Origin of the sequence: Xenorhabdus indica (assembly GCF_014467235.1) — a bacterium.
In the GTDB taxonomy this organism is placed as follows: domain Bacteria; phylum Pseudomonadota; class Gammaproteobacteria; order Enterobacterales; family Enterobacteriaceae; genus Xenorhabdus; species Xenorhabdus indica.
The window spans coordinates 177,198-234,868 of sequence record NZ_NKHP01000002.1; the positions used below are offsets into that span (position 1 = coordinate 177,198).

The window sequence follows — 57,671 nt, forward strand, 5'->3', positions numbered from 1 at the left end:
GTTGTGCAACTTTAGCCGGTTTCTCAACCATATCGCACACTAACCAATAAATATTTTTTATCGGTGGTTCAAACTTAAAGCCATCCACACGATGATGCTTCACCTGACCAGTATCCATCAGGCTATCAGCCATTGGCCCATTATCTACCGCATGAACGATCATACTGCGCTTCACTAGCTGGTAAGTCCATCCACCCGGACAAGCACCCAAGTCTACGGCATACAAGCCACTATCGAGACGCTCCTCCCATTCGTCATAAGGAATAAAGATATGAAAAGCCTCTTCCAACTTCAGTGTTGAACGGCTCGGAGCATCTGACGGGAATTTCAGACGCGGGATCCCCATGTAAAAACGGGAATTATTATTACTGTAGGAATACCCTACATAGCAGCATCCGGGGGCAATAAAAAACACATGAACCACGGGGCGGGTATAGTTTTCCTTAATCAGCAGGATCTTTTCCTGCCGCATCGCATTACGCAAAGGAACTGTAAACTTACGACAGAATTTCATCAGTTCCTTGCTTTCATTGGTATCCGGCACTTCCACACGCAGTTCACCAGCGCGCTCAATAACGCTGCTCAGCATCCCAATGATCGGTGTAATACGATCTTCCTGCGGTAAATCTTTCAGCAGCTCACCGACAACCAACATTTGGCGGGCAAAAATCAATTCACGGAATGGAATTTCACGAATAAGACGGTCAGCATCATCATGCTGATAACACTCAAACAGCACATAACCACTGTTTTCTTTCACACGAGCGAAACCGTAAATGTCTTTCTTACTCGCTTTATCTGTAATTTCTGCCGCACACTCTTTTTCAAACCCAGGGCGGCAATACAAAGCAACTTTATTCATGGCCAGGCGCCGATTTCCTTAGACGCAAAGCGCCAATTAATACACACAACCAACCGATGAGGAAACTCAACCCACCGATAGGTGTTAGATAAACCAAAAATTTTAGCGGTAAAAAGGCCAGACAATAAAGGCTGCCACTAAACAGTACGATCCCTATTGCAAAAAATATTCCTGCCCGGCTGAATTGTACCGATGGCTGCCATATCAATACAGCCGCCAGAGCCATCATAGCCAGTGTATGTAATCCTTGATATTGCAAGCCAGTCTGTAGCCATTCCATTTGCTGTGGCCGCAATACCGATGCCAGAAGATGGGCACCTATTGCACCAAAAGCTACATAGAAGAAACCGCTGATCCCGGAAAAAATAAGCATCGCACGGCTGTTCATCGCTCTGCTCCTACTCTCATTCGTCAGTATCATTCATTAGTAATAAAACCTAATCTTTCCTGCTCACTTGCAGCCTGTGCAAGGATCCATTTACGGAAAGCCGCTATCTTGCCCAATTCTGCCTGATTATCATGGCAAACTAAATAAAATGCATTCTTACTAACCAGGACATCATTGAACGGACAAACAAGACGGCCTGCATCAATTTCATTCTGTGCCATCACATTATTCGCAAGTGCTATGCCCTGCCCATGTACCGCAGCCTGAATGACCATTGCGCTGTGGCTGAATATCGGACCTTGTTGCACATTGATCAATTGCTGTATATCAAGTTGACGAACATAGGCTTGCCAGTCGCGTCTGGAAGAATCATGCAATAAAGTGTGGTTGGCGAGATCCGCCGGTGTTTTCAGTGGGCGCTCCCCCATTAACAAAGAAGGAGAACATACAGGCAGCAAATATTCAGGATAAAGACGGTCTGTCCGCAACCCCGGCCAGTGACCCCGACCATAAAAAATCGCCACATCAACATCATCTGCCAGCTTATCTTCTTCCCGATCCACAGCCTGAATTCTGACATCAATACCCGGAAAACTCTGGTTAAAACCAGAAAGCCGCGGCACTAACCATTGAATCGCAAAGCTAGGGGATAAACTTACCGTCAACGCACCTTTGGCACTACGTGCCTGAAGTTTTCGGGTAGCTTCATTGATAGCTGTGAAGATTTCTTTAATATCCAGATAGTAACTTTGCCCATCTTCCGTCAGCAACAAAGAACGGTTACGACGACGAAACAGCTTCAGTCCCAAAAAATCCTCCAGACTTTTCATCTGATGGCTGACCGCAGCTTGAGTGACAAATAATTCTTCTGCCGCTTTAGTAAAACTTAAATGACGAGCGGCAGCATCAAAAACTCGTAACGCATTGAGTGGTGGTAAACGTTTGGACATGTTGATTTCTTGTATGGTGGTTACGATACCGGTAACTCTTTTCGATCAGGTATTAGTTTTTATAATCCGAATCATTATAATTTGTCCATTGATGATATACCAGCAAATCCCTATAGTGTGCGCACTTCCTAAGCCGGAACGAAAAGTAGCTCTGTCGCAAGGCAAATTTGGAATGATACAAATTTGTAAAAGCACATAGATACTTTTGGCTTTGTGGTTGTGATGTTGTGTTTGCAAGTTGTCTGGGAAACCAGACTTTGTAGCATATGCTACTGTTTTTTTTCACTTCCTGTACATTTACCCTGTCTGTCCATAGTGATTTTTTAATGCACCGCAATTGCGGTGCTTTTTTTCTCTGCTTTGCTGTAAAATCCCTCAAACTTAATTAAAGAAAAATTTATTTTTTTATACCTTCTGGACTGTAGAACGAAAGGTATACGACATAGCATTCAAATTAACATCATTTATGAAAGCCTTTGATTCAGAAAAATTTCGCCAACAATTTCCTGCATTACTACCATCCTCTGAGTATCCAAAACCGACTGTGTTTCTGGATAGCGCAGCGACTTCTCTCAAACCCACATGTATGATTGAGGCGACTCAACGCTATTACCAGAATCACAGTGCAACTGTTCATCGCAGTCAACACGCAGCTGCACAAGCAATGACCGCACGTTATGAACAGGCGCGTTCTTTAGTCGCTGAATTGCTCAATGCATCGCAACCTGAAAATATTATCTGGACAAAAGGCACCAGCGAAGCCATTAATCTGGTTGCGCAAGGGTATTTCCGTTCCCGCTTATCTGCTGATGATGAAATTATCGTCAGTGAACAAGAACATCACTCCAATCTACTACCGTGGCTGATTCTGGCAGAACAAACTGGTGCTAAACTCGTTAAGTGGCCGATTGAAAAACGATATCAACAAAAACAATATCAACAAAAACAGTATCAACCAGAAATTAAAACACTGGCAGAACTACTCAATGAAAAAAGCCGATTGATTGCTATCAGCCAAATGTCAAATGTGACCGGAGCTACTGTTGATTTAACACAAATCACAGCTCTCGCCCATCAATATAACTGTCTGGTATTGGTCGATGGTGCTCAAGGCATTGTTCACACTCCCGCCGATGTACAACAGTTAGATATCGATTTTTATGCTTTCTCTGCACATAAGCTCTATGGGCCTAATGGGTTGGGAGTATTATATGGAAAAGGATCACTGCTGAATGCCATGTCTCCGTGGCAAGGGGGCGGGAAAATGCTTACACAGGTCTCCTTCGACAGTTTTACACCAGAAGCAGTACCTTATCGTTTTGAGGCCGGAACACCGAACGTTGCCGGAGTCATCGGGTTTGCTGCTACATTGGAATGGTTAAAAACACTCGATACTTCACTTGCCGAATCCTATGCTGTTACCCTGACAGATTATGCTGAGCAGCAACTCAGCGCGATACCGGGCTTTATCAGTTATCGTGCAACAGGAGCCAGCCTATTGGCCTTCAACTTTGCAGGCATACATCATCATGATCTGGCAACGCTGCTTGCTGAACAGAATATTTCCCTACGTTCAGGGCAGCACTGCGCCCAACCTCTGCTTGATGCCTTGGGGATCAACGGTTGCCTGCGGGCTTCTTTTATGCCTTATAACACCCAACAAGATGCAGATAAATTAGTCAGTACAATAAAATTTGCCCTGTCACTGCTTGAGGAATAAATCACTAATGACATCACTGCCAACTCCTATCCTTGCCCCACATCCGTTTGGTACAGAAATTACGGAGCAACAACTGATTGAAAAATTTGAGCAATGCCGGCTGTGGGAAGATCGCTATCGGCAACTCATCGGGCTTGCTAAAAAGCTACCGAACTTGCCCGATGAGTTAAAACAACAGCAGATTGAGATTTCCGGCTGTGAAAACCGGGTTTGGCTGGGGCATCAATTGCTTGCTGAAAACCGCCTGCATTTTTATGGTGACAGCGAAGGGCGCATCGTGAAAGGCTTATTAGCATTTATCCTGACCACAGTGGAAGGAAAAACAGCGGAACAGGTCTTACAAACGCCATTAACCGAGTTGTTTCAGCAAGCAGGCCTCGAACAACAATTAAGTGGATCGCGGCTCAACGGTGTAAAATCGTTGATTAAGGCCGTGCAGGAAATTGCCCGCTCGTACTAAATTTGTTCATACCAAAACTAAAGACAGTTTTCCCGTTCCGCTTTAGCCACCATTTTTTTCAATGCGTGAGATACAGCAACGAAGCCAAAAGTCGCCGTAACCATTGTTGCGGCACCAAAACCAGAGGCACAATCCATCCGTTTTGAGCCATCAGCCGTACTTTTGGCCGCACAAACCGTGCCATCAGATTGTGGATACACCAGTTGTTCCGTTGAGAAAACACAGTCGATGCCCAATTTTCCTTTACCGTTCTTCACAACCCGATAATCAGATTTCAGACGTTCTTTCAATTTGGCAGCTAAAGGGTCCTGCACTGTTTTGGCTAAATCCACGACCTGAATCTGGGTCGGATCAAGCTGCCCACCCGCGCCACCCGTTGTTACCACAGGGATCTTATAACGACGACAATAAGCCAGCAGGGCAGCTTTCGAACGCACGCTGTCAATCGCATCAATGACATAGTTAAAATCCATTGATATCAATTCAGCAACATTGTCGGACGTAACAAAATCATCAATACAAGTGACCTGACATTCAGGATTAATCGCCCGTATCCGCTCTGCTATCACTTCCGTTTTTGGTAATCCCACATTCTGCACTAATGTATGTAATTGACGATTGGTATTGGTAATGCAGACATCATCCATATCAATCAGCGTAATCGCCCCAATACCCGTGCGGGCTAACGCTTCCGCTGCCCATGAACCGACACCACCGATGCCAACCACACAAACATGTGAACGGGCGAATAATGAAAGTGCTTTCTGGCCATATAATCGTGCAGTACCAGCAAAACGGTGAAGATAAGCATTAGAGAGAGAAACTTGCATCAATAATAAATCCTGAATAAAACCTATACCATCAGATACACTTTATTTTCCGCGTCGCCTCTTTGATTTATTAGTGGCAGTTTCGCGCGAAAATATCAGGCAAAGATAAGTCATCAATTGTTTGAATTGAGCAGGATCTTACTGGTTTACCGCCAAAAAGCCAGATAATGCTTTCTTCAATATCCAAACACGTCCATAGTGGTTATAAAAACCCGCCATTTCTCCGGCACGGCTGCCAACACCATGATAAATATCGAAATGATGCCCTTTGATTGCGCCTCCAACATCCAGAGCCACCATCAGACGCATTCGGTACTGTCCGGTAAACTTGCCGAGGTTATCCAATACCGGTACTTCCGCCAACAATACTGTTCCTGGCGGAACTAATGCCTTATCCGATGCTACCGAAGCTTTTGCAACTAAAGGCACTGCACTGGCTCCCCGCACTGCGGTATAAGGTTCAGGCTTAAAAAATACGAAAGAAGGATTCTGTTCCAGAATTTGCCGAATTTCAGATTCATTATGCTTTTCAGCCCACTGCCGAATGGCTTTCATCGATATTTCTTCCCGTGGAATTTCTCCACTATCGATTAACACTTTACCTATACTGCGATAAGCATGACCATTCTTTCCACCATAACCAAAAAAGGTTAACGGTTTGTCGTCACCAAAATCCACATAACCACTCCCTTGTACTTCCATCAAAAAATTATCTATCAGAGAGTTGCTGTAGCCAATGATCCACTTTTTATCGAGAACCCCATTATATATAGCCGCACGATCCGGCAAGCGGGAATACGATTTATCTGGCATTTGGTACAGAGGATATCTAAATTCACCTTGTTTAATATGGCGAGCCTGTAATATAGGGGTATAGTAGCCGGTAAATTTGACATTGCCGTAATTATCTTCGCCTTCCATCTGGTAAGCGAGCAAACCAAACTGAGCTAAATTGCGAATATTTCCACCATACTGCACCCAGTTTTCGATAGCATTAAAAGTAGCGCGTTGATTGGCATACAATTGGGGTGAAGACTCGTTGATTAATTTGACCTGAGTGACAAAATCTCCGGCATTGACGGGAGAACCTTGTGCGTTTGGCGTATTAACAAGCTGGAAGTCTTGGGTAAAATGACCATCTTTATACTGCTGACCTTGCTCCGTCGGACGCAATTGACAAGCAGATAACAGAAAAACGACAACGCTACATAAAAGATATTTGCCCCAAAGTTTCATATAATGCTCTATCTCCCGCCATTTCGTTCCGAAAGCGAACAATATCAAACCCCAATAAATAATAAAATGTAGTTAGAAAAAAATAGATGACTCTGCTTAAATCACATGAGAACAAAAATAAAACAATAAGCTTTATTTTTAAGCAAAAAACAAACAAAATTGGTAAATATCAACAAAAAAGCTTGCAACGGAATCGATCCAGAGTATAGTGTGCCGACATCGGACGCGGGGTGGAGCAGCCTGGTAGCTCGTCGGGCTCATAACCCGAAGGTCGTCGGTTCAAATCCGGCCCCCGCAACCAATTCAGTATTGTTTTATCGATACTGTTTTTTTATAGATATGATGTGCATTTGCAAGCAGACGGACGCGGGGTGGAGCAGCCTGGTAGCTCGTCGGGCTCATAACCCGAAGGTCGTCGGTTCAAATCCGGCCCCCGCAACCAATTCAGTATTGTTTTTATCGATACTGTTTTTTTATAGATATGATGTAGCATTTGCAGACGGACGCGGGGTGGAGCAGCCTGGTAGCTCGTCGGGCTCATAACCCGAAGGTCGTCGGTTCAAATCCGGCCCCCGCAACCAATTTCCTGATTAAAGTCTCACTTCTTATCAAATTTTCAAGCTATCTATTACTCTTTTTATATTCACTATCTGTGTATATTCAATACGTAATATTCAACCGCAGAGTGGTCAATCCCCCTATTTGTAAATAAAAAGCCTCTCCTCCATTAAAGTAATTTATAAAATCATACAAAAACAATACATTTAATTAACAATTTATTATTATAGTTAGGCTATTTAAAAACCAACCTAAAATAAAGGTAGCAACATGCCATTTTCCCGTCCTTTTAGAGAATATTTTCATAAAGGTGATTTAATATATGGTTTAACTGATAGCAGGAAAAAATATGTTAATGAAAGTAAAAACTTTCTGATTGCCAAAAATCATAATGATAAAACTCTTTACCCACCAATATTTATTGATAATTATTTAACACCTGCCGAATTAAACCATATCGCAAATTTTATGAAAGAGTATCAAGAAAGAAACAAAACCAATAATTGGATAAATAATGAGGAAAAATCCAGTTTTCAAAATAGAATAGAAGAATACTATATAAAATATTCTTATGAAATACCCGAAAAACAAGAAGATAAAGACAAATATAATCTCTATAAAAATGATTTCTTTAATCATCTGAAAAGTCATCATAAATACCGAACTGTTACTGAAAACATCAATGAATATAATAAGAGATCCATGGGAAGAAAATGTAAAGGTGGATTATCATGGGCAAGCATGATCAATGGAAATTTACCTCATGCTATGCATATCCACTTTATACTTGATGGTATAAATATGGATACGGTAGTTTATAAACGCGATAAAAATATCACTGGAAAAGAATTAAGATGGCTTTTCAGACACAGAGCATATCCTCAAGTCGCTAATAAAATACAATTTTGGCTGAATGATACCCCAACGACTCCACCCTGGGAGGAAGCAAGATCAACTCTATGGAAGAATTATGCATGCCAAGATGACTACTCTGAAACACTTTCCCAATTATTTAACATACCATAATGTTCTCCCTATTTTATTTGGAGTGGATATTTCACCGTCGTGCTAATTCTGCTCCATTTTTAAAATAGGCTTTAATACCGGCAAAAATAGATTCAGCCACTTGCTGCTGGAATTTCGCAGTACGTAGTTTGCGTTCTTCTTCCAGGTTACTGATGAATGCAGTTTCAACCAGAATAGAAGGAATATCTGGTGCTTTTAATACGGCAAACCCCGCCTGATCGACGCTGTTTTTATGCAGTTTATTCACTTTACCCATGCGTTTAAGCACTTCATCCCCAAATTTCAGGCTGTCATTAATTGTCGCAGTTTGAACCAGATCCAGCATAGTGTGATCCAGATATTTATCACCGCTTTTACTCACTCCACCAATCAAATCAGCCTCATTCTGTGTTTGGGCTAGAAAACGGGCAGCATGACTGGTGGCTCCTTTCGTTGACAAAGCAAATACGGAAGATCCTCTAGCGGCTCGATTAGTAAAGGCATCAGCATGGATGGAAATAAACAGATCCGCCTGCATTTTACGTGCTTTTGCTACCCTGACTGTCAGCGGAATAAAAATATCTTCATTACGGGTCATATACACTTTCATCCCCGGCTGACGTTTAATAAGGGCTTGCAGACGGCGGGCAATCTGTAAAACAACATCTTTCTCACGGGTTTTGTATTTCCCGATAGCGCCAGGATCTTCACCACCATGACCGGGATCAAGCATAATCACAATTGGCCTGTTCTTCCCAGCCTTGCCTGTTTTTTTCCTGTCTGTCGGTGGCATATGCTTTTCCAGATTTCCGCTGTTGTACTCTTCAAGCAGTGCCAGCAAAGGATCATCATTGACTTTCGCTACTTTTGGATAGAAATCTAACACCAAACGATGTTTGAATTTCGCAATAGGTGGCAAAGTAAAAATATGTGGCGCAACCGGCTGCTTAATTTCAAACACTAAACGTACAGTTTTGGGATCAAATTGCCCCGCTCGTACCAGTTTCAAATAAGGATCACGCTGCTGAACTTGCGATCCCATACTACTCAGGACACTATTGAGCTGGATACCCTGCAAATCAATCACAATCCGGTTAGGATTTGAAAGTGAAAACTGGCGGTATTTAAGCGAAATATTAGACTCCAGCGTCACTCTGGTATAGCTTGATGCAGGCCAAATGCGCACAGCAATCACTTGTGACGTTGCTGCATAACCTATCGGGCTAATACTTAACAACCAAAGGGCTGCTGCTCCTTTCAGCAAACGGCGACGTGAAGAATTATGGTCTGAATGACTCATTATTTATTCCATTTAAAAACAACCAGACAGTAATTTTTATCTAAGCGACAGTTAGGTGGAAGACTCTAATTAATTATAAAGAGACTGTCATCAAAAAAAGCTTTTTCTGCTATCTGAACAGCTATACTCTATGAACTTCAGGATGCAGCGTAGGCAAAAAAGCCGCGACCTGAAAGATAACAAATATAAATATCAATATAAATAATAGCCTTGTTTTTATCCATATTCCCTCTTGCCATTTCCCTCCCAAAGAATAAAAATATAAAAAATACGAATAAAAATGCAATTGAGGGGAATATCATGAAAGAACGCCGTACCGAATTAGTTGAAATTTTCCGGCATTCGGTTCCTTATATTAATGCACATCGTAACAAAACTTTTGTCATTATGTTGGGCGGTGAAGCTATCGCCCATGAAAACTTTACTAATATTATTAACGACATCGGCTTATTATACAGTCTCGGCATTCGTTTGGTTGTTGTGTACGGTGCCCGGCCACAAATCGATCAGAACCTCACCCAACATCATCATCAACCGATTTATCATAAATACACCAGGGTAACTGATGTTAAAACACTGGATTTGATCAAACAGTCCGCGGGTGTGTTACAACTTGATATTACAGCTCGACTTTCCATGAGCCTCAGTAATACACCATTGCAAGGTGCCCATATTAATGTGGTCAGCGGTAACTTTATCACTGCTCAACCTTTAGGGATCGATGATGGTATTGATTATTGCCATAGTGGCAAAATTCGCCGGATTAACGATGAAGCCATAAATCAACAGTTAGATAACCATTCTATTGTATTAATCGGGCCTGTTGCTGTTTCCGTTACTGGCGAAAGTTTCAACCTGACAACCGAAGAAATTGCTTCACAACTGGCGATTAAATTAAAAGCCGAAAAGCTGATAGGGTTCTGTTCATCACAAGGCGTCACCGATACGGAAGGGAATACTTTATCAGAAATTTTCCCCAATGAGGGGGAAATACTATTGAGTAAACTAGAGAGTACCGGAGATTACTCCTCCGGGACAGTACGTTTTTTACGTGGCGCGATTAAAGCCTGCCGCCGTGGCGTTCGGCGCAGTCATTTGATCAGTTATCAGGAGGATGGTTCTCTAATTCAGGAATTATTCTCCCGTGAAGGCATCGGAACCCAAATTGTTATGGAGCGTTCTGAACAGATCCGTCGCGCCAATATCAACGACATAGGAGGCATTCTCGAACTAATCCATCCTCTGGAACAGAATGGGGTCCTGGTTCGCCGCTCACGGGAACAACTGGAAATGGAGATCGATAAGTTTACCCTGATAGAGCTCGATAATGTCACTATCGCCTGTGCTGCCCTGTACTCTTATCCTGCGGAAAAAATCGGTGAAATGGCCTGTGTTGCCGTACACCCGGATTACCAAAATTCTTCACGTGGCGAGGTGTTATTAGGCGCTATTATTAATCAGGCCAAACAAATCGGACTGGAAAAATTATTTGTCCTTACGACTCAAAGTATTCACTGGTTTCAGGAGAAAGGTTTTGAACCCGCAGAAATTACTATGTTACCAGTGGAAAAACAGGCGCTGTATAATTACCAACGCCGTTCCAAGATCTTGATGTTGGATCTACATAACCTCCCCCATATATAGGTAACGGTATAGGTGAAGGTTTATAATCTTGAGGATTTATGCCTTAAGCCATTCTATTAACCCACTCCGCCTTTGAGTGGGTGTCGCAACAGCCTTAGACAAAACTCCCTTATGTGCGTATAGCGTCAATTTCTCACGAGCGCGGGTCAAAGCCGTATAAACCAGCTCCCGGCTCACAACAGGAGAAAACTGGGTTGGTAACACTAATGCTGTATGCTCAAACTCAGAGCCTTGTGATTTGTGCACTGTCATTACATACGCCGTTTCATGCAGGGGCAAACGGCTTGGCTGAAAAGGTTTGATCTGCCCGTCCGATAACTGGAAATAGGCTTTCAACTCATTATTCTGATCCTTAAGCATAATACCAATATCACCATTAAACAGCCCCAATGTGCTGTCATTGCGCAAAATCATGATCGGCCGTCCGGCATAGCCCCGATTCTCCATAAACTGATTTCCCGTATATTTGGGTAAAGCAATCATTCCCTTACGATGCAGCAATTGTTCCACTCGCTGGTTCAATCCACTGACACCAAACGGCCCTTCTCTTAAAGCACATAACAACCTGAAACGGTTAAATTCGACCAGGATAGTCTTTTCAGGTGCCTTTTCGTTCACCAGCGCCAAATAGCGGTAATAACTTTCTGTAGTTTCAATCAACAAACGCTGATAGTCTTCATCTTCTGCAAGGGGATTAAAGTCCACATCAGACAGAGATTGCCTTAATACAGTTGTAACACGCTTACTGTCCCCCTGATTGACTGCTGAAGCCAGTTGCCCAATACCAGAGGCAGCATTAAAACGATAACTCTTACGCAGCAAACATAAACAATCCCGCACTGTCAGAGTTATATCTTCTGGCTCAGATATTGAATATGACACTAACTGGCAACCCGTTAACTTCGTCAATTGATTTGCACGATCGATACTGTATCCTTGTTCAGCAAAACGACAGATATCTCCCAATACCGCTCCCGCTTCTACAGAAGCCAACTGATCTTTATCCCCCAGAAAAATCACTTTTGCTTTTGCTGGCAGGGCATCAATCAAACGCGCCATCATGGGTAAATCTACCATGGAGGCTTCATCAACAATCAGGATATCAAGGGTAAGCGGATTATCACGATGATAACGGAGTTTTTGGCTTTCAGGCTGTGCTCCCAGCAAGCGATGGATGGTTTGTGCCTGCTCAGGGATATTCCGCCGCTGTTCATCTGTCAAAGCCAGTTTGTTGACTGCCTCCCCAAGCGATTCAGTCAATCTGGCAGCCGCTTTCCCTGTAGGAGCCGCCAGTTGAATACTCAATGGATTTCCTTCATTCAATTTAATCAATGTGGCCAGCAACTTCGCTACTGTTGTTGTTTTTCCGGTTCCCGGCCCGCCAGAGATAACAGAAATACGGCTGGTGACAGCCACTGCTGCTGCCACTTTCTGCCAATCGATTTCACTTTCAACAGCGACACCAAAAAGTTCATCTAAAATGTTCCGTAGCTGTATTTCATCAATATCATCAGCCAGTGCCACATCAGCAAAAAACGCGGCTATCCGACGTTCACTTTGCCACATCCGCTGCAAGTAAAGGCGATAACCAGAAAGTATTATCGGTGTGGGAAACTGCCCATCGCCTATTGCCGGGCATGCCTGCAAGACAGCAATCATTTGTTGTTGACTGGGTTTTCCTACTAAAGTCCACAGTGATGCCACTAACTCAGGATGTCGCCCTTCAAATAAATGTTCAGGTGAAATCCTGTTCAGAGGCAGGCAAACATGACCCGCCCCCGCTTCTGCACTCAAATAGGCAGTAATCAGCAATAATAATGGATTTTCATCTTCAATCATCGCATAGGCAAACTGCACATCTAACGGACGCAGCAATTTTTGAGCAACAGCTTGCTGCAATAATGGCATTACGTTCATGACTGCACTCATGCACTTTGTTCCTCATCAGTTGCACAATCGTCGTTTATACAGTCAACAGTACAATCGACGGTACTAAAGAGCATATCCAGTGCATCAACAAATTCAACCGGTGGCAGATAGCGATAAATACCCTGTCCCGGATTATTGTTATCAATGCCACGCAGAAACAAATATATCACCCCACCAAAATGCTGCCGATAATCATAGTCCGTCAATCGATGGCGTAAATAACGATGCAGTGCCAGCGTATAGAGTTGGTATTGCAAATCATACCGATGCTCTATCATGGCTGAGGCCATAGCTTCCTGAGTGTATGATTCGCTGCTTTCTCCCAACCAGTTCGATTTATAATCCACCACGTAAAACTTATCCTGCCAGCAAAATACCAAGTCAATAAACCCTTTCAACATACCTTTGACCTGATGGAAGGACAAAGGAGCGCACTGTGCTGACAAGGGATCATAACGATGGGTTAAGGCATCCAATGCGTTGGAACGCAGTAAATTATCAACCGGCAGATAAAACTGCATTTCGTTTTGTTGATGATAATGTGGAACATCCGCAAGCCGCATTCCTTGTTCATTTAACTCTGCGGTCTGGATATCCATCATCCATTGCTGCAATACTGATGCCCAGCTCTCATCAAAACCTGCGGTTGTCAGCTTTTCCGCCAACCAGATCTGATCCGGCCGAGAGCTGAAATCCAGCTCTTCCAGAACTGAATGTAAAAACGTTCCAGCTGATGCCCCGCGCGGAAAAGTATGCGGTGTCATCAGCATTGATGGTTCAACTTGTTTTTCACCACGAACGTCAATATCAAGTTTCGGTGCAATGGATTGGACAATCACTTCTACTGATTCGCCAAACGCACTGACATGAGCCTGAGAGCTGATATAATTATGAGAAACTGAACTCTGTAAGCCGGAATAACTGGTTACCCGCCAGTCATCCCGAATGGCGCGCCGGAATTTTCTGGCAGCCAGCAATAACACATCTTCACTTCTGGGTTCCCATCTTTCATCTCCAATATCCTTTATCGGTATCACCTGAATATTGTCATCTTTGAGTTCATTTAAGCTACATTCCAGTAACGCTGCATCACCTTTCTGCCCTTTTTGCACCAAATAACCAAGGGCGGAAAGATGTAAATCCGTATCCCCGGTTTTTTTCTTATTCCCCTGAATCAATGGCGCAACACCGACACTACAGTGATACACCGCTCGCGTTAAAGCCACATAGAGCAGACGCAAATCTTCCGCCAACCGCTCTTCATCGGCTAATGCCAGTTTTTCACTATCCTCAAAGATACTGAAATGGGTTTCAAAATTCTGACGATCGTGATAAATAGCCCGTTCCTGTTTTTTGAAGCTACAAATAAAAGGCAGCCAGACCAAAGGGTACTCGAGCCCCTTTGATTTGTGGATGGTACAAATCTGAACCAGATGTTTATCACTTTCCAGACGCATTTGCTGACTTTCTAACTGTGGATCAGGACGGGAAATCTGCTGTGCCAGCCAGCGAACCACTGAATGTTCACTATCCAATTGCAACGATTCTTCCTGCAACAGTTCACTAATATGCATAATATCAGTCAAACGACGCTCACCGTCATATCCTGCCAAGAGATTCTCTGCAATTCGGTATTTTCCCATGACTGCCCGTAACATCGGCAAAACACCACGTAAGCGCCACAACCGGGCATAACTGTCAAACTCATCCACCAACGTATTCCATGCTGTTTCATCATGGTTTAGCTGATCAATCTGCCGGGCACTTAAGCCAAATAAACTACTGGCTAATGCACTTCTGAGTACACGTTCCTTTTCTGGTGATAACACCGCTTGCAGAAGCCAGAGCAAGTCTTTAGCTTCTGGCGTATCAAATACATTCTCACGATTGGAAAGGAAGACAGATGGGATCTGTAATTTATTCAACTCATCACGAACCAATGCGGCTTCACTGCGACTACGCACCAGTACCGTAATATCCGCCGCTGTAACAGGCCTGCTTTTTTCACCCCGTTGCAACAGCGCATTCCCTTCCTGCCCTGCCAGTAACCAATCTCTGATTTGAGCAGCACACAATCGTGCCATGCCCTGTTCGTAATCCCTTTTTGAAACTCCCTCTCCAGACTGGAACCAGAACTGCAAGGCTGTTTGTTCCTGCTCATGGAGCAATAATTTCAGGTCGTGATTTTTCTCTGCTGAGTTGACGTGAATAAACGGAATTTGGTCAAACAGAAACGGACGCTCTGTATGGGAAAACAACTTATTGACCGCTTGTACCATCGGAGCAGAAGAACGCCAGTTAGTTTCCAACGTGTAATGCGCACTCACTTGGGCACGCGCCTGAATGTAGGTGAAAATATCCGCCCCGCGAAATGCATAAATTGCTTGTTTGGGGTCACCAATGAACAACAAACCATTTTCCGCTTGATGACGATATATGGCCTGAAAAATTCGGTATTGCTGCGGGTCAGTGTCCTGAAACTCATCGATCATCGCAACGGGGTAACGTTGCCGGATGGTTTCCGCCAGTTTTTCTCCACCTTCACGCTTCAAAGCGGTATCCAATCGCGTCAGTAAGTCGTCAAAGCCCATATGCCCACGCATCAGTTTTTCCTGATTGATGGACTGGCGTACTTCAACAATCGCTTTGGAGATGATGATGTCGCGTATGGTTAGTGGTTGTTGATATAAGTCATCAATGGCCGTAAACACGGGATGCCGGGGAACGTCACCCTTTTTGGTTTTTTCTTCCAATCTTGACTGGCAAAATTTATCCAAGTCTTTAGGAAGTTGATAATCTCTGGTTTGTGATTTAGCCCACTCAGAAACGCTATTCAGCCAATTTGGTAAATTATTCTTACTGTAACTGCGCTTATCTACCCCAGAATTACCAATCAGCGCTTGTAAATCCTGTACAGCCTCATTCCACTGCTGTTTGACCCCATCAATCAAAGCAATAATCTTTTCGTGGCGGCTAACTAAGGTTTCATCACCGTCCGGCGCGTTGATGATATATGGAATATCCCCTCGAAGATGATCAGATATATCTTCCAACAGAGCATCTGGCCCACTCCATTCCTGACTGATCACCGTCGCCATTGATAGCGACAACGGATAACAGCGGCGCCGCCAGAAATCAGCACAACTTTGCTTTCGAAGTGGATATTCATCCTGAATCAACGTTTGCTCAAACAGAATGCCGGATTCAAACGCATTGTGCACCAACATGCGCTGGCAGAAGCCATGAATGGTGTAAATTGCCGCTTCGTCCATTTGACGTTCAGCAGCCAGTAACCAATCCGCCGCACTTTGCCTGTCGGGGATCTCTGCCAGCAATTGCTGATAAACCGGATCATTTACCGCGTTATTCTGCCGAATGCATGCCAGTCGCAACTGGTGGATATTTTTACGAATACGTCCACGCAATTCATCTGTTGCTGCCTTGGTAAATGTTACAACCAAGATCTCTTCAACATTAAGCGGACGGGAAAAGGCGGCATTGCCGCCCAATCCGAGTAACAAACGCAGGTAGAGTAAACCTATCGTGTAGGTTTTTCCCGTACCTGCTGAAGCCTCAATCAGCCGCTGACCATGCAGCGGCAATGTTAACGGGTTAAGTTTATGAGACGTTATGTTACGGGGTATTTCTGTGCTCACTGAGCATTCACCTTAATCGGTAATTGTTTCTGAAAAGCGGATACATTCGGGTAAGTCTTCCAGCCTTTCAACTCTGCATATTGATGAAGTGAGCCTTTCTTCCCTGTAATTTGTGAAATCAGTGCTAAACCCTGACGTTTCATGACTGCTTTATCATAAAATTCAATCAATTGTGCTTTCGTCACTTTTTCAAGAGAGGCAATCATTTTCTCTCTTGAATCAAATTTGAAGTTATTAAGACCAAAATCACTGCCGTAACGGGATGCTTCCGCAGAAAACGTTTGTGGTGGTTGGCGCATCTCTGTCAGCAATACTGTTTTATACTGCTCAAAATTTGCATCAGACATTGCCTGCAATTTTTTCTTAGTTTGCTGATAGAAACTCTGGTAACGCTGGTGCAGGTAATCAGGCTGTTCGCTGTTACTCTGCAACAGGAAGCCGAGCCCCCATTGTTCTCCTACCCTTGTATTGAAGGCAAAAACCGCATAACCCAATTGCTCTGTTGTTCTTAATTGATCATAGAACCAAGTCGATAAAATACTACTCAGAAGATTAGAATAGGCATATCCATTAATGCGATCATATCCCGTCGGGATGTAGACTTCCGCCAGTGCATTATCAGTGCTACTGGAAGTGCCTTCAAAGTTAACAGCATAATTACGTTTCAATTCGACATTTTCGCCACTCCACCACACAGTACCCTGGTTGGCGAGCTGCTTATGCGCAGATATAACAATATCAATACTCTGTTTTTCGGTTAAATTACCGAAGACGACCGCCTGTAAAGCAGAATTGTGGATCATCTTATGACGGTATTTAACAATATCATCAACATTGATGCTATCCATCGCTTTTAAGCGTTCAGACTGTTCAATATAAGGAACATTGGATAAACGAGAAACCGGCTGCATTGCCATTTCATAGGCTTTGCCTTCATTGGCGATTTCCAACTGGTTACGATACCAAGACTTCGCTTGTTTCAGTTCAGCCGGAGTTGGTATAAATGCCATATACTGGCTGATAGCAGAAGTTAACAATTCAGGTAAATGTTGGGTATAACCATATGCCCCGATTTGCAACCCATCACTATACTCGGTTGTCATCGCCAGACCTCCGACGGACGCCTGATAACCAAGCTGATCCAGTGCAAGAGAAGACAAATAAGACAACAGAGCGTAAGTCACCTGTTCTTTGGCGCTCTTCACACCATCAGCATTGCGCAGAGCCAATGCGATGCTTGCTTTCGGTTCATCGGCAAAATATTGGCTTGGCATATACAGCAGACGAACACTCGGCTGTTCCAGAATCATTTTGGGATGTTTCTGGCTGCCAGATGTCTTAATCAGGGACAAATTATCAGGAATATAAGGGTTCAGTTCTGGTAAAGAGAATGAAATACCTTTCTCCAGTTTTTGCCACTCATTACGCTGTTGTTGAGTGATTTTATTAACCTGATAAGGTGCCTGAACAAAATAAGCCTCTTTGTTATGTGGCTCTTTCGGGCTGATAAACCAAATGCGAGCATTTTCAGGTGTCAATTGAGCCAAACGGCTGGCAATAGCCTGAGGGTTATATTCATCCGCAAGATAGCAAGCATCCACCACATGAGAAACAGGCACCTGTAACATGGCATCAACTAACGACTGAATATAGTTCATATCCCGTACGATTGAGGCATACTGGAATGATAAATTGAATACTTTAGCCATTTCATCAAAATAGCTTTTTTGAATGCCTTTTTGCTTCAGCAGGTTAATGTAAGAAAAGATAGCCGCAATAACCTGATCACGCCGCTCAAGCCCTTTGTCTGTCAATGTGACATAAATACTGAATGAACCGGAATTACCATCTGTTTTCGGGCTAGCACTGGCACTGATCCCTTCGGCCAGCCCCTGTTTCAGTAACCAGTCAGACAGGGTATTCTCACTGCGGTTACCAATCAGATAGCCAATATAGGCATCAGTTTTACTGCGAAAATCAGCGCTATTATCGGCAATGCTGAATTCCAGTTGCAACGATTTATAAGGTTTAAATGGCACGTAATGGATAATGACATTTCTTTCTTTATCTGTTATCGCCGGAACCGTAATGGCAGAGACGGAAGCATGTCGATTCGGAATACGGCCAAAAGTATCCACCGCAATCTGAGCTAATTTTTCTATCGGCTGATTTCCATACAGGACACCTTTCATCAAATTGCCAGAGTAATAACGCTGATAAAAATCAACCAGTGCAGTCTGTAACTTACTGTCTGGTTTATCTTTCAGGGTTTCCAGATTTCCCCCCGCAAAACGGGAATTCGGATGAGCCGGATTCAAGGTTTCCGAACGGATCTGCCAGATGCGGTGCCCTTCTCCGGCACGAGCAATGGTCATTTCGTTATCAACGGCATGGCGCTCCCAATCAGTACTCTCAGGATCTAACAAAGGCTCTGCAAGTGCATCGGCCAGACGATCTGTCGCCTCTGCCAAAGAACCATTCTCAACTTCCAAATAAAAGGCTGTGCGGTTGGGTGAAGTGCTGGCATTGCCGCTCCCTCCATGTTTCTGTAAGAAACCATCAAAGCTGCCGGGCTGAGGATAGCGTTTAGACCCCATAAATACCATGTGTTCCAAATAGTGTGCCAGTCCAAGCTGATTATCTGGATTCTGCATATGACCAACGGGGATTGCCACAGCCGCCAATGATTTAACTGCTTTTTCATCTGAAACCAGCAGAACTGTCATGTCATTTTTCAGTTGGATAGCTTTATATTCACGGAAATCACGCTCACTTTTATGAATGGTTTCCGGTAACGGTTGCCAAGGCGATTCGGCATATGTTGTTTCTCCCCAGAAAAGTAGAAAAAGCATCATCGTGATGCGAATAACATATTTAGGCATAACCTAATATTCTCCCTATTTCTTCTTTAAGCTATTTCTTCTTTAAATAGTACGCCATAGGCAACAAGTAGTTCTGCACTTCGCGTTTCATGCGTACCCAAAATGATTGATCCACCTGCCTGAAAGCTCTTTGAGTATAAGCATCACTAAATTCACCCTTTTTTCCTTGTGTTCCTAGCCATTGCTGCATTAATTTGCTTTCCGCTTTTTGCTGAGCTTCCTCACTAAAATTAATCTGCTGGCTTTCCTTGTCGTAACAAGCCTCCAGCCATGCCCAACCACTTCGGCAGAACAGAGGAAGAGGCTCGGACATCCCTTGAAAATAGCCTGCAACCAACTGATTCAGATAGTTCTTGGCTTCATCGGTTGTCAATGGTGAAAAATGCCATACACTGCTTTCCCTTCCATACATGCGACTTTCACCTTCTCCTCCTGAGAAGCAGTAAGCAAGATGTTCAATCCATAGTTGGATACCATCATTGGCAGTTAAGTTCGCCGGACGCCAACATAAAATTCCGTCAGATTGAACTTGGTTAATTTTTCCGGTCAGAGTAACAGCATCTAATTCATGGCGTAATGCTATGACAGAAGAGTCCATTCTCTCCTCTCGTACCTTATCTGCCAATGGCTGCATCGCCTCAAGCTGATTCCGCCAATATACTTCACCAAATGCACCGTGTGGCAACCCACCTGATGCACGGAGGTGATAAAACAATGAGTCAGGTTGCCCCTGCTCAAGCAAAATGTTCAATAACAATTGATTGAATTGATAACGCTGCAAATGATCCAATACAAAAGGCTCTTCCTCAGGTAATTCCGTTTCTTCAATAACAAAATGGACTTTCAATTTTTGCTGAAAAAATGCCCTGACCGGATGGCGATAAAAACGAACCAGATCATCCAACGCCACTTCTGTTATCTCACGAGTATCGCAGTCTAACGGCTGACCAAAATGAACGGGGGAAATGCCTTGCAAACTGGCTGCCGGTAGCCATTCAACCGCATAACTTTGTAGCTCATGATCGGGTTGAAAGTTTTCCGTGGCAAAAGGGACACGCGTATGTTGCCGCAACAGATGATTTCTGACTTTTTTTGCACTGTCATCCACATTGAGCATCTCATCTCCCGGCAAGCAGCAACTCTGGCAAACATAATCCAGCAGTTCGTTAACCAATACGGAAGGGTTACATTCTGTATCATCGCGAATTGATTTACCAATGTAACTGATATACAAACACTCTTCTGCTGATATCAATGCTTCCAGAAACAGATAACGGTCATCGTCACGCCGTTTCCTGTCCCCTCTCTGGCTTTTTTCTGTCATCAGATCAAAGCCAAGTGGTGGGATTGTTCGTGGATAAATACCATCATTCATTCCCAACAAACAAACAACTTTAAAGGGAATAGAGCGCATTGGCATCAGAGTACAAAAGTTCAGGGAACCCGCAAGAAAACGTTGGCTGATCTTCTCATCATCAAAACGCAGAGCTAACTCATCACGCAGTAAGATCAGGGGTATTTTTTTGTCATAATGTGCATGCAAACCATTCTCAATCACCTTCTGCCATTGCTGGATGATCAATGCCAATACCAGCTCGGTTTCATTATCCGCAATAAAAAAGGTTTCCAGCAATTGTGGACAAATACCAAGCCAGTCCGTCAATGATTGCTCTTCACTCAGAATCCTGCGCCAGCGATTTAATTCCATCAAAAACTCAGCCAGTTGCCCGGCCAGTTCTGCGGCAAGGCCACTGGATTCATCATAAGGTAAAACCTCATTCCACGGGCCTGCGTGGCTATCCATTGCATAACCTAGCAACATGCGTGTCAGACCAAAATGCCAGGTATTCTGCCCGGTGGCAGGCAATGACAGCGCTTCAATATTGTCATCATCCAGCCCCCAACGGATACCGGATTCCTTTACCCAACGCCGCAATAAACGTAACCCATCTTCCTGAATTGCGAACTTATCAGCCAGAGAAGGTACTTCCAATAATGCTAATACCTGCTCGGCTGTAAAACGGCTCTGAGGTAAATCCAATAAAGTAATAAAAGCCTGCAATACCGGGTGTGCCTGACGGGCTTTACGATCAGAAATGGCAAAAGGAATATAACGTTCATCCGGTACGTTACCGAATACGGCCTGAATATAGGGCGTATAATTGTCGATATCAGCCATCATGACAATAATGTCCCTCGGTGTCAGAGAAGGATTATCATCTAACAGACGCAGTATTTGATCCTGCAAAACCTCGACTTCTCTCTGTGGACTGTGGCACGAATGAAAAGACAGAGAATGATCTTCCCAGACAATCTGTCGTTTCTTCAGACTATTTTTGAATGTGCTTTCTGTAGAGCCAATTTGAGCATGATCTTCAAGATGCAAGATATCCCGCTGGAGTTGATGCAGAATACAATCTGGCTCCAGTTCAACAAAAGCATGGATGTCAGCATCCGGCTCCAATTGGGACAACAGGTAAAGATTATCTCTTCCTAATTTTCCCCATGAAGCCAGTAAAGGGTTACTCAGATTCTGTTCCCCTTCTTCATTAAAAAGGGATTGCGCACTATCTGGATCTCTGAATCGTTCTAATGATTGCTGACTGCGGTAATGTCTAGGTTTACGGCTGTTCAATTTAGCAAGAAATGCGTAATTCTGAATATCACCCCAATAATATTGGCACGGGTTAGTGAACATTAGGTGGATATCAATCTGCTTACCCAGTGCCTTGAATACTTGCAGGTAAGTGGGAGGTAAAGAAGATATGCCACAAATAAAGATCCGTGAAGGCAGTTTTTCCTGTGGAAAATTTCCATCTTCCAATGCTGAAATAAAGCGATGATATAAGTTGGCACGATGCCACAGAGGTTGCTGTAGTTGATACGTGTACGCTATCAACTCGATCCATAACCGTTTCTGCCATTCCTGGTTCACACTTAGTCCATCAATGAGTTGCCCACTTTCCCAGCTCTCCAGCCATTGAGGACGATAAACCAGGTATTGGTCAAACAGGTCAGCAACTCTGCCAGCCAACTGATGGATCCTACGTTTATCATGATCCTGATCGAGATAATGTCTGAGTGCCACAAACTCAGGCTCAGTTAACAGGTTGGGTAGAAGTGTCATCAGTTTCCATTTCATGGCATCTTTGCTGAATGCACCTTCTCTGGGAACATCAGGCAATACCTGTGTAAACATCTGCCAGATAAACGTTGCCGGCAAAGGAAATTCCATATTTGCAGCAATCCCTAATTTCTCTGCCAGTTGAATTTGCAGCCACTGTGACATACCGGGGCTTTGAACCAGGATCACTTCTTTGTCAAATGGGTTAGCGAGGGGGTTCTCCCTGATAAATATCGCCATCAACTCTTTCAGAATATCGAGTTGATTTGAATGATAAACTTTAAACATCAATGCTCCCGCTTGCACAAAACCAGCGTTCTAATTTACCTGAAGGATTATAGCTTTTTGTCACAGTTACCGTTATCTGATAGCACCCCAATGGATGAAATTCCTGTCGAAACTCCGTTTCCCACCCTTGTTGTGATCCCTTTTCACCTTCAATCATCTTTCCTTTTAATGACTCATATTGTTCCAACTGCTCATGTGCCAGTTTTACTGCCTTAAGTTGTAACCAATACTGCTGGAAATTTGATAACAGTGCCTGATGGTAACGCATTAAACCTAACAGCGAGACAGCAAACACGACAGATGCCACCATGACTTCCGGCAAACTTATGCCATTCTGCTGCTTATGCCTGCGAAATATTTTCATAAACAAAATTCAACCGGTATGACAGGACAAAAATCTAACCAACCACTTTTAACAGGAGTAAGTGTATCCTGATTTGAACCTTTCATCTGTTTCATCCATTGATAAAGTTCAAGATGTTCTCCGGCAGAAAACGATGCTATTCCCTTTAACAGAAAAAGATCATCCTGATAACGCCTGAGGCAACTTTGCAAATAAGATCCTGATTTCTGTAAACAGATCCAGCTCCCCAACTCCCGTGAATGAAGCGGCCATGACTGTACTGAACCCCATGCCAATGATGACTCTGCCTGTTGAAAAGCATTCAGATATTTCTGTTCATCAAACATCATCAACATGGCATTTTCTTGCTGGTAATGCAGTGCTTTCAGCGTCATTAAACTTAATGTCAGCATCATAAGAATCGATACCAACAGAGCATTACCTTTTTGGTCTTTATGCTGTTGGCTTAAGTCATGCACCAGGTGATTTCCTTATGTTGCGCAACCGAATTATGGTTTGGTAGTGATAAACAACAGAAGGAGATTTCACCCAACTGGCTTTGATGGACAATGTTATAAATATCAGCCTATTTTTTGACTGTGATTTTTCAAGGTGAAAAGTGTCAATAGTGACTTCTTTGGGATCAAAAAGCCGTTCCCAGTTATTTTCCTGACAATTTCCTGCTCCTCTTTTCCATTCAAGAGCACGATTATTTAATCGGTAACCAAAAAATTCAGAGGCTGTGTGCTCAGGCTCTTCCCATTGATTATTTAAATTAAGGTCAAAAGCGACAATAAAACAGGAATGGGTAGCTTCGGTATTTTTATTTTGAATCACCAACGCTTCTCCTTTACATTGTTTACTGTCCTGACAATAGCCTGCCCGCCTGAGATCTTTTTCCATCATATGAGCTACCCGATTCACCAGGTAGTGGAGACGGTATTGACGGTAGAGATCGAGTATCTGGCCGGATAAAACAGGATAACTCTTTGCCATCGCAATAAAAATTACGCTGCCAATCAACATAGCAACCAGAACTTCCAGCAGAGAAAAACCTGACTGATTTTCTCTGGAACAGTTTCGCCTGAAACAGCTTATAGCCCATATCATGAGTTTTTGATGTCTCCACAATCAGGAAGCTGATTTATATGATTACTGCATGTCCTGATTCGCCCTCTCCCTGAAATGACGATACTTATTTCTCCGGCAGAATTTGCCAGTACAAAGCTGGCTGGCATCGCGGTATTTCTGACACCATAAAAATCGATTCGCTTACTGGTTGTTGATACCAGAAGCACATCATCATGTGGTGAACTGACACGCTCTCCTTCCCCTTCATTGCAATCTGTACTCACGGTAATTGAGGAAACAAGACACCAGGATTGCCCAGTCACCAGCCACAATGTTCGTTCCTGATTCATATAATTCGCCAGAGCCTGCTGCCTTTCCATAAAAGACAACACATTCTGCACGGCTGATTGCAACTGCAAGCCACTCTGGTAATTTACCCAACTATGCAATCCGTAGAGCAAACTCATTGAAATTAATATCATTGCTATCATTAACTCTAACAATGTAAATCCGCTTTGCCGGTTAGTGTACTTATCGCTCATCAGCATCCAGCCTATTTCTCTGTTTACTGGTTTAAATTCTCGCTGGCGAAAATATCTTCAATTTGGAAGAAAATAAAAAGCGTAATTTTTTATTTATGCGAGGAGATTTGAAGAGAAATCTCAGTATATTGCTCTGTTACATTCTATTTGCGAGCCAGTCCAACAACATGACCAATGAGATTAAAATTTGCACAAATTAACGACTTCGACTTGGTGATCAGGAAATAGGAAATAGGAAATAGATGAGTTTCAGGCAGAAATATAAGGGTATGAATTAAAATTCTAAATTATTTTTTCGGATAAATATTTTTTCCATCCCTAAAGAGGGATGGAAAAAATAATGCAGAATTAAATCGCCACCGGGGCTTTAATACCCGGATGCGGATCATAATCGACAATTTCAAAGTCTTCGAATCGATAATCGAACAGAGATGCGGGCTTACGCTTAATAACCAACTTTGGCAACGCTTTGGGTTCACGGCTCAATTGCAGTTTCGTCTGCTCCATATGATTGCTGTAAAGGTGGGTATCACCGCCAGTCCAGACGAAATCCCCCACTTCCAGATCACACTGCTGAGCCATCATATGAACTAACAAAGCATAGCTGGCAATGTTAAATGGTAATCCTAAAAATACATCACAGGAACGCTGGTAAAGCTGGCAAGACAGTTTGCCATCTGCCACGTAAAACTGGAAAAATGCGTGACAGGGTGCCAAAGCCATTTTGTCCAATTCGCCAACATTCCATGCAGAAACAATGATCCGGCGGGAGTCGGGATCACTCTTTAATTGTTCAATAACATTGGTTAGCTGATCAATCTGACGACCATCCGCTGCTCCCCAGGAGCGCCATTGTTTACCATAAACTGGCCCTAAGTCACCATTTTCGTCAGCCCATTCGTCCCAGATAGTAACGCTATTATCATGCAGGTATTTAATATTGGTATCACCGTTCAGGAACCACAACAGTTCATGAATAATAGAGCGGAGATGGCAGCGTTTGGTTGTTACCAGCGGAAAACCTTCTTGCAAATTGAAACGCATCTGATGACCAAAGATTGAAAGTGTCCCTGTGCCTGTACGGTCATCTTTTGCTGCACCCTCTTCCAGCACTTTTTTCATTAAATCCAGATACTGTTTCATTTTGCCTCTTGTACCTTATCATTTCGCGTATTATTACGAGTATTGTTGTTGCGGGAACACTTATATGCCCATACCATCATCAGAATCCCCGCTAAAATCATTGGCATGGAAAGGATTTGCCCCATACTGATCCCTTCAAATAATCCAAGTTGAGCATCAGGTTGACGGAAAAACTCAACGATGATACGGAATACACCGTAACCAATCAGGAATAACCCTGAGACACTTCCCATCGGGCGTGGCTTACGAATAAATAAATTCAGGATGATAAACAGCACAATGCCTTCCAGCACCATTTCATACAGTTGTGAAGGATGACGCGGCAGGACACCATACTTTTCCAAAACAGGCCATAACGAGGAATTGGTGGTTGCCAATGCAATATCTTCACTACGGGAACCCGGAAACAGCATTGCCCACGGTGTATCAAGCGTGACACGCCCCCACAACTCGCCATTAATAAAGTTACCGATACGCCCCATACCTAAGCCAAAAGGAACCAGTGGCGCAACAAAATCAGCAGTTTGCAGGAAGTGGCGTTTCGTTCTGCGCGAGAACCACCACATTGCACAAATGACACCAACCAATCCTCCGTGAAAAGACATTCCGCCGTCCCAGACCTTAAACAGATACAAAGGATTATTCAGGAACATCGGCAGGTTATAGAACAGAACATAACCGAGGCGCCCACCAATGAATACCCCGGCAAAACCTGCATACAGCAAGTTTTCTACTTCGTTCTTATTCCAGCCACTGTTTGGTTTTGCCGCACGACGATTTGCTAACCACATAGCAAAAACAAAACCAACCAGATACATAAAACCGTACCAGTGGAGAGATACGGGGCCGATTGAAAATATGACAGGGTCAATATTAGGAAATGCCAGGTAGCTAGTGCTCATCGTTCCCCACTAATAATATGTTGTGTGAATGAATTTGTGTGTTAATGCCCTAAGACAAATAATCGTAAATAATAGCATGGGCGCTTAAATGCCACCACGCACCAACCCACCAAGACCGTGGGTTTCCAGAAATGCAGAGGAAATCTCTCTCACTTGTTGGCTGGTTTCCGCCTCTAATACTTCTTTGACAAAATAGTTGAGTTCGTCCGAATCTAAATGATGCAGCAAGTACTTGATACGCGGCACACTTCGACCACTCATGCTCAGGCTACGATAACCAAGACCTATCAAAATCAGCGCCCCCATCGGCAAACCTGCCATTTCACCACAAACACTAACGGGTAAGCCAATACGCCGGCTTTCATCAATAATCTGTTTTAACGCTCTGATTACTGCCGGATGCAGGTTGTCATACAGAGAAGCGACATGTGTATTATTACGATCTACCGCAAGTAAATACTGGGTTAAATCGTTTGTACCGATAGAGATAAAATCAACGCGTTTCTTCAATTGTGGCAGCAGCAGGATCAAGGAAGGAACTTCTACCATGATCCCGACTTGTGGCATCGTAATAGTTGTCGCAACTGATCGTTCAACTTCTGCTTTTGCCCTGTTGATCAACTTCCTGGCTTCGTCAATCTCTTCAATACTGCTCACCATCGGCAGCAATATTTTCAGGTTCTCCGTCTGTACATTGGCTTTCAGCATAGCTCTGAGCTGAATCAAAAATATTTCCGGCTGATCCAGGGTAATGCGAATTCCCCGCCAGCCAAGACAAGGGTTTTCTTCGTTAATTGGCATATAAGGAAGGTTTTTGTCAGCGCCAACATCCAACGTCCGCAATACGACTGACTTATCAGGAAAAAGTGTGAGCATTTCTTGGTAGCGGTTTTTCTGTTCATCTTCGGATGGAAAACCACTATGCAACATAAAAGGGATCTCAGTACGATACAACCCGACACCATCGATACTATCACCCATGTGTTGCTCATATTTCAAGCTCAAACCCGCATTGAGCTGAACAAATACTCTTTCCCCATTCTTAAGACGTGCTTTTTGTTGCAATTCGCCTTCAGCCAATTCGCTGAGCATCTGCTCTTCTTCAATAAGTTGGCGATATTCCTGAACAACCAGTGGCTCTGGTTCAATAAAAAATTCTCCGCGATAGCCATCCAGAATCAACATCCGGTTATGCAGTAGTTCTGGTTGAATGTCTGCGCCCATAATCGCAGGTATACCCATTGCCCTGACCAATATTGCGGAATGAGAGTGCGTTGCCCCATCCCGTACAATGACACCAGCCAGCTTATCCTGTGGTATTTCGGCCAGTAAATTGGCACTGAGCTCATCAGCAACCAGAATGAAATGTTCAGGCCACTGGCTGTTGCCAGTAAAAGAATCATCCAGATGGAACAATACCCGTTGCCCAAGTGCGCGTAAATCAGAGGCTCTTTCCCGCATATAAGCATCTTGCAGGCTGGCGAATTGTTCTGCATATTTCTCAATCACGGCCTTAACCGCCCATTCTGCGATAAAGCCGCTATCAACGGAATGAAACAGATCCTGTTTAAGTTTGGGATCGTTCAATAAATGGGAATAGAGATCAAAAATGGCAGCACTTTCTTTTTGTGAACTGGCTGTAAATCGTTTACTTATTCGACGACATTCTGCGGTTGCCAGTTCAAGGGCTTGGGTCAAACGAGAACGTTCAGCCTGATAATTCAGTGTTGATGCTTCAAATACTTGTTCGAGCGATGGCTGAGAACAATCCTGCCATCCCTGTGCCATGACAATGCCATCGGAAACCGCCAGTGCCTTGATACGTGTCTGGCGATACTGACCAAACAGTCCCCGGATCTGCGCTTGAGAAAGGATCGCAGCCAATTGCATAGCAAGTGTCACCATAAAGGACTCTTCACTTTCATCAAATAATCGGCGTTCATTTTGTTGAACAACCAAAATTCCTTGCAATTGGCGACGATAAATAATTGGAACCCCTAAAAAGGCCCGCAGATTTTCTTCTTTTACTTGAGGAATATATTTGAAACTAGGATGGTCACGCACATCAGCAAGGTTGATTAATTCCGACAAACGCCCGACTTCACCCACAACACCTTCATTAAAGGCGAGGCTGATTACACGTTTTTCTGGCTTTTTTAACCCCTTAGTCGCCATCAGGTAATAGCAACAACGCTGATGGTCTGCCAGATAAATAGAACAAACTTCCGTGTTCATTGCTAAACAGGTTTCATTGACTAATAGCCCAAGCGCATCCGATAAATTTGTTGCCATCGCAACCTTTTCAACAATTTCCCGTAAGCGCATGAGCATAACGATTACCTAAATTAATTATCTAACTTCTTCTACGACGATATATATAGGTTGAATAGGGTTGTGAAGTAGATTCCTGCATTGGCATCACAATGGAAGAAAATTCTTTCATCACACGGCGGTATACATCTCGTTTAAACGAAACAACTTGCCTGACAGGATACCAATAGCTCACCCAACGCCATCCATCAAATTCTGGTGTACTACTGCGCTGCACATTAATATCTGTTTCATTACAAAGCAACTGCAATAAAAACCAGCGTTGCTTTTGCCCGATACAAACGGGCTTTGTATCCCAACGCACCAAACGCTTGGGTAATTTGTAACGCAACCAGCTACGGGTGGAGGCGAGAACCCGTACATCTTTGCGATTTAAACCAACTTCTTCGAACAACTCACGATACATCGCTTGTTCTGGTGATTCCCCCGGATTGATGCCCCCTTGAGGAAACTGCCAGGAATGTTGCCCATAACGACGAGCCCACAGAACCTGTCCTTGACGATTACAAATTACAATTCCTACATTCGGGCGGTAGCCATCATCATCGATCACCAGACTACCTCTCGATAAAACGAATTTGAAAAGATAGCTAATTGTTTCACACTCATCTCAAGCGGTAAACCTCTATGATGGGACTTTGCAGTCACAACCGAAGTCTCTACAATACAGTCACCTCAACGGGGTGCGATTGTTGCCGGGCAGCATCGCTGAGAACAAACCCGTAGAACCTGATCCGGCTGATACTGGCGTAGGGATTTGAGTTGCTATTCTATAAATAGTCATTTTATCTGGCACTTTCTCAAATCCTTTACCAGTCTGCTAATAACGCATTTAATTATGAGCGCTAATAGCTACTGTTAATAACTATTTTTAATAACGATTATTAATAACTACAGGAGAGCAAAGTGTTTAATCATTTATTTTTCCGATTTATTGTGAGATTTATTGCGATAAGTGCATTATCGATTTCTGCATGTGCCTTTGCTCAGGCAGCACAAGCAAAGCCCATATTAACCGTTTACACTTATGATTCATTCGCTTCTGAGTGGGGCCCCGGCCCTGTTATTAAAAAAGCTTTTGAAGCAGAATGTGATTGTGAATTGAAACTCGTCGCCCTGGAAGATGGTGTATCTTTGCTGAACCGTATAAGAATGGAAGGCAAAAAAGCATCGGCAGATGTTGTTCTGGGGTTAGATAATAACCTGATCCAAGCGGCCCAACAGACTGGATTATTCACTGCGAGCCGTGTTGATACAACAAAGTTAAAATTGCCTGTCACATGGAATAACAATACCTTTATTCCTTATGATTACGGTTATTTTGCTTTTATTTACAACAAAAATACCTTACCTAATCCCCCCAAAAGCATGGAAGAGCTTATTAACAGCCACCAGAATTGGAAGATTATTTATCAGGACCCACGCACCAGTACTCCTGGATTAGGTTTTTTACTCTGGATACAAGATATCTATGGTGATAATGCTGCACCAAAGTGGCAGAAAATCGCCCAAAAAACACTGACTGTCACCAAAGGCTGGAGTGAAGCTTATGGGTTATTCCTGAAAGGTGAAGGGGATATGGTGCTTAGCTATACTACATCACCGGGCTATCACATCGTAGCCGAGAAAAAAGATAATTACGCTGCTGCTATATTCAACGAGGGACACTATTTACAAATTGAAGTCGCCGCCCAGTTGGCTTCCAGCAAACAGCCTGAACTGGCACAGAGATTCATGCAATTCATGGTTTCACCTGCATTCCAGCAAGCTATTCCGACCACCCAGTGGATGTATCCCGTGATTGATCTACCGCTGCCAGACGTTTTCAAACAACTGCCCGTGCCTGAGAAATCACTGCAATTCAATGCAGAAGAAGTGGCAAAACACCGTACACAATGGATCCGTACATGGCAAAGTGCTGTAAGCCGTTAATTGCAGGTTGGTTACTGCCGGGGGTAATTGCCTCCGGCTTGCTGCTTCTCATTGCCCTGTCAGCTTTCGGGGCACTTTGGGTTAACGCACCTGAAAGCCACTGGCAGATATTTTTGAGTGACAACTATCTGTGGCATGTCATTCGCTTTACTTTCTGGCAGGCGTTTTTGTCTGCTTCATTCTCAGTCATACCTGCAATATTTCTGGCAAGAGCACTCTATCGCCGTCACTTTCCGGGCAGAACGCTTTTTTTACGTCTATGCGCCATGACGCTGGTACTTCCTGTTTTAGTCGCCCTGTTTGGCATACTGACTGTTTATGGGCGTATTGGCTGGCTGGCTAATCTTTGCCAATGGATAGGGATTGAATACCGTTTTACCCCTTACGGCCTGCAAGGCATTTTGTTGGCACATATTTTCTTTAATATGCCAATGGCAACACGATTACTGCTCCAGTCGCTGGAAGGTATTGCAGTAGAACAACGGCAACTTGCAGCGCAGCTTGGTATGAATGAATGGCAACATTTTCGCTTTGTCGAATGGCCTTATCTACTCCGTCAGATCTTGCCAACGGCAGCACTGATTTTCATGCTGTGCTTTGCCAGTTTTGCTGCGGTACTCGCATTGGGAGGCGGTCCTTCTGCAACTACAATTGAACTCGCTATTTATCAGGCTATTAAGTATGACTACGATCTTGGTCAAGCGGCTCTGCTCGCGCTGATCCAACTCTTTTGCTGTCTTGGTCTGGTCTTGCTGAGCCAAAAGCTCAAAGGGGTTCTTTCGGTGGGGCACGGTTATCAACAACAATGGCGTAATCCACAGGATTCATGGCTGAAAAGGTTATGTGACGGATTGCTTATCACCACAGCATTGCTGTTTTTGCTCCCGCCTTTACTGGCCGTCATTGTGGATGGATTGAACAGTGCCGTGTTTGATGTTCTCAGTAAACCCGCCTTGTGGCAGGCTTTCACGACCTCCATAATTATCGCGCTAGGGGCGGGTTTCTTATGTGTTTTACTGACTATGATGCTGTTATGGAGCAGTCGTGAATTGCGCCTGCGCCATTTATCCCGTTGGGGGCAGGCAATGGAAAGCAGTGGATTATTGATTCTTGCTATGCCCGGTATTGTCCTTGCGACAGGCTTTTTTATTCTGCTGAATAATACTATTGGGTTGCCGGATTCCCCTTATGAACTGATTATCCTGACCAATGCGCTGATGGCAATTCCCTATGCTTTAAAAGTGCTGGATAATCCAATGCGTGATCTGGCTGAACGCTATAATCCGCTATGCCTCTCTCTCAATATTCAGGGTCTCCATCGCCTACGCTGGATTGAGCTTAAGGCGCTGAAAATCCCATTAGCGCAGGCACTGGCTTTCGCCAGTGTGCTGTCAATCGGGGATTTTGGGGTTGTCGCATTATTTGGAGACGAGAATTTCCGTACCTTGCCCTTCTACCTTTATCAACAAATCGGGGCATATCGCAGTCAAGATGGTGCTGTAACTGCATTTCTGCTACTACTTCTCTGTTTTATTTTATTTAGTGTTCTTGAACGATTACCGGGTCAACGCCATGATTAAACTTGAAAATGTTACTTATACCTATGAACAGATTGCTATGCGTTTCGACGTCAACGTCAAAGCCGGCGAACGTATTGCAATCCTCGGCCCTAGCGGAGCGGGTAAAAGCACATTATTAAGTTTAATGGCAGGATTTCAATTCGCAAAGAGTGGTGATATCTGGTTAGATAAGGAAAATCATACAAATACAGCACCTTCCAAACGGCCAGTATCCATGCTGTTTCAGGAAAATAATCTGTTTTCCCATTTAACCATTGAGCAGAATATTGGTTTGGGCTTACATCCCGGTCTTAAATTAAATGCTCAACAACGGCAGACGCTGCAACAAATTGCATCGCAAGTCTCACTGACAGAATATTTGAACCGCCTGCCCGCCCAACTTTCCGGTGGGCAGCGCCAACGCGCAGCGCTGGCTCGCTGTTTAGTACGTCAGCAACCTGTTTTATTACTGGATGAGCCTTTTTCAGCACTTGACCCCGCTTTACGTAATGAAATGCTGGCATTACTGGATCAGGTATGTCGTGACCGAAAACTCACTTTATTGATGGTATCCCATAATCTTGATGATGCCGCCAAAATCGCACCGCGTTCTCTGTTGATTGTGGATGGAACCATTCATTACGATGGTGCAACGGAGAAATTGGTGAATGGTGAAGCCCCTGAGGCGGGGATTTTGGGGATAATATAATTGATTATGTGTGCCGCAACTTCCTTTATTCGGTGTACTACAAAATCCGCTATACCACAAAGCCTCGCCTTTCGGAGGGATCAAAAAATATGAAATAATCGGGATAAGCCGTCATATCTATCTTCATCTACCTTTTCTTTTTCTTCCAGATGTACGGCATACTTGTCCCATATCAGGCATTTTTTCCCCACCCAGGGTGGAGTAGTGGGTTTGCCTCCCTCCCAAAACTGTACTTTTTTAGCGACTCTGGGATTGGCCCGGTGTCTGAACAACCATCTTAACTCTTTTCCAGTTATACTTTTTATATTTCCTCTTCTCTCTCCCTCTAAACTCACACTCACAAACTGATTACTATTTTTATTTGTGTTTATATCATCATTATTTATGTTTAGATCATACTTTCCAACGACGCTTTCCATATTAATACCGTCAAGTATGAAATGTATATGTATATCCAGAGTTAATTCATTATCACCCATGCTTATCCACGATATTCCACCTTTACATTTCCTTCCTACAAGTTTACGTCTGTATGTTGTGGATTCGGTCACACTTCGATATTTATTATCCAGATTTAGATGTCTAAAGAAGCTTTCTTCATATTTTTTGTAGTTATCATTTTCAATGTATTGGAATTCCTTATGAATATCACGGCATATTTTTACATGCTCCAGATTTTTTTCATCCATATTTTCAAGAAAATCAAACATATTTTCTAATTCTGAAGGAATTAAATAACTAGCAATCGTTACCGGAGGATAACCTTTATTATCATAATGTTTTTTTGTATCTTCAAAAAATTTGATTGTATGTTTATATCTCCTTATTATTTCACTAGATAACCCATATATTAAATCACCTTTATAAAACCTTTCTCTATAAGGAGGAATAAATGGCATATATTACCCCACTTAATACCCAATATATTTAAAATGATTTTTTATATCATCTGTTATTTAAAATAGTGTATTCATTAGTATAGTTTTTAAAATAAAAATACCCGATTAAGTAAAAATCCTGCCAACTGCTCCAAAAACAACTGTATAAATAAACATGAGATGCTATAATTCAGGTTATTGCCTTAATACCGAAATATTATGCAGATAAATCCTGTTGAACAAGGCTTCATCCTATCCCGTCACTGGAAAGATACGCCATCTGGTATCGAATTAGTGTATTGGTTAGCCACAGATAAAGGTAGCCAACGCATTATCATTCCTCACCAAAAAGCCATCGCTTTTTTCCCTCAACGTGATTTACATAAAGCGCAGCCTCTGCTGACTCAAGAGCGATCTTGTGAGTTCAAGACATTACCACTGAAAGATTTTAATCGCCAAGCTGTCTCCGCTTTGTATTGTTCGCAATATCGTCAATTACAACATTGGGAGAAAGTATTCAGGGAGCAGGGCATTCCGCTTTACGAAACTGATATCCGCCCTCCGGATCGTTTTATGATGGAACGTTTTATTACCGCTCCCGTCTGGTTTCATCAGAAGCCAGACGGGAGCTATCAGATGAAACCGAATCCTGATTATCGACCCAACTTGAAATGGGTTTCTCTGGATATCGAAACCAGCCAGCATGGCGAGTTGTATTCCATCGGTTTAGCAGGCTGTGGTGAGAAAACTGTGTTGATGCTAGGACCGGAAAATAGTGAAAAGCGAGAGCTGGATTTCAACCTGGAGTATGTTGCCGGCCGCCCACAACTGTTGGAAAAACTGAATGAATGGCTGAAAGTTTACGATCCCGATGCCATTATCGGTTGGAACCTGATCCAATTTGATTTAAAGGTGCTACAGCAACATAGCGAACGCTATAATATTCCTCTGCGATTTGGTCGTGGTGGTAGCCTGTTGGAATGGCGCGAGCACAGTTTTAAGTCTGGACACTTTTTTGCATCAACAGAAGGCCGTTTGATCATTGATGGTATTGATGCACTGAAAACAGCCACCTGGAATTTTCCCTCGTTTAGTCTTGAATATGTTGCTCAGGAGTTATTGGGAGAAGGGAAAGCCATTGATAGCCCTTATGATCGGATGGATGAAATTAACCGTCGCTTTCAGGAAGATAAACCTGCTCTCGCCCACTACAATTTGCAGGACTGTATTCTGGTCAACCGAATTTTTGAGAAAACAGATCTTATCGCCTTCTTGTTGGAACGAGCGACGGTAACAGGATTGGCTGCGGATCGGGCCGGAGGTTCTGTTGCCGCATTCACCCATCTTTATCTGCCGAAAATGCACCGTATGGGTTATGTCGCTCCTATTCAACCAACGGATTTCACGGATCACAGTCCAGGTGGTTTTGTGATGGATTCATTTCCGGGCTTGTATGATTCAGTGCTGGTATTGGATTACAAGAGTCTTTACCCTTCCATTATCCGTACTTTCCTTATCGATCCCGTCGGGATGGTAGAAGGCCTTGCCCATCCAGATAATAAACATTCTGTGCCCGGTTTCCGGCAAGCATTTTTTTCCCGTACACAGCACTGTCTGCCTGATATTGTCACGCAAATCTGGTATGAGCGTGATAAAGCCAAAAAACAGCAGAATGCCCCACTGGCTCAGGCTCTGAAGATTATTATGAATGCCTTCTATGGTGTACTCGGAGCCTCAGGCTGCCACTTTTTTGATTCACGCCTGACATCATCCATTACGATGCGTGGGCACCAGATTATGCATCAAACCCGCGATTTGCTTGAATCACAGGGGTATCAGGTTATTTATGGCGATACGGATTCCACGTTTGTCTGGCTGAAACGCCCTCATTCCGAAAAAGAGGCCAGCCTGATTGGTCACTCGCTGACACAGTTTGTCAATCAGTGGTGGAAAAATTATCTCAGAACCCAATTCAATCTTGAAAGCACACTGGAACTGGAATTTGAAACTCACTATCGGCGTTTTCTTATGCCGACAGTAAGGGGCACAGAGGAAGGCAGTAAAAAACGTTATGCGGGTTTGAGTGGCAACAAGATGGTATTCAAAGGATTGGAAACAGTAAGAAGCGACTGGACGCTATTAGCACAAACATTCCAGCAAGAGCTGTATTCCCTTATTTTTCATCAGCAACCTTATCAGGATTATATTCGTGATTATGTCGCCCGCACATTGGCAGGTGAATTTGATAAGCGACTGATTTATCGAAAACGGCTACGCCGAAAGCTGGCTGATTATCAGCGCAATGTTCCCCCTCATGTCAGGGCTGCACGTCTGGCTGATGAGTATAATCAGCAGAAAAATCGCCCATTGCAGTATCAAAATGGCGGTTGGATCAGCTATATCATCACACAATCCGGGCCTCAATCACTGGAAAATCTGACTTCACCGCCAGATTATGAACACTACATCAATAAGCAGATTATGCCGATTGCTGATGCTATCTTGCCATTTATTCGGGATGACTTTATAACCCTGTTGACGGGGCAAATGAACCTGTCTTTTGATTAATTGATATTTTTGCAGGTGACGACTTGCTCAGCTTGAATTAACATAACGTCCCTCTAAAGGGAAATGACCCTTTTATGAGCTATTTTTTCCGAAAAAAGTGATGAAAGGTGTCACTGAAACGAGTCAGAAAAGCTAGTCATAAAAACTAACCCTATCGATAACCAATGATGATCGATATCCAACAAAAGCAGCCATCCTGCAACCATAAATAACATTATCTAACAGAAAACTGAGCCAAAATTTATGCCATTTACTCTTGGTCAACGCTGGATAAGCGATACAGAAAGCGAACTTGGATTAGGTACAGTCGTGGCGCTTGACGCGCGCATGGTAACGCTGCTTTTTCCAGCCAGCGGAGAAAACCGCCTCTACTCACGCAATGATTCCCCTATTACCCGTGTTATGTTTAATGTAGGTGATACCGTGACCAGTCACGAAGGCTGGAAACTCAAGATCGATGAAGTTCAGCCAGAGAATGGCCTACTGATCTATGTCGGTACTCGTTTAGATACTGAAGAAGAAAATGTCAGCCTGCGGGAAGTGTTTCTGGATAGTAAGCTGACGTTTAACAAACCACAAGATCGCCTGTTTGCCGGTCAGATTGACCGAATGGATCGCTTTGCGTTGCGCTTCCGTGCCCGTAAGCATCAAAGCGAACAATTTCGTCTGGCAGAGAGTGGACTGCGTGGTATTCGTGCCAGCTTGATTCCTCATCAGTTACATATTGCCAACGAAGTCGGCAAGCGTCATGCTCCCCGCGTATTATTGGCAGATGAGGTCGGCTTGGGTAAGACCATCGAAGCCGGGATGATTATTCATCAACAATTGATGGCTGGCCGTGCAGAACGTGTATTGATCATTGTGCCAGATAGCCTCCAGCATCAATGGCTGGTGGAAATGCTGCGCCGTTTCAATCTGCGTTTCTCCCTGTTTGATGATGACCGTTATGCCGAAGCTCTGCACGATAGCGATAATCCATTTGAAACAGAACAATTGGTTATCTGCTCTCTGGATTTTGTTCGCCGCAACAAACAGCGCTTTGAGCATCTGCTGGAAGCAAGTTGGGATTTGATGGTCGTAGATGAGGCCCATCATCTGGCATGGAGTGAGCAAGCGCCAAGCCGTGAATATCATGTTATCGAGCAATTGTCAGAGCAAATTCCATCTGTACTGCTGCTGACCGCAACGCCAGAGCAATTGGGGCAGGAAAGCCATTTTGCCCGTTTGCGTCTCCTCGATCCGAATCGTTTCCACGATTATCAGGCTTTTATCAATGAACAACAAAAGTACCGCCCAGTTGCTGATGCGGTAACTCTGTTACTATCCGGCGAGGTACTAAGCAATGACCAGCAAAACCTGATTGTTGAACTGATCAGTGAGCAAGATATTGAACCTCTGCTGAAAGCGGCTAACAGTAACCAGGATGAAGAGAGTGAGAACGCCCGCCGTGAGTTGATCTCTATGTTAATGGATCGCCACGGCACCAGCCGCCTGCTGTTTCGTAATACCCGTGGTGGCGTGAAAGGCTTCCCGCACCGTGAACTGCACGAAATTAAGCTGCCATTGCCAGCTCAATATCAGACTGCCATTAAAGTGTCTGAAATTATGGGGGCAAAAAAATCGGTAGAAGCACGCGCCAAAGATATGCTTTATCCAGAGCGGATCTATCAGGAGTTTGAAGGCGAAAACGCGACCTGGTGGAACTTTGACCCTCGTGTGGAATGGCTGCTTGGCTTCCTGCTGGCAAATCGCGATGAAAAAGTGCTGGTGATCTGCGCCAAAGCACAAACCGCTCTGCAATTAGAACAGGTTCTGCGTGAACGTGAAGGTATCCGCAGTGCAGTATTCCATGAAGGACTCTCCCTGCTGGAGCGCGACCGTGCCGCTGCTTACTTTGCTTCTGAAGAAGAAGGAGCACAAGTGCTGCTCTGTTCTGAAATCGGTTCCGAAGGTCGTAACTTCCAGTTCGCTAATCAGCTCGTGATGTTCGATCTGCCTTTCAATCCTGATTTGCTGGAACAACGTATCGGTCGTCTGGATCGTATTGGTCAAAGCCGCAATATCAAGATCAGCGTTCCTTATCTGGAAAGCACCGCGCAATCTGTCCTGCTGTGCTGGTATCACGAAGGCCTGGATGCTTTTGAACACACCTGCCCGACAGGCCGTTCCATCTATGACAAATATTATGAAACATTGTTGAACTTCCTTGCCAAACCCAATGAGCAAACAGGCTTCCAAGAGTTTATTACCGAATGTCGCGAACACCACGAGAAACTCAAACAACAATTGGAGCAAGGCCGTGACCGTCTGCTGGAGATGAATTCCAACGGTGGCGAGCAAGGACAAAAACTGGCTGAAATTATTGCCGCACAGGATAATAATACTGATCTGGTGAATTTTGCTCTGAATCTGTTTGATATCATTGGTATTAATCAAGAAGACCGCAACGATAATATTATCGTCCTTAATCCCTCTGATCACATGTTAGTGCCTGATTTCCCAGGGTTGCCGCAGGATGGATGTTCTGTCACGTTTGATCGTGAAAAAGCGCTGTCCCGTGAAGATACGCAATTCTTAAGCTGGGAACACCCAATCATCCGTAATGGTTTGGATCTTATCCTGTCAGGAGATACCGGAAGCTGTGCTGTTTCTATCCTGAAAAACAAAGCACTGCCAGTTGGCACACTGTTGGTTGAGTTAATTTATGTTGTCGAAGCTCAGGCACCGAAACATCTGCAATTAACCCGTTTTCTGCCGCCAACACCATTGCGCTTGTTGATGGATCTGAAAGGCACCAACCTGGCATCTCAGGTAGAGTTTGAAGGTTTTAACCGTCAGTTGAATGCCATCAACCGCCATAATGCCAGCAAGTTGGTTAATGCAGTTCAAAAAGAAGTTCATGCTATTTTGCAACAATCTGAGCCCTTGATTGAGCAACAGGCGCGTGAATTGATCGAAAAAGCGAAAAAAGAAGCTGATGAAGTATTGTCCGCTGAGTTGTCACGTCTGGAAGCATTAAAAGCGGTTAACCCGAACATCCGTGATGATGAGCTGGAAGCGATTAAGTCTGAGCATAAACATTTACTGCTGAACCTTGATCAGGCAAACTGGCGTCTGGATGCTATCCGCCTGGTCGTAGTATCTCACCAGTAAATAACTATTGACCGGCAACTGACGATCAATCACGGCTCATTAATAAGTCGTTATCAATAACACTTATTTTGCAACTAAGGGATATCCTCAAAGAGATATCCCTTAGTTTTTTACTTACTGTTGTCTTATCCGTTTGATCTTGGGTCAGTTCACGTTATTTTGATCTCACACCCTCAATCATATACTGCTAGAATGCGCCCCGTTATTTTTCTGAGCAAATTTTTTCCGAACCCATTGGAGCTACTATGCTGGAGTCTTATAATCCCCCAACTGACCCTTGGTTACATGTGCTTTATCAGGATGAACACATTATGGTTGTCAATAAACCGAGCGGGTTGCTTTCTGTGCCGGGTAAAGCAGAGGAGCACAAAGACAGTATCATGACGAGGATCCAGGCTGAATTTCCAACCGCAGAATCTGTTCACCGATTGGATATGGCAACCAGTGGTATCATGGTGGTTGCATTAACCAAAGCGGCAGAGCGTGAACTCAAACGGCAATTCCGTGAGCGTGAACCGAAAAAAGTCTATATCGCACGCATTTGGGGAAAATTGGAACAGGAACAAGGGCTGGTTGATTTACCGCTGATCTGCGACTGGCCAAACCGACCAAAACAAAAGGTCTGCTTTGAAACGGGAAAATCGGCACAGACAGAATATCAGGTACTTGAATATGAAGCTCAGGCAACCCGCGTCAGACTGGCTCCTATCACTGGACGCTCCCATCAGCTTCGCGTACATATGTTGGCACTGGGAAATCCTATTCTGGGAGATCGGTTCTATGCCCATCAGCAGGCCAGGGAACTGGCCCCCCGCCTGCAATTACATGCTCAGGAGCTATCGATCACTCATCCGGCCTACAGCTCTCCAATGCATTTTGAGTGTAAGGCTGACTTCTGATTGCGGCTATTTATCTTCAATGACTACGATTTATTTTTTATTGGCAATAACGATTACTTGAAGCCTTTCTCTTTTTTAATCAAATCGTAAGCGGATTGAATAGACTGTGTTTTTTGTTTGGCAATTTCCATCATTTCTGGTGGTAAACCTTTTGCCACCAGCTTATCGGGATGGTGTTCACTCATCAGTTTCCGATAAGCCCGTTTAATCGTTGTAGCATCATCATTTTGGTTAACACCCAACACCTTACACGCATCTTCCAACGTCGCCCGTTGTTGACCAGGCCCCTGATAATGACCATGCTGCTGGTATTGTCCGCCGAAATGGCGTCCCCCTTCCATCATGGCAAGAAATTGTTCAAATTGGATGCGGGAAATTCCCAGTTCTTCCGCGATCACAAACAGCACTTTTCTTTCATTCGGATGCAGCTCACCATCAGCAAATGCAGCTTGAAGCTGAATTTCGAGAAACATTCTGACCAGATCAAAGCGTCCAAAGCAGGCTCGACGAAGTTGTCTCAATGTCTCACGCAGTGGAAATTCAGGATGTTTACCTTCGCGAAATGCCCGCTGCGCTGCAATCCGTGCCTCACCATGCAGTTGCATTCTATCCATAAGCTGACTGGCTAGCTGGATATCCGTTTCAGTCACCCGACCTTTCGATTTGGTCAGATGTCCCAATATCTGAAAGGTACTACGGAAAAACAGTGCTTGTCGGGATGGATTTTTGGCTGGCGTTCCCTGATTGCGTATTCTGATTTTGTCAAGAATGTGCCCTAGCAATACCCCAATAACAATGCCCCAGAAACCGGCACCAGACGCAATACCAAATATTAACCCTAATAATTTTCCCCAATACTGCATATACTCTTCAATTCCTCAATGCCCTGAGCGAAATTTTGCATTATCATACTGTTCATCATTATCATACTATTCATTAAGCTCTGTGCCTAACAGCAAGATTAGTGATATTTAACTTTACTCTGGCGCATATCTATCAAGTGCGTTAGTCTCTCAGCGTTTGTCGGCGTGATGCCACTGATGATGGAACCGCATAAGCATCTATGAATAAAAGTTACCCCACTTTGCTAGCCACTATGGTATGGGCAGCACTTTACAGTCAGCAAGCACACGCTGACCTTGCAGCACAGTGTATGCTGGGCGTCCCTGTTTACGACAAACCCATTATTACAGGGGACCCTAATAAACTCCCGATTCATATTCAGTCTGATGATACCCATGGTGAATATCCCACCGCGGTTGAATTTGTCGGCAATGTAGATATCCAACAAGGCAACAAAACGCTGACAGCCGACAGAGTCAGGTTCGAACAAACAGAAGAGTCAGTTCCGGTACGGACTATTACCGCCACAGGGAATGTCAGATATGATGACCCCCAAATTATCCTGAAAGGACCACGAGCCTGGTCTAACTTAACCACCAAAGACACAGACGTGGAACAAGGCAAGTACCAAATGGTCGGCCGTCAGGGACGTGGCAACGCTGATAAGATGATGCTGCGCAATGAAAACCGCTATACCATTTTAAATAATGGAGTATTCACTTCCTGTCTGCCGGGCAATGATAGCTGGAGTGTTGTGGGTTCAGAAGTCATTCTGGATCGTCAGGAAGAAGTGGCTGAGATTTGGAATGCTCGATTCAGAGTTGCCAATGTCCCCGTATTTTATACCCCTTACCTGCAACTGCCGATTGGTGATAAACGCCGCTCTGGTTTTTTGATCCCTAATGCCAGTTTTTCCAATAAAAACGGCATCCAGTTCTTGTTACCCTACTACTGGAACATTGCCCCTAATTATGATGCGACCATTACTCCACATCTGATCAGCAAACGTGGGCTTAAGTTTAATAATGAATTCCGTTACTTAACCAAAGCAGGTTCGGGAACTGTCGCATTGGATTGGATTGGTAATGACCGCCTGTACGCAGATGATAAAAAATTCAATCTCAGACCTGAACGGGACAGCAACAACCGCTGGTTATTTTACTGGAACCACAGCGGTGTCATGAACCAGGTTTGGCGTTTCAGTGCCGAATATACTAAGGTCAGCGATCCTCACTATTTTACTGATTTCAATTCTCAATACGGTACTAGTACTGACGGCTATGCGACACAAAAATTCAGTATTGGTTATGCGCAACAGAACTGGAATGCAACCTTAACAACCAAGCAATTTCAGATTTTTACCGCCAGTGATAGCAGAAAAGCTTACCGTGCGACACCTCAGTTGGATCTGAATTATTATAAGAATGATTTGGGGCCATTTGATTTCCGTACTTATGCGCAATTTGCCAAATTTACCAGCGTAGGCAAAGATCAGCCAAATGCAATTCGCTGGCATCTGGAACCATCCATTAATCTGCCGCTTTCCAATCACTGGGCGAGCCTCAATAATGAAGTTAAGTTGATGGCAACCTATTACCAGCAAGATATTCCTGCTGCTCAAAAAAATTCTCAATTAGAAAAATCAGCAAGCCGCGTTCTGCCACAATTTAAATCGGATGCGAAGATGGTGTTTGAACGCGCCATGTCTTTTAATCCGGCTTATACCCAGACACTGGAACCTCGCGTCCAGTATCTCTACGTTCCTTATAAGAGCCAGAATCACATTTACAACTATGATTCTTCTTTGCTGCAAGCCAACTATACTGGCTTGTTCCGTGACCGTTTCTACAGTGGTCTGGATCGCATTTCATCAGCCAACCAGTTTACAAGCGGTATCACTACCCGCATCTATGATGAAGATTTAGTTGAACGTTTTAGTCTGTCTGTAGGTCAAATCTATTACTTTGAAGCTCCGCGAGTTAAAGATATAGAGCCTACTCAGGCCAGCCAAGGTACCGTTGGTACTAAGAAAAGAACAGGGCCTACAACCTGGGCTGGTGATGTTGAATGGAAAATCAGCTCATCATGGGGATTCAAAGGTGGAGTTCAGTACGATACCCGCCTGAGCAAAGTCGCAATGGGTAATTCGGTAGTGGAATACCGACGTGATGCTGACCGTCTGATACAATTAAACTATCGCTTTGTTGATCGCGATTATATCCAGGCCACCCTCAGGAGCGCTCCGGCATACCAGCAGGGCATTTCTCAGGTAGGTATGGTAGGAAGTTGGCCGTTAGGTGATCGTTGGGCGCTCGTGGGAGCGTATTACTACGATACTAAAGAAAAGCAACCTGCCAGCAAGATGGTTGGTATGCAATATAGTACCTGTTGCTGGGCTGTAAATGTCGGTTATGAACGTAAGATCGTAAACTGGAAGAACAACCAAAGTGAATATGACAACAAATGGTCACTCAATGTTGAACTCCGTGGCTTAAGCAATAATTACAGTTTAGGTAGCCTGAAGATGCTGCAACAAGGTATTTTGCCTTATCAACGTGCTTTCTGATACCAATTAAACACAATGTAAACACAATAACCCCGTCTTATGGCGGGATTGATATGATGGGAAACATATGAAGAACTGGAGAACGATTATTCTCGGGTTGATGTTTGCAATGAACACTGCCGCAATTGCAGCTCCGCAGGAACTCAATAAGGTTGCTGCCATTGTTAATAACGATGTCGTACTGGAAAGTGACGTCAACAACCTTTTAGAATCCGTTAAAATCAACGCAAAACAAGCTGGTCAACAAATACCAGATGGGAAAGCATTGCGTCACCAGATCCTTGAACGTCTGATTATGGATGACATCATTCTGCAAATGGCAACACGGATGCAGCTTTCCGTCCCTGAAAAGGACGTGGATTCTGCTATCGAAAATATTGCTGCGCAGAATCATCTGAGCGTTGCTCAACTGAAACAACGTCTGGCTACGGACGGTATGAATTTCGATACCTACCGCAATCAAATCCGCAAAGAGATGTTGATTGCAGAAGTACGTAATAACGAAGTACGCCGTCGTGTTTCTATCCTGCCACAAGAAGTTGATTCTATAGCTAATCAGCTCAGTAGCCATGATAATCAGAATACTGAATTGAATATCAGCCAAATTTTGATCCCTCTGCCAGAAAATCCGACGCCTGCTCAGGTCGAAAAAGCAGAAGCTACTGTAAACAAAATTTTGTCTGAACTTAAGAGCGGCAGCGATTTCGGTAAACTGGCTATCACCTACTCCAGCGATACACAAGCCTTAAAAGGCGGCAATATGGGCTGGAACAAATTACAAGAGCTGCCATCACTATTTGCTGAAAAACTCCAGCCAGCTCAGAGAGGACAGGTGATTGGCCCAATCCGTTCTGGTGTGGGTTTTCACATTCTGAAAGTGAATGATATCCGTGGCGGCAATGCATCCGTTGCAGTTACTGAAGTCAATGCTCGTCATATCCTGCTAAAAACATCACCTGTTATGAATGATGATCAGGCCCGCGATAAATTGAGACAGATCCGGGAAGAGATCTTAAGCGGCAAAACTACCTTCGAAAAAGCAGCAAAAGAGTATTCTGAAGATCCGGGTTCTGCCCTGCGTGGCGGTGAACTAGGCTGGAATTTACCAAGTACTTATGCTCCTGCTTTTCGCGATGCTTTGGTTAAACTCCAGAAAGGTGAAATCAGTCAACCCGTTCACTCTTCTTTCGGCTGGCATTTAATCCAATTGCTGGATACCCGCAAAGTAGACAAAACTGATGTTGCACAAAAAGATCGTGCCTACCGATTACTGTTCAACCGTAAATTTAATGAAGAAGCGCAAACCTGGCTCCAGGAATTACGCGCCTCCGCTTATGTGAAAATTTTAGATGGCAGCGATGCACAATAATAAACCCATCATTATTACCCCCGGCGAACCAGCCGGGGTTGGTCCTGATTTAGTTATTGCCCTTGCACAATTTGAATGGCCTATCCAACTGGTTGTGTGCGCCGATCCTGAGCTTATGCTTTCTCGTGCCAGGCAACTGAATCTTCCACTGCAATTACAACCTTATGCTCCTGAACACTCATCTTCCTCACAGCCTGCCGGAACACTGACCATTCTGCCCGTTTCTCTCCATACTCCGGCTATTGCTGGCGAATTAAACCGAGAAAATGGTAGTTATGTCACAGAAACACTGGCAAAAGCCTGCGATGGTTGCTTGAATGGCAAGTTTTCAGCACTGGTGACAGGCCCGGTTCATAAAGGCGTTATCAATGATGCAGGGATAGCCTTCACCGGACATACTGAATTTTTTGCTGATCTTAGCCAATGTTCAAAAGTCGTTATGATGTTGGCGACAGAAGAATTACGGGTAGCATTGGCGACAACACATTTGCCCATTTTGGACGTTCCTAAAGCGATTACCTTTGATTCTCTGCGGGAAGTGGTGACTATCCTCAACCATGACCTGAAAACCAAATTCGGTATCCAGCGCCCTCATATTTATGTTTGTGGCTTAAATCCTCATGCTGGTGAAGGTGGACATATGGGGCGTGAAGAGATAGATGTAATTATTCCGGCATTAGACAGCTTAAGGGAAGAAGGTATTTGGCTGGAAGGCCCATTGCCTGCCGATACTCTGTTTCAGGCAAAATATCTGGATCATGCTGATGCTGTGCTTTCTATGTATCACGATCAGGGGCTGCCCGTGTTAAAATACCAAGGTTTTGGCAGGGCCGTGAATATTACTTTGGGGCTGCCATTCATTCGAACTTCTGTCGATCATGGCACAGCATTGGAGCTGGCAGGGACAGGTCAAGCTGATGTGGGAAGTTTTATCACCGCATTGAATTTAGCAATTAAAATGATACAAAACAGTAATGAATAATAAAGTCCACCAAGGGCATCATGCCCGTAAACGCTTTGGGCAAAATTTCTTAACCGACCAGTTTATTATTGATAGCATTGTCGATGCTATGAATCCACAGCCTGGGCAGGCTATGGTAGAAATTGGGCCGGGTCTGGGAGCCCTGACCGAACCGGTCGGTGAGCGTATGGATAAATTGACTGTCGTCGAACTTGACCGTGATCTGGCGGCTCGTTTACACGTCCATCCCAAATTGAAAGACAAGCTGACTATTATTCAGCAGGATGCCATGACCGTTGATTTTGGTCAGATTGCTAAAGCGCAAGGGCAGCCTCTGCGTGTATTTGGTAACTTGCCCTATAACATCTCTACTCCGTTGATGTTTCATCTTTTCAGCTATACTGATGCTATTGCTGATATGAATTTTATGTTGCAAAAAGAAGTAGTGAATCGTCTTGTTGCAGGGCCTGGCAGTAAAGCCTACGGGCGTTTAAGTGTAATGGCGCAGTATTACTGCCACGTAATCCCTGTTCTTGAAGTACCACCTACAGCATTTACCCCGGCTCCAAAAGTGGATTCAGCCATCGTACGGTTAATCCCTCATAAGCTTATACCTTATCCGGTTCAGGATATTCGCAAGTTAGCCCGGATCACCACCCAAGCATTTAATCAACGACGCAAAACTATCCGTAATAGCCTGAGTGATCTATTTTCAGTTGAACAGCTATCTGAGTTGGGAATCGATCCGAGCACACGAGCTGAAAATATTTCGGTCGAACAATACTGTAAGATGGCTAACTGGTTATCGTCTCAACCTGAAACGGTCTAATTACCGAACATCCGTTGCAGTAACAGGAGGCAGCTATGCTCAACGAACCAAGAGTTTATATTCAAGTTCAAAGCACTTACGTAGAAAGCCAATCAGAGCCGGAACGGCAACGTTTTGTGTTTGCTTATACAATATCAATTCGCAATCTTGGGCATTTCCCGGTGCAACTCATTAGTCGTTACTGGCGTATTACCAACAGTAATGGTCACCAAACAGAAGTTCAGGGAGAAGGGGTTGTGGGAAAACAACCTATAATCCCACCCGGAACGGAATATCGCTACAATAGCGGAACTGTTCTTGAAACACCTTTGGGGACAATGGAAGGTCACTATGAGATGATTGATCACAGTGGTCAACCGTTTCGTGCGATTATTCCGGTGTTCCGATTGGCTATTCCAACACTGATAAATTAACTATGGCTACATACCTTATCGGCGATATTCATGGCTGTTATCGTGAGCTGATTGCGCTCTTACAACAGGTCGATTTTCATCCTGACAAAGATACGTTATGGCTAACGGGGGATTTAGTCGCCCGTGGCCCTGATTCACTAGCTGTTCTGCGCTATGTTAAACAGCTTGGTTCCGCCGCTAAGCTGGTTTTAGGCAATCATGATCTGCATTTGCTGGCTGTGTATAACAAGATCAGCCGCAATAAATCCAAAGATCAATTGGATGAGTTGCTTGCTGCTCCAGATATTGATGAGTTAGTTAATTGGTTAAGAAAACAGCCGGTATTACAGATCGATGATGAACTTAAGCTGGTCATGACACATGCAGGGCTGACCCCGCAATGGGATCTGGATACAGCCAAAATGTGTGCCCGTGAAGTGGAAGCGATTCTGTGCAGTGACAGTTATCCCCTGTTTCTTAACGCTATGTATGGTGATATGCCCAATAGCTGGTCACCCAAATTAAGTGGATTAACACGGTTGCGCTACAGTACTAACGTATTAACACGAATGCGCTATTGTTTCCCGAATGGCCAGCTAGATATGATTTGCAAATCTAAACCTGAAAATGCGCCAGCTCCACTGAAACCCTGGTTTGAATTACCACGCAATATCCCTGAGGATTATTCCATTGCGTTCGGACACTGGGCGGCACTCGAAGGTCGGGGGACGCCTGCCGGTATCTATGCTTTGGATACAGGTTGTTGTTGGGGAGGCAAACTGACTCTTTTACGTTGGGAAGATAAGCAGTATTTCAGCCAACCAGCCTTGGTTATAGCTTCAGATTGATTAGACTCGTGATATTTAGATAATGCCGGAGTGTCTTTTGACACTCCGTATCTCAAATCTGATTGGCAAATAAGATCACTTACGCCGTTCTAGAATCTCAAAACAGTAGCTATGTGAGTTATGTTCATCTGCATCATGGTATTCGGTAAAGATCGAGTTCCATTCATCTGGTTCATAATCAGGGAAATGAGTATCACCAATCACTTCTGCATCAATATGTGTCAGATACATGCGGTTAGCCAGAGGAATAAATTGTTCATAAATTTTACCTCCGCCTACCACCATCACTTCCTCAACATCACCTGCCGCAGCCAATGCTTCTTCGACTGAGCTTACCCAAGTTATACGATCGTCACTGGCTGGCTGACGGCTGATTATGATGTTCAGACGCCCCGGTAAAGGGCGACCAATCGATTCATAAGTTACCCTTCCCATTACAATCGGTTTTCCGAGTGTATTACGTTTAAACCAGGCTAAATCGCCCGGCAAAGCCCACGGCATGGTATTTTCCATACCAATAACTCGATCCATAGCCATCGCAGCAATCAAGCTGATATTCATTAAGTCACCTTACAGGCATGTAGTATAAAAACTGTGGACACTATACGGAAAGGGGTAGTGACAGTCGATAAAATTAGCAATTTATTCAGAACAAATAATTAGCCTATACATCTAATAAATTTCAAGTTGTATCGCAACAACGCAACAATAAAGTAAATTAGCCTTTATTTAGAATAGGAAAGATTACCCCTGGTCACATCAATAACGATGTGACCAGGGGACTCTTTGCAACTAAACAACAACCTGGAACTAACAGTAAATTGCAACCAAACTACGATTCTAATTCTATTAACAAATATTATTTTTTGTCGGCCATCATATGATATGAAACGGCAATACCTGCGGCTTGACCAGCAAGTGAAGGCTCATCGCTGGCCAAGTAAATTCCCGCAATATAGTGATGATCAACAGCATATTTTCTGTATTTTTTCGCGTAACGCTCACCAATACGCAATAAACGCCCATCACTCAACTTAAATAATGCCTCATCAACAGCACCATTTCCCCATACTTCCAAGCTCTCGATAACACTATCATTTAGTTCAATTGAATTTGTTTCTGAGGTCACCGTACCAAGTGTATAAGATGAGCCATTGGTAAATGTAATTTTAATACCACCAACTCTAGGTGCATTCCCAATTCTTTGTACATATCCAATTATGGATTGTATTTTATTGTATTTCCCATTAATTAAAGATGGCTTGAAAGGCTCCTGCATTGCATCGTCTTCTGTAAGAGCCTGAATTCTCATTTTATTAGTCGGACGATCAAACACTGTCGAATAACTGATAGTTTTAGGATAGAAACCACTTTCAAGGCTATTATTCTGTATATGCTCAATTAACTCAATACACTCCAAACCGTGTAATAAACAATATCCCCTTACAGATAATAAATTATTAGTGACACTCCCTGCTGTTGATGTGTTTATAGCATCGTTATATTCATTAGTATACATCGTATGAATATAGTTCTTGGCCTTACCTACTAATTTGTCGATAAGTTCTTTTAATTCATTGACTTCAATATCTGTCAGCCCAATATCTTTTTTCTTCTCTATTCCCATTTTCCAATAAGGGATCTGTAACATAATAGTATTAGTATACATTGGGAGAATCTGGTAATTTGTTCTATTATCAAAAGATTTGAATTTTTCATCTATACTCACCAGATATCTTGCCAGGAACATATATGCATCATGACTTTCCTGACTACCCGGCGAGTTTTTCAGCATAGATTCTACATGTTCCATTTTCCCTTTGATCTCTTGTATTTCTCCATTAAGTATTCCTTTAATGGTTTGTAGAACAGCATTCTCTATCATCTGCTCTACTTTTTGGAGAATTTGCTCCCAAGTATTGTCTTTCTGCTGAGGCCAAAATAGTCCTAACAGGAAGGATAATGCCGGACCCGGACCTGGAATAAATCCTATGCCACCAATAATAGCATCCTTTATGATTGACGACATATCCCATTCATAATCAGGGGTGGATACTGCATAAAGATCCATAGGCATTACGTCAGTCAGTAAAGGCGATGTTTCATTTTCAGATACAGTAATAGGTGTGGTATTCATAATATTATTTTACCTTAATACCTTAATTAATCTGTAGTTAAACAATAGCTTAATTGAATATTTCTTAAGTTAAAATCCATTGATTATAAATAGATTTTATATCATTATTTATTATATCCAGTAACAAAGGCCCGTTTATCGGTGTCATTATAAATGACGACTTTGCTGTAATATAAAGAATTACCAGGTGCTTTTAATATTCCATCCTCTCCTGCTTTCACTGTGATAGAGGAAGATTCGAACCATTCTGATGTGAAAGAATGAGACCAATAAAAAACAGCCCTAACTGTTGGTGCAGGGCCGGAGTTGGCTACATAGTAATCTGGACGTGTTTCAGGAATAATAGGCGTGTCAATTCTTGTTGCCTGCACAGAAGAATGTGGTTCTATTGTGATATCACTATAATTACTGACTGTAAGGGGTTCTGATGCTGGTGTATTTGGACCGTAAGTTGTCGATACTGGAGTAGGTTCATTATTACTATTTGTAATGGTAATACCATTAACACCGTTTGTATTTATATTTATTGTGATCATAAAATTCTTTCCTATTATTAATGAGTGGTTAAAATATGATTTCTCATTTGTAGAATATTAACTATTTTTATTTCCATGGTTTTTCATATATCATTATATAATTATAGGGTTATCTATAATTATGAATAGTTTCTCCTTACAGTTAATCATTTATTTTATTAGTGGATATTGAACCTATATGTTTTTGCCGCGGGTATTCTAAACATATTGTTAAGCAATATGAAATATAAAAAATGGCAACTCGGATTAAAAATTATATTAATGATTTAAATGTATAATTCAATAAATAGATGCAGGGAATATTTATTGATAGATATTCATCTTAGCCGTGTAAGTGATAAGTACTATTAGTGTTACAGCCGTATTTATTTATCTAAACCAAAGATATTTCCATAAGAAAGATTTGAATAATACGATTTACTGATTATTATCAATACCCACTTTCTTTATTTCTCCTTCAAATCAGACATGCTAATGACCATGAAAAAGGTCTCATAAGAGACCTTACCTCCCCGCCGGACTAACAACTAATTGCCCTGCCACCCCATGATCTGCCATTTCCAATATCTGGCTGTAATACATAAAAGGGTAATGTTCATACGATGGCTGCATCATATTTACCAGCAATTCTGTTCTGCCATCAACCCAGACAGTATCTTTCCAGCCATAATCCTGGGGCTCTGGCCGCACACCGTTGTGGTTGATGACCTTAAATCTGGCACCTTCAATATGGAAAGGTTGTGGAACCGAGGTAGTGACTACCCAACGTTCCCACGCCCCCTGGTGGCTGGTTATATCGATACGACCTGAATGCAATAATGCGCCATTGATCCCTTGTGTTTCATCCCCTAAAACGATCTGGCGATTGCGAATCGAAGTATTAATTTCCGCCATATCCATGACAAGTTGAGAGGGTAACGCTTCCGTGACCAGGGGTAATAATCCCCCCGATTTAATTGTCAGAACGTTCGTTGAGCGTAATTTGTTGGAGGGTTCAAACAGCCCTTTCAGGCGATCAATCATGCCAGCAGACTCACCTGCGGTAATAACCACACTATCCACTTTTGACATATCCACCAGCACTTCACGACGTTCTCCCGGTGCAAGAAAAAGCGTCTGCACTGCAACCGGCGCAGGCAGCAGGCCCTGATCGGTCGCAACCATATAAAAAGGTCTACCATCACTGAGTTGCAATTGGAAGCGGCGGGCATTGGCTGCATTCAATAAACGCAGTCTGATCCAGCCCTTGGCAACTTCAATAAAAGGATCTTCCACACCATTAACAACTAATGTATCACCAAGAAAGCCCTGAGCGGCAGAGGCTTTGTCATACCGGGGAGTACCAAAATTGTCCAATCGCTTGTCTTGCAGAATAACGGGGAAATCATCAACTCCATAATGTTTAGGCAAAGGTAAGTTACGGCTGCTTGCATCTTCTACCAACCACATTCCCGCTAGTCCTGCATAAACCTGTCTCGCCATTCGGTGTGGTGTATTAGCATGATACCAGCATGTCGCTGCCGGTTGCTCAATAGGAATGACGGGGGACCAGTTTCCGTTAGAGGAGATCAGACGTGTTGCTCCACCCGTTAATGTTCCGGGGACTTGCAACCCACTCACCGTCATTGAAACAGGCTCTGACAAGCGGTTGCTATATATCAGCTTAACGTTGTCTCCTTTACGGACACGAATAGTCGGCCCCAAGTAAAGCCCATTGATACCCCATACCGAAGCCTTATTTTTTCCATCAAAAGACCAGTTGGATTTCTGTAGAGCCAAAAACAGAGGCTGTCCGCCACGGGATTCCAGCAAAGGGGGAACAGGCAATGCCGTTTGTTGATCTTTATTAGCTCGAACCGCAAAAGGGAGCGCCCCTAAACACATTGCCAAACCAGATGCCTGAATAAATTGGCGCCGACTCAGTGACATATTTTCTCCACGGCAGGAATAATCTCCACGACAAGAAAGAATAGCATCCCCAATTGATTGCTTATGCACACTCAATAAATTTCGAGTGACATCGCGGTGGTAAGTGAATGAATTCCCCAATGTGGGGATATTAGGATTTATTATTCTGTCGAATTACGTTTTATCGATTGCATTTAATAAAAACGTTAACTTATTAAAAAACAATCATATCGCGAATAGGGGATAAATTCTAAAACTATCTTAAATTTATAGTCAGAATTCATCCCCAAACCAGAAAGGAAGGGGCTGTAATGCTAGAATATTTAGTTTTAATTCAACTGACTACGTTTGTTAAGTTCGTCTACTTCTTTATCCAGCTCTTCAATCTTAGCTTGCATCATTTGGCGACAATATTCAGCCAATTCACGCACCTGCTCTTTTGTATATTTCGCCGTATCAATGGGAGGCAACATCTCAACAATAACAACACCATTATTCCAACGATTGAGTTTTATTCTGTCATGGGTTGAGGAGACGCAAACAGGTACAATCGGCACACCAGCCGCAATGGCCGCATGAAAAGCACCAGTTTTAAACGGCAGTAAACCACGCCCACGGCTGCGAGTACCTTCCGGGAACATCCAGACAGAGACTCGATTCTTTTTGATCTGATCCACAACTTGTGAAATCGTTCCGTGCGCTTTTGTCCGATTTTCCCTGTCAATCAGGATATTCCCCGTCAGCCAATACAACTGACCAAAGAAAGGGATAAAGAGCAGACTCTTCTTACCAACAGTCACCGTGCGTGGCTGTACGGCATTCGACATCGTTATCATGTCGTAGTTATTCTGGTGATTACCAATATAGATGCTCGAACTATATTGAGAAGTATCTTCAGGAATGCGCTCTATCAATGTGATACCGAATATTTTGTGTAGTTTGCCAAATGCCCGGCCAAAGGTCATCACATGGCGCGGATCACGCGGACTAAATAAACAGTAAATTCCACCAAATATACAGATCAAAATGGTGAACAAAATAACAATGATCCCACGAATAATGGTTAACATAGTTTTCTCTTGCAGTTTCCTGTAGCAAGGCAGGACAGCGCCACACTGACCCGCTATTAAGGGTTATTTAAGATGTTCTTATTTATTACACACTCAACACTTCTACACGTTCAACACGCTGTAACCCGCGTGGCAGTGAAGTTCCTTTGCGTCCTCTCTCTGCCCGGAATTTCTGCAAATCCTCTGGGTAAAGCTGCAATTTGCGTTTACCGAAATAAAGCGTAATTGAGGATTTCGGAGACAATACCAGCAACCAGCTCAACATATCTTCTCCTGAAGCAGCCTGAGAGGCGGTAATGGAAACAATTTTGTTACCTTTACCTTTTGAAAGCTGTGGAAGATCTGTGACCGGGAACATCAACATACGACCGGCTTTCGTGATCGCCAGTAACATATCATCCTGTTCATTGGTGATCTCCAATGGTGGCATGACCTTAGCATTCTGTGGCAACGTAATCAGCGCTTTCCCGGCCCTGTTTTTAGCAATCAGGTCATTGAAAGTACAGATGAAGCCATAACCTGCATCAGATGCCATCAAAAATCTCTGATCGTCTTTCGCCATTAGCAGATGTTCAACAGACGCCCCTGCCGGTAATGCCAGTTTGCCGGTCAAAGGTTCCCCCTGCCCTCTGGCAGATGGCAAGTCCAATGGGTCAACGGAATAACTACGCCCTGTACTATCAATAAAGACCACTGACTGATTACTCTTACCACGAACAGCACTACGGAAGTTGTCACCGGATTTGTAATTCAAACCCGCAGGATCGATTTCATGCCCTTTCGCACTACGTACCCAACCCATTTGAGACATGACAACAGTGATCGGTTCAGATGGCAGGATATCGTGATCACTCATGGCTTTCGCTTCTGAACGCTCTTTCAGCGGAGAACGGCGCACGTCGCCATAGTTTTCCGCATCCGCAATAATTTCTTTTTTCAGCAGGGTATTCAGCTTACGCTCAGAACCAAGGATAGCCTGAAGTTTATCCCGCTCTTTTGCCAGCCCATCCTGCTCACCACGGATTTTAACTTCTTCCAGCTTCGCCAGATGACGCAGTTTCAGCTCCAGAATCGCTTCCGCCTGTGTTTCCGTTAATCCAAAACGCTGCATCAATACTGGTTTGGGTTCATCTTCACTACGGATGATATGGATAACTTCATCAATGTTGAGATACGCTGTCAGCAAACCTTCCAGAATATGCAGACGCTTGAGTACTTTTTCTAGGCGATGATTCAGGCGGTTACGCACCGTTTCACGCCGGAAAACCAACCACTCACTGAGGATTTCGACCAAACCTTTTACACTTGGACGATTATCCAGACCAATCATGTTGAGGTTAATACGATAGCTTTTTTCCAGATCAGTAGTTGCAAACAGATGATTCATGACCTGCTCAACATCCACACGATTCGTTCTTGGCACAATCACCAGACGTATCGGATTTTCATGATCGGACTCATCACGTAGATCATCTACCATCGGCAGTTTCTTCGAACGCATCTGGCTTGCAATCTGTTCCAACACTTTCGCACCGGATACTTGATGTGGCAGAGCAGTAATAACAACATTGCCCTCTTCTTTTGACCACACGGCACGCATACGTATTGAACCACGGCCATTTTTGTAGATTTTACGGATATCTTCTTTTGAAGTGATGATTTCCGCTTCTGTCGGATAATCCGGCCCCTTCACATACTCCATGACTTCATCAAGTGAACATTCGGGTTTATCCAACATCGCAATCAGCGCATTTGCTACTTCACGCGTATTGTGTGGAGGTATATCAGTCGCCATACCAACAGCAATACCCGTAGTTCCGTTTAGCAGGATATTCGGCAGGCGCGCAGGCAGCATTTTGGGTTCCTGCAACGTACCATCAAAGTTTGGCACCCAATCTACAGTACCGTGACCAAGTTCACTCAGCAGTAATTCTGCATACTTAGACAGGCGGGATTCGGTATAACGCATCGCTGCAAAAGATTTTGGATCATCTGGAGCCCCCCAGTTCCCCTGGCCATCCACCAGTGGATAACGGTAAGAGAAAGGCTGCGCCATCAAGACCATGGCTTCATAACAGGCTCCATCTCCATGTGGATGGTATTTACCCAGTACATCACCAACAGTACGGGCAGATTTTTTGAATTTTGCACTGTTATTTAGCCCAAGCTCTGACATCGCATAGACAATACGGCGCTGAACAGGCTTTAAGCCATCACCGATAAAAGGCAGCGCCCTGTCCATAATGACGTACATGGAATAGTTCAAATAGGCGTTTTCAGTGAATGTGTGGAGCGGTTGGCGCTCTACACCATCGTGAGTTATCTCACTCATGTGTTAATTTCCTCAGAATCTGTCTTGACTACCGTGCGCTATGCTTCTGTTGGTTACACCTGATGTTGGTTACACCTAAAGTTGTGTTACACAAACTGTGTTATAACCAAGAAGTGTTATAACCAAGCAATGTTATAACTAAATGCGTTATAACCGGGTTGCGCTATAACTCAATCTCGATGGCATCACCCTTTTCTTGCAACCAATTACGGCGATCTTCCGAGCGTTTTTTTGCCAGAAGCATATCCATAACAGAGAGGGTTTCCTGATAATTCTCATCGTTGATAGTCAATTGCACCAGACGGCGAGTATTGGGGTCTAATGTGGTTTCACGTAATTGCATTGGGTTCATTTCACCTAACCCTTTGAAGCGCTGAACATTCGGTTTGCCACGCTTGCGGCTCAGGCGGTCTAATATCGCGCTCTTTTCACCTGCATCCAGCGCATAGTGCACCTCTTTACCAAGGTCAATGCGATACAATGGTGGCATTGCCATATAAACATGACCACGTTTTACTAATGTCGGGAAATGGCGGACAAACAAAGCGCACAAAAGTGTTGCAATATGCAAGCCGTCAGAATCCGCATCCGCCAGAATACAAATTTTACCGTAACGTAGTTGGCTGATATCTTCACTGTCAGGATCAATACCGATGGCTACGGAAATATCATGCACTTCCTGTGAAGCCAGTACCTCATCTGAAGAGACTTCCCATGTATTCAGGATCTTACCACGCAGAGGCATAATCGCCTGAAACTCACGATCACGGGCTTGTTTGGCAGAACCACCTGCGGAATCCCCTTCTACCAGAAACAGTTCAGTGACATTTAGATCCTGTGACGTACAGTCTGCCAGTTTACCCGGCAGTGCAGGGCCGTTGGTCAGTTTTTTACGCACGACTTTCTTTGCTGCACGCATACGGCGCTGTGCACTGGCAATTGCCATTTCAGCCAGTTGTTCAGCTTCCTGAATATGCTGGTTCAGCCACAGACTGAAAGCATCTTTGACAACACCGGA

At 43.7% G+C, this 57,671-nt stretch carries 43 protein-coding genes, 3 tRNA genes and 1 riboswitch (2 of these 47 cut by a window edge); of the genes, 19 read left to right on the plus strand and 27 right to left on the minus strand.

The annotated features are described in order from the left end of the window. The 3 genes in view from rlmM to Xind_RS02455 are tightly spaced (at most 29 nt apart) and all read right to left on the minus strand, a layout consistent with a single transcriptional unit that may run on beyond the window. Positions 1 to 862, minus strand: the 5' portion of a protein-coding gene (gene rlmM, locus Xind_RS02445) for a 23S rRNA (cytidine(2498)-2'-O)-methyltransferase RlmM (RefSeq protein ID WP_187649394.1). It extends 236 nt beyond the left edge of the window; the window shows 862 of its 1,098 coding nt (coding positions 1–862); it begins with the start codon at positions 860 to 862; the stop codon falls past the left edge of the window. Further along, complete coding sequence (locus tag Xind_RS02450) at positions 855 to 1,250, minus strand: DUF423 domain-containing protein (protein WP_047679387.1); 396 nt, start codon at positions 1,248 to 1,250, stop codon at positions 855 to 857. The genes rlmM and Xind_RS02450 overlap by 8 nt, the downstream gene beginning before the upstream one ends. Positions 1,251 to 1,279: 29 nt before the next feature. Continuing rightward, entirely contained in the window at positions 1,280 to 2,200 is a 921-nt protein-coding gene (locus Xind_RS02455; protein ID WP_047679385.1) for a transcriptional regulator GcvA, read from the minus strand. A 466-nt stretch (positions 2,201 to 2,666) separates the two neighbouring features. On the opposite strand from Xind_RS02455, the gene csdA reads away from it, so the two are divergent. Together csdA and csdE are read left to right on the plus strand one after the other, a co-directional pair. Further along, positions 2,667 to 3,920 carry a cysteine desulfurase CsdA gene (gene csdA, locus Xind_RS02460; protein WP_187649395.1) on the plus strand — a complete coding sequence of 418 codons (1,254 nt, stop codon included), beginning with the start codon at positions 2,667 to 2,669 and terminating at the stop codon, positions 3,918 to 3,920. A 7-nt stretch (positions 3,921 to 3,927) separates the two neighbouring features. After that, positions 3,928 to 4,380, plus strand: a complete 453-nt coding sequence (gene csdE, locus Xind_RS02465) for a cysteine desulfurase sulfur acceptor subunit CsdE (protein ID WP_047679381.1) — start codon at positions 3,928 to 3,930, stop codon at positions 4,378 to 4,380. Between the two features lie 17 nt (positions 4,381 to 4,397). Here the strand turns inward: csdE and tcdA are convergent, their stop codons facing one another. Then, complete coding sequence (gene tcdA / locus Xind_RS02470; protein WP_047679379.1) at positions 4,398 to 5,210, minus strand: tRNA cyclic N6-threonylcarbamoyladenosine(37) synthase TcdA; 813 nt, start codon at positions 5,208 to 5,210, stop codon at positions 4,398 to 4,400. 138 nt (positions 5,211 to 5,348) lie between these two features. Continuing rightward, positions 5,349 to 6,446, minus strand: coding sequence for a murein transglycosylase A (gene mltA, locus Xind_RS02475; RefSeq protein WP_187649396.1), 1,098 nt, complete (start codon positions 6,444 to 6,446; stop codon positions 5,349 to 5,351). Positions 6,447 to 6,670: 224 nt separating this feature from the next. On the opposite strand from mltA, the gene Xind_RS02480 reads away from it, so the two are divergent. The 4 genes from Xind_RS02480 to Xind_RS02495 all read left to right on the plus strand — a co-directional run bounded on the left by Xind_RS02480 (position 6,671) and on the right by Xind_RS02495 (position 8,030). Continuing rightward, a tRNA-Met gene (locus tag Xind_RS02480) sits at positions 6,671 to 6,747 on the plus strand. 64 nt (positions 6,748 to 6,811) lie between these two features. Continuing rightward, positions 6,812 to 6,888: transfer RNA gene (locus Xind_RS02485), tRNA-Met, on the plus strand. 62 nt (positions 6,889 to 6,950) lie between these two features. Further along, a tRNA-Met gene (locus Xind_RS02490) sits at positions 6,951 to 7,027 on the plus strand. Positions 7,028 to 7,274: 247 nt separating this feature from the next. Further along, positions 7,275 to 8,030 (plus strand): hypothetical protein, encoded by a 756-nt coding sequence (locus Xind_RS02495; protein WP_047679375.1) that lies wholly within the window; start codon positions 7,275 to 7,277, stop codon positions 8,028 to 8,030. Positions 8,031 to 8,061: 31 nt separating this feature from the next. Here Xind_RS02495 and amiC read toward each other — a convergent pair whose 3' ends face one another. Further along, positions 8,062 to 9,309 (minus strand): N-acetylmuramoyl-L-alanine amidase AmiC, encoded by a 1,248-nt coding sequence (gene amiC / locus Xind_RS02500; protein ID WP_187649397.1) that lies wholly within the window; start codon positions 9,307 to 9,309, stop codon positions 8,062 to 8,064. Positions 9,310 to 9,609: 300 nt separating this feature from the next. Here amiC and argA point away from each other — a divergent pair, with 300 nt between their 5' ends. Next, positions 9,610 to 10,953, plus strand: a complete 1,344-nt coding sequence (argA, locus tag Xind_RS02505; protein ID WP_187649398.1) for an amino-acid N-acetyltransferase — start codon at positions 9,610 to 9,612, stop codon at positions 10,951 to 10,953. 36 nt (positions 10,954 to 10,989) lie between these two features. On the opposite strand, the gene recD is transcribed toward argA, so the two are convergent. From recD to rppH, 12 genes are all read right to left on the minus strand, one after another. Next, positions 10,990 to 12,882, minus strand: coding sequence for an exodeoxyribonuclease V subunit alpha (gene recD / locus Xind_RS02510; RefSeq protein ID WP_246432447.1), 1,893 nt, complete (start codon positions 12,880 to 12,882; stop codon positions 10,990 to 10,992). Then, positions 12,879 to 16,538, minus strand: coding sequence for an exodeoxyribonuclease V subunit beta (recB, locus tag Xind_RS02515; protein ID WP_187649399.1), 3,660 nt, complete (start codon positions 16,536 to 16,538; stop codon positions 12,879 to 12,881). Before recB ends, recD begins: the two co-directional genes overlap by 4 nt. After that, on the minus strand, positions 16,535 to 19,420 hold the full coding sequence (gene ptrA, locus Xind_RS02520) for a pitrilysin (protein WP_187649400.1): 2,886 nt from the start codon (positions 19,418 to 19,420) through the stop codon (positions 16,535 to 16,537). Before ptrA ends, recB begins: the two co-directional genes overlap by 4 nt. A 31-nt stretch (positions 19,421 to 19,451) precedes the next feature. Beyond that, on the minus strand, positions 19,452 to 22,832 hold the full coding sequence (recC, locus tag Xind_RS02525) for an exodeoxyribonuclease V subunit gamma (protein ID WP_187649401.1): 3,381 nt from the start codon (positions 22,830 to 22,832) through the stop codon (positions 19,452 to 19,454). Next, positions 22,825 to 23,196 (minus strand): prepilin-type N-terminal cleavage/methylation domain-containing protein, encoded by a 372-nt coding sequence (locus Xind_RS02530; RefSeq protein WP_047679363.1) that lies wholly within the window; start codon positions 23,194 to 23,196, stop codon positions 22,825 to 22,827. Before Xind_RS02530 ends, recC begins: the two co-directional genes overlap by 8 nt. Beyond that, positions 23,193 to 23,654, minus strand: coding sequence for a YgdB family protein (locus Xind_RS02535; protein ID WP_338114327.1), 462 nt, complete (start codon positions 23,652 to 23,654; stop codon positions 23,193 to 23,195). The genes Xind_RS02530 and Xind_RS02535 overlap by 4 nt, the downstream gene beginning before the upstream one ends. Next, positions 23,647 to 24,285 carry a prepilin peptidase-dependent protein gene (locus tag Xind_RS02540; RefSeq protein ID WP_047679359.1) on the minus strand — a complete coding sequence of 213 codons (639 nt, stop codon included), beginning with the start codon at positions 24,283 to 24,285 and terminating at the stop codon, positions 23,647 to 23,649. The genes Xind_RS02535 and Xind_RS02540 overlap by 8 nt, the downstream gene beginning before the upstream one ends. Next, a complete protein-coding gene (locus tag Xind_RS02545) occupies positions 24,282 to 24,788 on the minus strand; it encodes a prepilin peptidase-dependent protein (RefSeq protein WP_156115320.1) in 507 nt (168 codons plus the stop codon). Before Xind_RS02545 ends, Xind_RS02540 begins: the two co-directional genes overlap by 4 nt. Positions 24,789 to 25,136: 348 nt before the next feature. Beyond that, positions 25,137 to 25,931: a thymidylate synthase gene (gene thyA / locus Xind_RS02550; RefSeq protein ID WP_047679357.1), complete on the minus strand. Its 795-nt coding sequence runs from the start codon at positions 25,929 to 25,931 to the stop codon at positions 25,137 to 25,139. Beyond that, positions 25,928 to 26,833 (minus strand): prolipoprotein diacylglyceryl transferase, encoded by a 906-nt coding sequence (gene lgt / locus Xind_RS02555; protein WP_187649402.1) that lies wholly within the window; start codon positions 26,831 to 26,833, stop codon positions 25,928 to 25,930. Before lgt ends, thyA begins: the two co-directional genes overlap by 4 nt. A gap of 84 nt (positions 26,834 to 26,917) precedes the next feature. Next, on the minus strand, positions 26,918 to 29,164 hold the full coding sequence (gene ptsP, locus Xind_RS02560) for a phosphoenolpyruvate--protein phosphotransferase (RefSeq protein WP_187649403.1): 2,247 nt from the start codon (positions 29,162 to 29,164) through the stop codon (positions 26,918 to 26,920). A 22-nt stretch (positions 29,165 to 29,186) separates the two neighbouring features. Then, entirely contained in the window at positions 29,187 to 29,717 is a 531-nt protein-coding gene (gene rppH, locus Xind_RS02565; protein WP_038259852.1) for an RNA pyrophosphohydrolase, read from the minus strand. Positions 29,718 to 29,833: 116 nt separating this feature from the next. Continuing rightward, positions 29,834 to 29,938: riboswitch (TPP riboswitch) on the plus strand. Positions 29,939 to 30,109: 171 nt separating this feature from the next. Between rppH and thiB the strand changes: the two genes are divergently transcribed. From thiB to thiQ, 3 genes are read left to right on the plus strand one after another with little or no spacing between them, the layout of a single operon-like run. Continuing rightward, a complete protein-coding gene (thiB, locus tag Xind_RS02570) occupies positions 30,110 to 31,096 on the plus strand; it encodes a thiamine ABC transporter substrate binding subunit (protein WP_187649458.1) in 987 nt (328 codons plus the stop codon). Next, complete coding sequence (gene thiP, locus Xind_RS02575) at positions 31,072 to 32,676, plus strand: thiamine/thiamine pyrophosphate ABC transporter permease ThiP (protein ID WP_187649404.1); 1,605 nt, start codon at positions 31,072 to 31,074, stop codon at positions 32,674 to 32,676. Before thiB ends, thiP begins: the two co-directional genes overlap by 25 nt. Then, positions 32,669 to 33,364 carry a thiamine ABC transporter ATP-binding protein ThiQ gene (gene thiQ / locus Xind_RS02580; RefSeq protein ID WP_047679349.1) on the plus strand — a complete coding sequence of 232 codons (696 nt, stop codon included), beginning with the start codon at positions 32,669 to 32,671 and terminating at the stop codon, positions 33,362 to 33,364. Before thiP ends, thiQ begins: the two co-directional genes overlap by 8 nt. A gap of 80 nt (positions 33,365 to 33,444) precedes the next feature. Here thiQ and Xind_RS02585 read toward each other — a convergent pair whose 3' ends face one another. After that, positions 33,445 to 34,263 (minus strand): hypothetical protein, encoded by an 819-nt coding sequence (locus Xind_RS02585; protein ID WP_187649405.1) that lies wholly within the window; start codon positions 34,261 to 34,263, stop codon positions 33,445 to 33,447. 198 nt (positions 34,264 to 34,461) lie between these two features. Here Xind_RS02585 and Xind_RS02590 point away from each other — a divergent pair, with 198 nt between their 5' ends. The 3 genes from Xind_RS02590 to rluA all read left to right on the plus strand — a co-directional run bounded on the left by Xind_RS02590 (position 34,462) and on the right by rluA (position 40,862). Beyond that, entirely contained in the window at positions 34,462 to 36,810 is a 2,349-nt protein-coding gene (locus tag Xind_RS02590) for a DNA polymerase II (RefSeq protein ID WP_187649406.1), read from the plus strand. A 243-nt stretch (positions 36,811 to 37,053) separates the two neighbouring features. Then, entirely contained in the window at positions 37,054 to 39,963 is a 2,910-nt protein-coding gene (gene rapA / locus Xind_RS02595) for an RNA polymerase-associated protein RapA (protein ID WP_187649407.1), read from the plus strand. 245 nt (positions 39,964 to 40,208) lie between these two features. Next, on the plus strand, positions 40,209 to 40,862 hold the full coding sequence (gene rluA / locus Xind_RS02600) for a bifunctional tRNA pseudouridine(32) synthase/23S rRNA pseudouridine(746) synthase RluA (RefSeq protein WP_047679341.1): 654 nt from the start codon (positions 40,209 to 40,211) through the stop codon (positions 40,860 to 40,862). Positions 40,863 to 40,915: 53 nt separating this feature from the next. On the opposite strand, the gene djlA is transcribed toward rluA, so the two are convergent. Beyond that, on the minus strand, positions 40,916 to 41,725 hold the full coding sequence (gene djlA / locus Xind_RS02605) for a co-chaperone DjlA (protein ID WP_047679339.1): 810 nt from the start codon (positions 41,723 to 41,725) through the stop codon (positions 40,916 to 40,918). A 200-nt stretch (positions 41,726 to 41,925) separates the two neighbouring features. Between djlA and lptD the strand changes: the two genes are divergently transcribed. The 6 genes from lptD (at position 41,926) to apaH (ending at position 48,670) form a co-directional block, all read left to right on the plus strand. Further along, entirely contained in the window at positions 41,926 to 44,271 is a 2,346-nt protein-coding gene (lptD, locus tag Xind_RS02610; RefSeq protein WP_047679337.1) for an LPS assembly protein LptD, read from the plus strand. A gap of 67 nt (positions 44,272 to 44,338) precedes the next feature. Beyond that, positions 44,339 to 45,640, plus strand: a complete 1,302-nt coding sequence (gene surA, locus Xind_RS02615; RefSeq protein ID WP_047679335.1) for a peptidylprolyl isomerase SurA — start codon at positions 44,339 to 44,341, stop codon at positions 45,638 to 45,640. Then, positions 45,630 to 46,622: a 4-hydroxythreonine-4-phosphate dehydrogenase PdxA gene (pdxA, locus tag Xind_RS02620; protein ID WP_187649459.1), complete on the plus strand. Its 993-nt coding sequence runs from the start codon at positions 45,630 to 45,632 to the stop codon at positions 46,620 to 46,622. The genes surA and pdxA overlap by 11 nt, the downstream gene beginning before the upstream one ends. Further along, positions 46,615 to 47,430 (plus strand): 16S rRNA (adenine(1518)-N(6)/adenine(1519)-N(6))-dimethyltransferase RsmA, encoded by an 816-nt coding sequence (rsmA, locus tag Xind_RS02625; RefSeq protein WP_047679331.1) that lies wholly within the window; start codon positions 46,615 to 46,617, stop codon positions 47,428 to 47,430. Before pdxA ends, rsmA begins: the two co-directional genes overlap by 8 nt. 35 nt (positions 47,431 to 47,465) lie before the next feature. Continuing rightward, positions 47,466 to 47,843 carry a Co2+/Mg2+ efflux protein ApaG gene (gene apaG / locus Xind_RS02630; protein WP_187649408.1) on the plus strand — a complete coding sequence of 126 codons (378 nt, stop codon included), beginning with the start codon at positions 47,466 to 47,468 and terminating at the stop codon, positions 47,841 to 47,843. A 2-nt stretch (positions 47,844 to 47,845) separates the two neighbouring features. After that, the gene (apaH, locus tag Xind_RS02635) at positions 47,846 to 48,670 is read left to right on the plus strand and encodes a bis(5'-nucleosyl)-tetraphosphatase (symmetrical) ApaH (protein WP_047679327.1); all 825 of its coding nucleotides are present in this window, start codon (positions 47,846 to 47,848) and stop codon (positions 48,668 to 48,670) included. A gap of 75 nt (positions 48,671 to 48,745) precedes the next feature. Here the strand turns inward: apaH and folA are convergent, their stop codons facing one another. From folA to parE, 7 genes are all read right to left on the minus strand, one after another. Beyond that, positions 48,746 to 49,231, minus strand: a complete 486-nt coding sequence (gene folA, locus Xind_RS02640) for a type 3 dihydrofolate reductase (protein WP_187649409.1) — start codon at positions 49,229 to 49,231, stop codon at positions 48,746 to 48,748. A 298-nt stretch (positions 49,232 to 49,529) separates the two neighbouring features. Beyond that, entirely contained in the window at positions 49,530 to 50,807 is a 1,278-nt protein-coding gene (locus Xind_RS02645) for an insecticidal delta-endotoxin Cry8Ea1 family protein (protein ID WP_047679323.1), read from the minus strand. A gap of 104 nt (positions 50,808 to 50,911) precedes the next feature. Beyond that, positions 50,912 to 51,343: a hypothetical protein gene (locus Xind_RS02650; RefSeq protein ID WP_047679321.1), complete on the minus strand. Its 432-nt coding sequence runs from the start codon at positions 51,341 to 51,343 to the stop codon at positions 50,912 to 50,914. 504 nt (positions 51,344 to 51,847) lie between these two features. Continuing rightward, on the minus strand, positions 51,848 to 53,272 hold the full coding sequence (gene ftsP, locus Xind_RS02655; RefSeq protein ID WP_187649410.1) for a cell division protein FtsP: 1,425 nt from the start codon (positions 53,270 to 53,272) through the stop codon (positions 51,848 to 51,850). A gap of 308 nt (positions 53,273 to 53,580) precedes the next feature. Then, positions 53,581 to 54,321: a 1-acylglycerol-3-phosphate O-acyltransferase gene (locus Xind_RS02660; RefSeq protein WP_187649411.1), complete on the minus strand. Its 741-nt coding sequence runs from the start codon at positions 54,319 to 54,321 to the stop codon at positions 53,581 to 53,583. An 85-nt stretch (positions 54,322 to 54,406) separates the two neighbouring features. Further along, the gene (gene parC, locus Xind_RS02665) at positions 54,407 to 56,653 is read right to left on the minus strand and encodes a DNA topoisomerase IV subunit A (protein ID WP_187649412.1); all 2,247 of its coding nucleotides are present in this window, start codon (positions 56,651 to 56,653) and stop codon (positions 54,407 to 54,409) included. A 163-nt stretch (positions 56,654 to 56,816) separates the two neighbouring features. Then, positions 56,817 to 57,671, minus strand: partial view of a DNA topoisomerase IV subunit B gene (parE, locus tag Xind_RS02670; protein ID WP_047679313.1) — the 3' portion only. It continues 1,041 nt past the right edge of the window; only the last 855 of its 1,896 coding nucleotides appear in the window; its start codon lies off the right edge, out of view; it ends in the stop codon at positions 56,817 to 56,819.

Coding starts and splice junctions, on each gene's coding strand:
- Xind_RS02450 (WP_047679387.1), bottom strand. CDS start 1,250: ATGAACAGCCGTGCGATGCTTATTTTTTCCGGGATCAGCGGTTTCTTC.
- Xind_RS02455 (WP_047679385.1), bottom strand. CDS start 2,200: ATGTCCAAACGTTTACCACCACTCAATGCGTTACGAGTTTTTGATGCT.
- csdA (WP_187649395.1), top strand. CDS start 2,667: ATGAAAGCCTTTGATTCAGAAAAATTTCGCCAACAATTTCCTGCATTA.
- csdE (WP_047679381.1), top strand. CDS start 3,928: ATGACATCACTGCCAACTCCTATCCTTGCCCCACATCCGTTTGGTACA.
- tcdA (WP_047679379.1), bottom strand. CDS start 5,210: ATGCAAGTTTCTCTCTCTAATGCTTATCTTCACCGTTTTGCTGGTACT.
- mltA (WP_187649396.1), bottom strand. CDS start 6,446: ATGAAACTTTGGGGCAAATATCTTTTATGTAGCGTTGTCGTTTTTCTG.
- Xind_RS02495 (WP_047679375.1), top strand. CDS start 7,275: ATGCCATTTTCCCGTCCTTTTAGAGAATATTTTCATAAAGGTGATTTA.
- amiC (WP_187649397.1), bottom strand. CDS start 9,309: ATGAGTCATTCAGACCATAATTCTTCACGTCGCCGTTTGCTGAAAGGA.
- argA (WP_187649398.1), top strand. CDS start 9,610: ATGAAAGAACGCCGTACCGAATTAGTTGAAATTTTCCGGCATTCGGTT.
- recD (WP_246432447.1), bottom strand. CDS start 12,882: ATGAGTGCAGTCATGAACGTAATGCCATTATTGCAGCAAGCTGTTGCT.
- ptrA (WP_187649400.1), bottom strand. CDS start 19,420: ATGCCTAAATATGTTATTCGCATCACGATGATGCTTTTTCTACTTTTC.
- recC (WP_187649401.1), bottom strand. CDS start 22,832: ATGTTTAAAGTTTATCATTCAAATCAACTCGATATTCTGAAAGAGTTG.
- Xind_RS02530 (WP_047679363.1), bottom strand. CDS start 23,196: ATGAAAATATTTCGCAGGCATAAGCAGCAGAATGGCATAAGTTTGCCG.
- Xind_RS02540 (WP_047679359.1), bottom strand. CDS start 24,285: ATGATATGGGCTATAAGCTGTTTCAGGCGAAACTGTTCCAGAGAAAAT.
- Xind_RS02545 (WP_156115320.1), bottom strand. CDS start 24,788: ATGAGCGATAAGTACACTAACCGGCAAAGCGGATTTACATTGTTAGAG.
- thyA (WP_047679357.1), bottom strand. CDS start 25,931: ATGAAACAGTATCTGGATTTAATGAAAAAAGTGCTGGAAGAGGGTGCA.
- lgt (WP_187649402.1), bottom strand. CDS start 26,833: ATGAGCACTAGCTACCTGGCATTTCCTAATATTGACCCTGTCATATTT.
- ptsP (WP_187649403.1), bottom strand. CDS start 29,164: ATGCTCATGCGCTTACGGGAAATTGTTGAAAAGGTTGCGATGGCAACA.
- thiP (WP_187649404.1), top strand. CDS start 31,072: ATGGCAAAGTGCTGTAAGCCGTTAATTGCAGGTTGGTTACTGCCGGGG.
- thiQ (WP_047679349.1), top strand. CDS start 32,669: ATGATTAAACTTGAAAATGTTACTTATACCTATGAACAGATTGCTATG.
- Xind_RS02585 (WP_187649405.1), bottom strand. CDS start 34,263: ATGCCATTTATTCCTCCTTATAGAGAAAGGTTTTATAAAGGTGATTTA.
- Xind_RS02590 (WP_187649406.1), top strand. CDS start 34,462: ATGCAGATAAATCCTGTTGAACAAGGCTTCATCCTATCCCGTCACTGG.
- rapA (WP_187649407.1), top strand. CDS start 37,054: ATGCCATTTACTCTTGGTCAACGCTGGATAAGCGATACAGAAAGCGAA.
- rluA (WP_047679341.1), top strand. CDS start 40,209: ATGCTGGAGTCTTATAATCCCCCAACTGACCCTTGGTTACATGTGCTT.
- djlA (WP_047679339.1), bottom strand. CDS start 41,725: ATGCAGTATTGGGGAAAATTATTAGGGTTAATATTTGGTATTGCGTCT.
- lptD (WP_047679337.1), top strand. CDS start 41,926: ATGAATAAAAGTTACCCCACTTTGCTAGCCACTATGGTATGGGCAGCA.
- surA (WP_047679335.1), top strand. CDS start 44,339: ATGAAGAACTGGAGAACGATTATTCTCGGGTTGATGTTTGCAATGAAC.
- pdxA (WP_187649459.1), top strand. CDS start 45,630: ATGCACAATAATAAACCCATCATTATTACCCCCGGCGAACCAGCCGGG.
- rsmA (WP_047679331.1), top strand. CDS start 46,615: ATGAATAATAAAGTCCACCAAGGGCATCATGCCCGTAAACGCTTTGGG.
- apaG (WP_187649408.1), top strand. CDS start 47,466: ATGCTCAACGAACCAAGAGTTTATATTCAAGTTCAAAGCACTTACGTA.
- apaH (WP_047679327.1), top strand. CDS start 47,846: ATGGCTACATACCTTATCGGCGATATTCATGGCTGTTATCGTGAGCTG.
- folA (WP_187649409.1), bottom strand. CDS start 49,231: ATGAATATCAGCTTGATTGCTGCGATGGCTATGGATCGAGTTATTGGT.
- Xind_RS02645 (WP_047679323.1), bottom strand. CDS start 50,807: ATGAATACCACACCTATTACTGTATCTGAAAATGAAACATCGCCTTTA.
- Xind_RS02650 (WP_047679321.1), bottom strand. CDS start 51,343: ATGATCACAATAAATATAAATACAAACGGTGTTAATGGTATTACCATT.
- ftsP (WP_187649410.1), bottom strand. CDS start 53,272: ATGTCACTGAGTCGGCGCCAATTTATTCAGGCATCTGGTTTGGCAATG.
- Xind_RS02660 (WP_187649411.1), bottom strand. CDS start 54,321: ATGTTAACCATTATTCGTGGGATCATTGTTATTTTGTTCACCATTTTG.
- parC (WP_187649412.1), bottom strand. CDS start 56,653: ATGAGTGAGATAACTCACGATGGTGTAGAGCGCCAACCGCTCCACACA.